The organism is Vibrio sp. D401a (assembly GCF_030248515.1).
GTDB classification, from domain to species: domain Bacteria; phylum Pseudomonadota; class Gammaproteobacteria; order Enterobacterales; family Vibrionaceae; genus Vibrio; species Vibrio rotiferianus.
On the sequence record NZ_JAHGAI010000038.1, the window covers coordinates 115344 to 172509 of the forward strand.

At 45.5% G+C, this 57166-nt stretch carries 45 protein-coding genes (1 of these 45 running past the window's edge); 32 read left to right on the forward strand and 13 right to left on the reverse strand.

Annotation, left to right across the window (positions count from 1 at the left end; all coding sequences use genetic code 11):
- The 8 genes in view from KIV41_RS16785 to KIV41_RS16820 are tightly spaced (at most 33 nt apart) and all read left to right on the forward strand, a layout consistent with a single transcriptional unit that may run on beyond the window.
- On the forward strand, positions 1 to 506 hold the 3' portion of the coding sequence (locus KIV41_RS16785; RefSeq protein ID WP_010446937.1) for an ABC transporter substrate-binding protein. 190 nt of this gene lie to the left of the window's left edge; 506 of the gene's 696 nt are visible here — the last part of the coding sequence; its start codon lies beyond the left edge, outside the window; its stop codon occupies positions 504 to 506.
- Between the two features lie 33 nt (positions 507 to 539).
- Complete coding sequence (locus tag KIV41_RS16790; RefSeq protein ID WP_285337050.1) at positions 540 to 1487, forward strand: type VI secretion system-associated FHA domain protein; 948 nt, start codon at positions 540 to 542, stop codon at positions 1485 to 1487.
- Complete coding sequence (gene tssJ / locus KIV41_RS16795) at positions 1487 to 1954, forward strand: type VI secretion system lipoprotein TssJ (RefSeq protein ID WP_010446941.1); 468 nt, start codon at positions 1487 to 1489, stop codon at positions 1952 to 1954. The genes KIV41_RS16790 and tssJ overlap by 1 nt, the downstream gene beginning before the upstream one ends.
- 2 nt (positions 1955 to 1956) lie before the next feature.
- Positions 1957 to 3273 carry a type VI secretion system baseplate subunit TssK gene (gene tssK, locus KIV41_RS16800; protein ID WP_029843212.1) on the forward strand — a complete coding sequence of 439 codons (1317 nt, stop codon included), beginning with the start codon at positions 1957 to 1959 and terminating at the stop codon, positions 3271 to 3273.
- A 7-nt stretch (positions 3274 to 3280) separates the two neighbouring features.
- Positions 3281 to 4423 carry a type IVB secretion system protein IcmH/DotU gene (gene icmH / locus KIV41_RS16805; protein ID WP_010446946.1) on the forward strand — a complete coding sequence of 381 codons (1143 nt, stop codon included), beginning with the start codon at positions 3281 to 3283 and terminating at the stop codon, positions 4421 to 4423.
- A 1-nt stretch (position 4424) separates the two neighbouring features.
- On the forward strand, positions 4425 to 7877 hold the full coding sequence (tssM, locus tag KIV41_RS16810; protein ID WP_285337051.1) for a type VI secretion system membrane subunit TssM: 3453 nt from the start codon (positions 4425 to 4427) through the stop codon (positions 7875 to 7877).
- 8 nt (positions 7878 to 7885) lie between these two features.
- A complete protein-coding gene (locus tag KIV41_RS16815; RefSeq protein WP_197697129.1) occupies positions 7886 to 8518 on the forward strand; it encodes a protein kinase in 633 nt (210 codons plus the stop codon).
- A gap of 15 nt (positions 8519 to 8533) precedes the next feature.
- Positions 8534 to 10435, forward strand: a complete 1902-nt coding sequence (locus KIV41_RS16820) for a hypothetical protein (protein WP_045392854.1) — start codon at positions 8534 to 8536, stop codon at positions 10433 to 10435.
- A gap of 66 nt (positions 10436 to 10501) precedes the next feature.
- Here the strand turns inward: KIV41_RS16820 and KIV41_RS16825 are convergent, their stop codons facing one another.
- Together KIV41_RS16825 and KIV41_RS16830 are read right to left on the reverse strand one after the other, a co-directional pair.
- Complete coding sequence (locus KIV41_RS16825) at positions 10502 to 11467, reverse strand: GlxA family transcriptional regulator (protein ID WP_171357967.1); 966 nt, start codon at positions 11465 to 11467, stop codon at positions 10502 to 10504.
- Between the two features lie 412 nt (positions 11468 to 11879).
- Entirely contained in the window at positions 11880 to 13187 is a 1308-nt protein-coding gene (locus KIV41_RS16830; protein WP_252042103.1) for a hemolysin family protein, read from the reverse strand.
- A 183-nt stretch (positions 13188 to 13370) separates the two neighbouring features.
- On the opposite strand from KIV41_RS16830, the gene KIV41_RS16835 reads away from it, so the two are divergent.
- A complete protein-coding gene (locus KIV41_RS16835) occupies positions 13371 to 14606 on the forward strand; it encodes a DEAD/DEAH box helicase (RefSeq protein WP_285337052.1) in 1236 nt (411 codons plus the stop codon).
- Between the two features lie 96 nt (positions 14607 to 14702).
- Here KIV41_RS16835 and KIV41_RS16840 read toward each other — a convergent pair whose 3' ends face one another.
- A complete protein-coding gene (locus tag KIV41_RS16840) occupies positions 14703 to 16310 on the reverse strand; it encodes a BCCT family transporter (RefSeq protein ID WP_285337065.1) in 1608 nt (535 codons plus the stop codon).
- A gap of 412 nt (positions 16311 to 16722) precedes the next feature.
- Here KIV41_RS16840 and KIV41_RS16845 point away from each other — a divergent pair, with 412 nt between their 5' ends.
- The 7 genes from KIV41_RS16845 (at position 16723) to KIV41_RS16875 (ending at position 26919) form a co-directional block, all read left to right on the forward strand.
- Complete coding sequence (locus KIV41_RS16845) at positions 16723 to 17385, forward strand: TrkA family potassium uptake protein (RefSeq protein ID WP_285337053.1); 663 nt, start codon at positions 16723 to 16725, stop codon at positions 17383 to 17385.
- The gene (locus KIV41_RS16850; protein WP_285337054.1) at positions 17382 to 18749 is read left to right on the forward strand and encodes a TrkH family potassium uptake protein; all 1368 of its coding nucleotides are present in this window, start codon (positions 17382 to 17384) and stop codon (positions 18747 to 18749) included. Before KIV41_RS16845 ends, KIV41_RS16850 begins: the two co-directional genes overlap by 4 nt.
- 235 nt (positions 18750 to 18984) lie before the next feature.
- Entirely contained in the window at positions 18985 to 21960 is a 2976-nt protein-coding gene (locus tag KIV41_RS16855) for a M6 family metalloprotease domain-containing protein (protein WP_285337055.1), read from the forward strand.
- Between the two features lie 160 nt (positions 21961 to 22120).
- Entirely contained in the window at positions 22121 to 23590 is a 1470-nt protein-coding gene (locus KIV41_RS16860; protein ID WP_285337056.1) for a protein adenylyltransferase SelO, read from the forward strand.
- 215 nt (positions 23591 to 23805) lie between these two features.
- A complete protein-coding gene (locus KIV41_RS16865; RefSeq protein ID WP_010446971.1) occupies positions 23806 to 24804 on the forward strand; it encodes a DctP family TRAP transporter solute-binding subunit in 999 nt (332 codons plus the stop codon).
- A 75-nt stretch (positions 24805 to 24879) separates the two neighbouring features.
- A complete protein-coding gene (locus tag KIV41_RS16870; RefSeq protein WP_010446973.1) occupies positions 24880 to 25554 on the forward strand; it encodes a TRAP transporter small permease in 675 nt (224 codons plus the stop codon).
- Between the two features lie 3 nt (positions 25555 to 25557).
- Positions 25558 to 26919 carry a TRAP transporter large permease gene (locus KIV41_RS16875; RefSeq protein WP_285337057.1) on the forward strand — a complete coding sequence of 454 codons (1362 nt, stop codon included), beginning with the start codon at positions 25558 to 25560 and terminating at the stop codon, positions 26917 to 26919.
- Between the two features lie 27 nt (positions 26920 to 26946).
- On the opposite strand, the gene KIV41_RS16880 is transcribed toward KIV41_RS16875, so the two are convergent.
- The 3 genes from KIV41_RS16880 to KIV41_RS16890 all read right to left on the reverse strand — a co-directional run bounded on the left by KIV41_RS16880 (position 26947) and on the right by KIV41_RS16890 (position 30356).
- Entirely contained in the window at positions 26947 to 27129 is a 183-nt protein-coding gene (locus KIV41_RS16880) for a hypothetical protein (RefSeq protein ID WP_081641268.1), read from the reverse strand.
- 67 nt (positions 27130 to 27196) lie between these two features.
- Positions 27197 to 28546, reverse strand: coding sequence for a sigma-54 dependent transcriptional regulator (locus KIV41_RS16885; protein ID WP_252041757.1), 1350 nt, complete (start codon positions 28544 to 28546; stop codon positions 27197 to 27199).
- Positions 28547 to 28550: 4 nt separating this feature from the next.
- Positions 28551 to 30356: an ATP-binding protein gene (locus KIV41_RS16890; RefSeq protein WP_252041758.1), complete on the reverse strand. Its 1806-nt coding sequence runs from the start codon at positions 30354 to 30356 to the stop codon at positions 28551 to 28553.
- Positions 30357 to 30881: 525 nt separating this feature from the next.
- Between KIV41_RS16890 and tig the strand changes: the two genes are divergently transcribed.
- From tig to KIV41_RS16925, 7 genes are all read left to right on the forward strand, one after another.
- Entirely contained in the window at positions 30882 to 32186 is a 1305-nt protein-coding gene (tig, locus tag KIV41_RS16895; protein WP_010446997.1) for a trigger factor, read from the forward strand.
- 105 nt (positions 32187 to 32291) lie between these two features.
- Positions 32292 to 32918 carry an ATP-dependent Clp endopeptidase proteolytic subunit ClpP gene (clpP, locus tag KIV41_RS16900; RefSeq protein ID WP_005430931.1) on the forward strand — a complete coding sequence of 209 codons (627 nt, stop codon included), beginning with the start codon at positions 32292 to 32294 and terminating at the stop codon, positions 32916 to 32918.
- A gap of 71 nt (positions 32919 to 32989) precedes the next feature.
- Positions 32990 to 34270 (forward strand): ATP-dependent protease ATP-binding subunit ClpX, encoded by a 1281-nt coding sequence (gene clpX, locus KIV41_RS16905; protein ID WP_045392833.1) that lies wholly within the window; start codon positions 32990 to 32992, stop codon positions 34268 to 34270.
- 130 nt (positions 34271 to 34400) lie between these two features.
- Positions 34401 to 36752 (forward strand): endopeptidase La, encoded by a 2352-nt coding sequence (gene lon / locus KIV41_RS16910; RefSeq protein WP_010447004.1) that lies wholly within the window; start codon positions 34401 to 34403, stop codon positions 36750 to 36752.
- Between the two features lie 192 nt (positions 36753 to 36944).
- A complete protein-coding gene (locus KIV41_RS16915) occupies positions 36945 to 37217 on the forward strand; it encodes an HU family DNA-binding protein (protein ID WP_010447007.1) in 273 nt (90 codons plus the stop codon).
- A 211-nt stretch (positions 37218 to 37428) separates the two neighbouring features.
- Positions 37429 to 39288, forward strand: a complete 1860-nt coding sequence (gene ppiD / locus KIV41_RS16920) for a peptidylprolyl isomerase (RefSeq protein ID WP_285337058.1) — start codon at positions 37429 to 37431, stop codon at positions 39286 to 39288.
- A 143-nt stretch (positions 39289 to 39431) separates the two neighbouring features.
- Entirely contained in the window at positions 39432 to 39719 is a 288-nt protein-coding gene (locus tag KIV41_RS16925; RefSeq protein ID WP_029560945.1) for a helix-hairpin-helix domain-containing protein, read from the forward strand.
- A gap of 84 nt (positions 39720 to 39803) precedes the next feature.
- Here KIV41_RS16925 and rrtA read toward each other — a convergent pair whose 3' ends face one another.
- Positions 39804 to 40355, reverse strand: a complete 552-nt coding sequence (gene rrtA / locus KIV41_RS16930; RefSeq protein ID WP_038887521.1) for a rhombosortase — start codon at positions 40353 to 40355, stop codon at positions 39804 to 39806.
- Positions 40356 to 40358: 3 nt separating this feature from the next.
- On the opposite strand from rrtA, the gene KIV41_RS16935 reads away from it, so the two are divergent.
- On the forward strand, positions 40359 to 40976 hold the full coding sequence (locus tag KIV41_RS16935) for a tRNA-uridine aminocarboxypropyltransferase (RefSeq protein WP_010447014.1): 618 nt from the start codon (positions 40359 to 40361) through the stop codon (positions 40974 to 40976).
- A gap of 12 nt (positions 40977 to 40988) precedes the next feature.
- Here KIV41_RS16935 and KIV41_RS16940 read toward each other — a convergent pair whose 3' ends face one another.
- The 3 genes from KIV41_RS16940 to KIV41_RS16950 form a co-directional block, all read right to left on the reverse strand.
- The gene (locus KIV41_RS16940) at positions 40989 to 42323 is read right to left on the reverse strand and encodes an anti-phage deoxyguanosine triphosphatase (protein WP_285337066.1); all 1335 of its coding nucleotides are present in this window, start codon (positions 42321 to 42323) and stop codon (positions 40989 to 40991) included.
- A gap of 3 nt (positions 42324 to 42326) precedes the next feature.
- Positions 42327 to 42911 carry a 5'-deoxynucleotidase gene (gene yfbR, locus KIV41_RS16945; RefSeq protein ID WP_010447019.1) on the reverse strand — a complete coding sequence of 195 codons (585 nt, stop codon included), beginning with the start codon at positions 42909 to 42911 and terminating at the stop codon, positions 42327 to 42329.
- Between the two features lie 114 nt (positions 42912 to 43025).
- Positions 43026 to 44240, reverse strand: coding sequence for a pyridoxal phosphate-dependent aminotransferase (locus KIV41_RS16950; RefSeq protein WP_010447021.1), 1215 nt, complete (start codon positions 44238 to 44240; stop codon positions 43026 to 43028).
- A 216-nt stretch (positions 44241 to 44456) separates the two neighbouring features.
- Between KIV41_RS16950 and KIV41_RS16955 the strand changes: the two genes are divergently transcribed.
- From KIV41_RS16955 to KIV41_RS16985, 7 genes are all read left to right on the forward strand, one after another.
- Positions 44457 to 45764 carry an isochorismate synthase MenF gene (locus KIV41_RS16955; protein WP_010447023.1) on the forward strand — a complete coding sequence of 436 codons (1308 nt, stop codon included), beginning with the start codon at positions 44457 to 44459 and terminating at the stop codon, positions 45762 to 45764.
- The gene (menD, locus tag KIV41_RS16960) at positions 45761 to 47467 is read left to right on the forward strand and encodes a 2-succinyl-5-enolpyruvyl-6-hydroxy-3-cyclohexene-1-carboxylic-acid synthase (RefSeq protein ID WP_285337060.1); all 1707 of its coding nucleotides are present in this window, start codon (positions 45761 to 45763) and stop codon (positions 47465 to 47467) included. The genes KIV41_RS16955 and menD overlap by 4 nt, the downstream gene beginning before the upstream one ends.
- A complete protein-coding gene (gene menH, locus KIV41_RS16965) occupies positions 47454 to 48248 on the forward strand; it encodes a 2-succinyl-6-hydroxy-2,4-cyclohexadiene-1-carboxylate synthase (protein WP_285337061.1) in 795 nt (264 codons plus the stop codon). The genes menD and menH overlap by 14 nt, the downstream gene beginning before the upstream one ends.
- Before the next feature lie 26 nt (positions 48249 to 48274).
- On the forward strand, positions 48275 to 49141 hold the full coding sequence (gene menB, locus KIV41_RS16970) for a 1,4-dihydroxy-2-naphthoyl-CoA synthase (protein ID WP_005382318.1): 867 nt from the start codon (positions 48275 to 48277) through the stop codon (positions 49139 to 49141).
- 130 nt (positions 49142 to 49271) lie between these two features.
- Positions 49272 to 50261 (forward strand): o-succinylbenzoate synthase, encoded by a 990-nt coding sequence (menC, locus tag KIV41_RS16975; protein ID WP_285337062.1) that lies wholly within the window; start codon positions 49272 to 49274, stop codon positions 50259 to 50261.
- Positions 50246 to 51679 carry an o-succinylbenzoate--CoA ligase gene (gene menE / locus KIV41_RS16980; RefSeq protein WP_045392808.1) on the forward strand — a complete coding sequence of 478 codons (1434 nt, stop codon included), beginning with the start codon at positions 50246 to 50248 and terminating at the stop codon, positions 51677 to 51679. The genes menC and menE overlap by 16 nt, the downstream gene beginning before the upstream one ends.
- 197 nt (positions 51680 to 51876) lie before the next feature.
- Positions 51877 to 52077 carry a hypothetical protein gene (locus tag KIV41_RS16985; protein WP_180825662.1) on the forward strand — a complete coding sequence of 67 codons (201 nt, stop codon included), beginning with the start codon at positions 51877 to 51879 and terminating at the stop codon, positions 52075 to 52077.
- Here KIV41_RS16985 and KIV41_RS16990 read toward each other — a convergent pair.
- From KIV41_RS16990 to KIV41_RS17000, 3 genes are all read right to left on the reverse strand, one after another.
- Positions 52063 to 52968, reverse strand: a complete 906-nt coding sequence (locus tag KIV41_RS16990) for a YeiH family protein (RefSeq protein ID WP_045455024.1) — start codon at positions 52966 to 52968, stop codon at positions 52063 to 52065. The genes KIV41_RS16985 and KIV41_RS16990 overlap by 15 nt on opposite strands.
- Before the next feature lie 160 nt (positions 52969 to 53128).
- Positions 53129 to 55003 (reverse strand): MFS transporter, encoded by a 1875-nt coding sequence (locus tag KIV41_RS16995; RefSeq protein ID WP_285337063.1) that lies wholly within the window; start codon positions 55001 to 55003, stop codon positions 53129 to 53131.
- Between the two features lie 13 nt (positions 55004 to 55016).
- Positions 55017 to 55607 (reverse strand): TetR/AcrR family transcriptional regulator, encoded by a 591-nt coding sequence (locus KIV41_RS17000; protein ID WP_010447044.1) that lies wholly within the window; start codon positions 55605 to 55607, stop codon positions 55017 to 55019.
- A 259-nt stretch (positions 55608 to 55866) separates the two neighbouring features.
- Between KIV41_RS17000 and KIV41_RS17005 the strand changes: the two genes are divergently transcribed.
- Positions 55867 to 56739: a Tim44 domain-containing protein gene (locus KIV41_RS17005; RefSeq protein ID WP_285337064.1), complete on the forward strand. Its 873-nt coding sequence runs from the start codon at positions 55867 to 55869 to the stop codon at positions 56737 to 56739.
- Positions 56740 to 57166 lie beyond the last annotated feature (427 nt).

Here is a 57166-nt window from a genome sequence, read left to right on the forward strand (position 1 = left end):
ATCAGCTCACGATGACTAAGTGGGATAGAGCCCAGCTCATGACAGAGGTTGGCTCACAACATGGTTTCTTCCTTGCGTCTCGTAACAGTAAGCGTGATGAGTATGCCGATTATTCTGCGCCACTTGATCAACAGAATTGGAGTTGGTTCTCGCTCTCTGATTCAACAGAGTTAGACAACGCTATGTTCAAATCTCAGGTCGAAGTTGCGGCACTATTTGGCTCAAATAAATGGTTTTGGCTACAGAAAAACGGTTACCGCGTGAGTAAAAAACCAAGGACGCCAAAAGCCCTAATTGAGTTAATGCTGAACGGGGAAGTCGGAGCGGTATTGGGCAATGACGCTGTCATTGACGAGACGATAAAAAAAATGGGTATCAGTTATCGAGCGATTTCTCGGACACGGGTTAAATCGAATCCATTGGGGGTGTATTTCTCCAAAGCATTTACTAAGAAATACCCCAACTTTCTTAATGAATTTAACGAGGCGGTTTCTCAGTGTCGTTAACTCCAAATATTGAATTTATTGAAGGTCAGTCAAATGCCTCTATCGATTAGAATTATTAGCTCTCCAGATGGTGAAAGCATCGCCCAATGGAATCAAGCATTTCCAGAAGATGGTGGAGATATCGGGCGTGCGTTTGGCGCGACGCTACAACTTAATGACGCAAGTCGTGAGATTTCAAGTACCCATGCGACGATTCGTAAGACCTCGCGTGGATACCAAATCATGGACAACAGCACCAATGGCCTTTACATCAATGGCTCTGATGCGCCTTTGGGCAATGGTAACCAATCGACATTAAGTGATGGTGATGTTCTTGATATTGGCCGTTACCGATTGCTGGTTTCTTGTTTCTTCCCTGAATCAGCGAAAGCGCAAACCCAGCAGCATCACTCTGATAGCTCTCGACTAGGTGATGATCCGTTTAGTACTGAATCAACACCTTTTATTCAAAGTATTCCTGAAGTAGATGAAGCGCCAGAGTTCACCATCTCGGCAACAGATGTGGTGGGGGATGACCCATTTGCGAATGATGCCTCAGTTAAGCAAGAGCAAGCACCTCACTTTAATCTTGATTTTCAGACGGATGAGGATGACCCGCTGAAAGACAGTGATTTTCGTGCGTCATTTCCAAACCATGAAGTGATGGTAACCCCCTCTTTCGCTCAAGAAGAGTCACCCGTTAACCAATCTCAGTTTGAGATTACTGAGTTTAAGAAGCATGAGCAGCGCTTACAGGAATGCACGGACAAAGCATTAGAAATGGCATTGGCAAGGTTGTTGTCTGATATTTCTCCGAATGCGATAGAGTCGATGTTTGATGATTTGTCGGGCAACGGCTTTTGGTCTCGTAAGCCGAAGTACTGGGATATGTACAAACGCTATTTCAACCGACAAGTAGAGAATCGCGATTGGCAAATTAAGTTTCAAGCGTACTTCAGAGATGCAATGCGTATGCAAAAAAACTTCGAAGGGGATCAGTAATGGTACGTCGTTTATGCCTAATGTGTATCGCCCTTATGATGTCAGGGTGCAGTTTATGGAGCGATGAGCTGGTTGAGCCAAAACTGGTCGTTGATATTAAAGCTGCGACCAATATTAACCCTAATGTTGAAGGTAAGCCTTCTCCGGTAGAGCTCCGAATCTATCAATTGACGAATAATAATGCGTTTGAACTCTCTGATTTTATTCAAATTTATAATGATGACCAAGGCGTGTTGAAGGCCGAGTTGGCCGTTTCTCGCCAGTTACCAAGCATTTTGCCAGGTGAAACTCGTCAGGAAATTATCCCACTTGGTAGTGGCGTTAAGTACATCGGTGTGATTGCGGGTTTTGCTGATTACAGAGAGGCGAAGAACAAGGTGATTTATAAGCCGCTAATTGTGAATTCAGCGGTTATCAGTATTGAAATTGATGGCATTAATCTGTCTGTGTCAGGGGAAGAAGAATAATAATGGATAATAATAAAGTCGTGTGGAGTGAGGGGATGTTCCTTTCCCCTCAGCACTTTCAACAGCAAGAGCGCTATGTTGAACATTTTACTCGCGAGTTCGCCGGACAAATTAGCCCTAATGCTTATGGATTGACCTCGCTAGAGCTTGATCGCTCGATGTTGAACATTGGTAAGGTTTCGGTGCGTCGTGCTAAAGGCATTTTCCCTGATGGAACACCATTTGAAATTGAGCAAGCACTCGTGCTTGATGTGCCGAAAAATACCAGTCATAAGAAAGTGTATCTGGCCCTTCCGGTTTCAAGACCGGGCACTATTGATGTTGGAGAAGATGCGCGTCTGAGACACTCTTCACAAGAGCACCCTGTTTACGATACCAGCCGAGAGCACAGTGACCCGGTTCAGTTAGAGTTAGCAACATTGAACATTCAGTTGCGTTTAGAAGGTGATGAGCTAAAAGATTTTGTGTTGATATCCGTTGCTGAAATCAGTGAACACAAGTCTGAAGGTGTTGTTGTGTTGAACCAAGCATTCGTTCCTCAATGCTTGCAGTTTGCCGTATCTAGCTACCTAACCGATAACGTTGCTGATCTATTTGCACAAGTACAATACCGTTCCCGAGCGATACATACTCGTTTACAAGCGGAGTCTAGCAGTAAAAGCTATCAGTCGTTGATGCGTGACTACTTGTGGCTGCAAGTACTGGGTGCTTGGATGCCAAAACTTGAACAATGGAACCTAGATGGCTCGTTGCTGACACGTCACCTCTATTTAGAGTGCGTTTCGATGGCGGGGCAGATGCAGGGTTTAGAAGGGAAGATGCCAAAGTCTTTCCCTGCATGGAACCAAGATGCGCTATACAGCATTTTCTCGACCGTGTTTTCTGAGTTACTGGTGTTACTCCGTGAGGTTCAGATAGATAACGTATCAACATTGAACTGGGACAAACAGCTGTTCGTGAGCCGTCGCTTGCTACGCACACTGGTCGATGATCGCAGCCTATACAATCAAGGGCGCTTTGTGTTGGCCGTTTCCTCGTCTATCGGTGCTACTCGACTTAGTGAAGAGTTTCCTCGTGCTGCGAAGCTAGCAGGGAACAGTGATATTGCCGGTTTAGTACGTAATGCACTTTCAGGTGTTCCTTTGCGCCATCTTCCTTATGCACCTTCTGAGCTGAAGTCTTTGAATGACGCCGCTTACTTCGAAATCGATACTAAGTCTGAATTGTGGCAAGCGCTGATCAAACGTGATGAGGCGATCGCTCTTCATATTGATGAAAGAATTGATGATATCCACGTCGATTTTCATGTGATCAGGTAGGTAACGGATGGGCGGATTATTTAACGAAGAACCGACGGTTCAAATTCGACGAGTGACATCGACCGAATCACCTCAAAAGCAGCATCAGTTGCCACCCAAAGCGGACACTTCGGGTACTGAGCGATTGATTGAGAATCTTGCCATTTATGGTAGCCCTTTAATGAATGCGGCAACGGAACTCTTGGGTATTTTAGTGACGATTAAGCGTCAAGGTGCACCGAGAGACATCAACCGTTTTCGTCAAAAACTTTTGTACGCCATTGATGCGTTTCGTTTGCGTGGTCTGCACTTGGATTACCACCCAAGTGTGATTGAAAAAAGCTGCTTTGTGTTGTGCGCAGCATTTGATGAAGCTGTGCTGTACACCGCTTGGGGAGAGCGTGCCCGTTGGGAAAATCATTCGTTGTTGAGCAAGGTGTTTTCACAGCGCGATGGCGGAGAGGCCTTTTTTGTGTTGCTAGATAAGGCCAGCCAGCAGCCGAATAAACTTGTTGATTTTATTGAGCTTCAGTACGTGCTTTTGGCTTTGGGTTTCAAAGGGCGCTTTCGCCATGAAGACGAGAGCCAATTGCATGATATTACCGCTCGTGCGTACGGCCTCATTCGCCACTATCGCAGTGAAAGTCCTTTTCCGGTACCGCAAACACCAACGTTAATCGAAGGTAAACGCCCGTGGCTAATGATCAGTATGGGCAAAACGTTAGGCTTGGCTTGTTTGGTTCTGGCATCGGGGTATGGCTTTACTGAATATTGGTACAACAGCCGCGTGCAGCCGTTGTTGGCACAGTTTAGCGCGATCGATATGTCAGACGTCAACCTGAAGAAAAACAGCAGTGACTTAGTGTACTTAAGTTCCGATGCGGATTTGGGACGACAGAGTGAAAGCCTAGAGGAAGAAACGGGAATGAAAGGAAAAGTGGTCACTCAGCAATGGGAGATCATTCTCGCGGTATTTTCTCGGGCGAGCGACGCACTTCGTTTATCGACAGAACTCAAACAAGCAGGCTATGAGTCTTTTACTCGTGAGACGGAACATGGTGTTGAGCTTTATCTTCACGCAGGTGACGACTTAAACACCATTCGTAAGTTGAAAAATGAACTCAATGTTCGCTTTGGTTTGAACGCCACGATTAAAAGAGCGCTGAAATAAGATGTTTAAAAAGATATTTTCTATTTTCTTGGTGATTACTGCCATTTTAGGGACGCTCGCATTTTGGATAACGGCATCAGAAGAGCAACCAGTCTGGATAAAGTGGGGAATGCTCGCTGTCACCGTCGTTATTGTCTTCTTTACATGTGTTTGGTGGTGGAAACAACGCAAGCTTAATCAAACAGAGAAAGAAGAGCATGATCAACACGTACTGCTTAAGCAAGACACGCGCGTGATCCAGCAGCTGTTTCGTATCGCAACGAAAAAGATACAAGGACAAGCTCGTAACAAGTTAGAAAGTCTTTACAGTCTGCCTTGGTACCTAGTTCTAGGTGGTGAAAAAGACGCGAAAAGTGCCATATTGCTACAGAATGGTTTTGAGCCAGTTAACGAGCGTTACTTGGATGAAAGTGATACGGAACAGTACCTACGCTTTTGGAGCAACGATAACGCAGTCGTTGTGGAAGTTGGTCATCGTATATTTGATAACGACGGTATTGACGAATCGCTTTGGCAAGTACTGGCGAAGCAACTACTCAAATACCGTCCGAGGCAAGGACTGAACGGCATTGTGACGGTTATTGGGTGTGATCGCTTAATGACAGGGGACAAGAAAGAACGCACTAGGCTCTCTGGCATCTATCAGGAGGCTGTGTTGTCGATGGGCGCAGAGCTTAGCTTAAACTTGCCTGTTTACGCCGCTTTCTCTAAAGCTGACTCGATTGCAGACTTCACTGGTTTCTTTGAGAGCTTCACTGCATGTGACTCAGAAAATCCTTTTGGTATTACCTTTGAGTGCGATGTTTCGCGCCGTTATGACAAACAGCAGTTTGAGGCAGAAAGCCACGCGTTGATTCAATCCATTGCGGGGCAGCAGTTTGAGTTACTGAGAAACGTCAGCAGTGACAAGTCGGGATCCATTATCGCTTGGCCTTATCAGCTAAGAATTTTCCTAGAGCGCGTCAACGAGTTTTTGAGCGACATTGGTCGCGAGAACCGTGTCCGAGAAGCCGTATGGATCCGCGGCGCTTATTTAATGTCATCCGGGCAAAAAGGCATTGAGCATGATCTACTAACGCAGGTTGTGGCCGAACGTGCTGAGTTCAACACCAATAACCAAGTTGAACAGCAGCCAAATCGTCGTGGTTTCTTTACGCAACGTTTGTTCAATAAGGTCATCTTGCCGGAGAAGAATATCGTCGGTGTCAATGAATGGCGTCATGCGGGTTATCTTGTATTTCGAACCGCTGTTTTAGTATCCGTAGTTGGGCTGATTTCTGTTGCAGGTCTGAAGTTACAGGAAAACTGGAATGTTGATGAAGATTGGCGCACAACGGCTCTATCTCAAATTCGTTTTTATCAAAACGATGTTCAAAAGCTGAGCAATGACAATTCTATGTCGGAGGTTGTGGCGGTATTAAGAGAACTTGGCGATGTGGTTGTTGAGGGCGTTCAACCTAAAGCGTGGCATGAGAAAGTCAGTATTAAGCAAACAGATACGGCCGAGAGTGTTTACTCTGCTTATGAAAAACAGTTGCACCAGATAATGCTACCAAAGCTCGAAGAGCTGATCAGCAGCGAGCTGTATGTTTATGTGAACCTTGGTAATCCAAGCCGAATCTTTGAGATTTTGCGTTACTACCAGATGTTGTTTGACCGAGAGCAACTGAACTTTGCGGAACTACAAACTTACTTGCTTGATAACTTGAAAGACCAAGGCGAGCTTTCTCCGGACGAGCTTTACTCTTTTTCTCTTTTAATCGAAGACTTGTTTAAAAGTCATTACGACAAGCAGCTACAACCGAACCTAGACCTTATAGCTGTTGCAACGAACAACCTTGAAGGCTTGTCACCAGAGCGACTGATTTATGCGCGTATTAAAGAGATGCCAGAGTACCGTACTCAAGTGGATCTCCGAAGCCAGCTCGGTGAGAAGTTCGATAGCTTGTTTGAGTTTACTAATGATTTCCATGGCTATCTGATCCCTGAAATCTTTACTAAGCAGGGCTATAGCCAAATTGATTTGACGGCAAAGTCGCCTCTGCTTAGAAGCTTGATGAGCGAGTTTAAAGCGATTCAAGGTGATATGTCTGGCGCATCAGTCATTGAGCTTAGAGAACTGAGCAAACAGGTTCAACGTCTGTATTTTTCTGATTACATCTACTACTGGAAAGACCTAGTCAACAACATTCAAATCAAACAGTTTGGCGATGCATCGGTACTTAGCTATGCGCTAAGAAACACACGTTCTCCGGCTACGAGTCCACTACTTGATGTATTGGATGCGGTTGTTGTGAACACAACATTGGCTGTCGCCGATCAACCGGATACGAAAGGACAGAAGCGTGCAGCCGGTCAACTAGGATTGAAGAAAGCGAAAAAGGTGTTGAACAAAGCCGACAAAGTGAATCGAGCAGTTGGCGATAACCTGTTGAGACTGCAACCTTCATTCGTCGTAAATGAAGCATTTTTGCCTTTTTCTAGGTTTGTGAATGGGAATGGTAAAGACAAGGATACACCACTGGAGCAGTTGATCGTTCAAGTTGATGAGGTTAACTCGTTTTTCGATGCCGCATTGTCTAGTTCAAACCCCGGTAAATCATTCCATGCTTATGCCATCGCCCATGCGCAAGGTAGTAGCGACCCTATCGTGAACTTCCGTCAAGCAGGCAGCAAGGCTCCGAACATCGTCGCGTCTTGGACGAAGAGTCTCAGTGAACAAGTGTGGAAACAAGTGGTGAATGGCAGCGTGGTGTATCTAAATACACAGTGGGATGAGCAAGTTTACCAGTTTTATGTGTCTGCCATTGAAGGGCGATTCCCATTTGATCAACATGGTCGTGGAGAAGTGAGCTTAGATGACTTTTCTCAATTCTTTAAACCAAGTGGCCGTGTGGCTCGCTACATAGAAGAAACCTTGAAGCCGTTTGTTTACTGGGATAACGGCAGGCTCAAGCTAAACGAAGTTGACGGCCTAACGCTACCAATAAACTCAAACACTCGTAAGCAACTTGAATTAGTTCAAAAGCTGAGTGGCATTTTCTTTGGTTCTTCAGGGGATGATCTTGGGTTAAGGCTTGAAGTAAAAGCGAGCTCAATGAGTACCGACGTGACGGAATTCCGCCTACGAGAGGCTGAAACGATTTACGACTACAAACATGGTCCAAGAGTGTGGCGCGAGATAACTTGGCCAACCGCAGGAGTGGATGGCTATTTGAGTGCAGAATTCTACAGCGGTCAGAATCGAGTCGCACAACAATCATTTACCGGTCAGTGGGCGTTGTTGCGCGCTATTTTTGCGAACAAGAGCAGTGCTACATCGAGCCGCTTGATTCGTAAGCTCAACTACAAAATTAACCAAAACAACATCGTATTGGATTACACGCTGCGTGATTCCAATCAACCATTGGATAAATCTTTATTTGTTCAATTCTCGTTGCCTAAGCAGCTTTAAGGTTGTCGATGTTGAAAGCAGTGATTGAACCGCAGGAACGAGTGTGTTGCCAAGTTTTGGCGACTCACTCCCGTGTGCACGAAATCAGTAACGACTTGACCCACTACACTAAGCATTTTGATTCGGCAGAGAGCCTGCAAAGAGAATGGGTTGCTTTGCAAGAGTGTCAGGGTGCTCAAATACAAAAAGTAGTGGATGTCGACTGGAGCAAATTGCAGCTAACGCTGGACTTTGATCAAAGTGCGATACCGCTGATTGAGTTTGAGCCTAAGGATCTAGCGTTATTTGCTTCGCTTTTGCCTAGTGTGGTTCAGGCGATCAAACACTGTCATAGCAAGGGGTGGGTACATGGCGATATCAAGCCATCTAACCTGCTTTATGTGCCTCAATTACAACATATTCGATTGATCGATTTCGGTGCCAGTTGTCGGACTGGAACTTCTCGGGAAGCACTCTCCGAGTGGCAAGCAACGCCTATGTTTGCTTCGCCAAATCAAAAGGGTGGGGAAGGTCTGGTCGAAACGGGGGACGACTGGTTTTCACTGATTAAAATCATCGATCAGGTCATGCCATGTGCGCATGACTACTCAATAAACTCAACGCTTATCCAGTGGCGAAAAGCCCTGAGCCTTGAGATTTAGATAGAAGGAAAGCTAATGAATAAAAAACAGCTTGCTGCGGCCAATCTCGACTTCGATGTGTCATCAATCAAAGGGACGGATGGAAAATTAATCCCTAACTTAGGATGCGCGATAGAAATTGAGCAATGGTTGAAAAAACTGTCTCTCGCATGCGGGAGAAGGCACTCGAACAGAGCCTTACCTTATTTAGAAAAAGCGATAGATGTTATCTATTCTGAGGTTGAGGCGGAATTGTATCGCCAGTCGGGAAACAACAGTAGCGCCTACGAAGCTAGCGCAGTGACTAAGCATCCAGTATGGCAGTTTTTTGTAGAACGAGTGACGAAAAAGTTTGGTAGTGTCGTTAAGGTGATTCAACCACACCGTTCACCAACGGAATCTGTCCGTTCGAAACTGATTAACCGTACTTTCTTCCAAATGCTGCATAACAAGCATGAAGTTTTGAAGCGTTCTCATAGCAGTATCTTAGCATCCGGTGAGCTTGGCCAAGCCAAGGTGGAAATTCTTGATGCGCAAGTTAATGCTTTGCGAGATGCTTACTTTAATCATGCAAAATGCAATGCTGAACTTTGGCCTGCTATCAATGATCTGTTCCAAAAAGGAAATACCCGCTCTGTTGAGGGCAAAGTAAACCTTGAAGACGGTTCACTGACATTTGAAGCCTCACAAGCACTATTTGCCGAAGCAAAAGTCGAGTTTGAAAAAACTTGGGACTTCGGAAAAATGAAAAACCAAATCAAAGCATCCGCTGAAATTGGTGCCCGTGAGAGCAGCAAATTTAGTGCTCATGCTAAATTTGGACAAGGTGGTGCTGCTGGTTTCCGCGAGAAGAAGCTTGGAGAGGAAGCAGGTAAGAAGACCAGTACGAAGTTCACTCTAGATAAGTCACCAGGTAAAGCTTGGGAGACTAATAAAAAAGAGGAAGCGGACGACGGATCGTTTGCTGCAATGCAACTGATACCGGGTATTGATTTAGAAATAGATGCGGTACTTGCTGCTCAAATGGGTATGAAGCTAACGGTCTCTCACGAGCTTTCTGTGGCCGAGTTTATGGCCCTAAAGAGTGAAGGTGAGCTATTTGTTGGTGCGACCGCTAAAGTGCAATTTACCAGCACACTAAACAGTGCCAATATCTTTGCCGGTGATGAAGTCATTAAAACTAAAATTGGTGCAAGTGCCTTTGTTGGTGCTAAGGCTAGTGGAACAAGCACTTTTACCCTGAAAGCTCGCGGCATGAATATGTTGTCTGGTAGTGTGACTGGTTCTGCGTCAGTTGGCTTGGGCGCATCCGCTGCTTTGGAAGCCATTGTTAAAGGCTCTGGAGACTTCACATTTAAAGCGGGTGCAGGTGCAACGATGGGGGTAGGAACCAACGTAGAGTTTGGAACTATGGTTAACCCGATGCTACTCAAAGTGCTGCTGTGGGATTCGTTTGGTAAGCACCTACGTTCGAAGCAGACTAAACGTAGAACGGGCATTAAATACAACAGAAACGTTAACCAGGTTGCATTGAGTCGTTGTGAAGAGAGCATCATGTCGTCGTTGAACATGATAGAAGCGGACTACCGAGTCTTAGCGGAAGAGATCTGGCGTATTCCAACTTTTACCAACATGTCTACGAAGGATGAAGTCACCACGATGCATGATCGTATCGCTAGTCCTGATAGAAATGTGATGGATAAGTACCTAGAAACGCTTGGCGTCAATGATGCTATCAATATGAGCCCTGAGGACATTACTCAAGCCGCTGTTGATATTGATAATCAAGCGCGCTTTAATCAATCGCAAGAGAGGCTTCTAAAGCAAGCGAAGAAAGCGGCTTCGAAGAGAGGAACTAAATCACTCTCTGGTGGGCTAGCTTTAGCAGGAATGAATGTTATGAATCCAACGATGGGATTACTAGCGGTCAAACCTTAATAACTAAGCTAAACAACCAAGAATGGCGGGATGTCCCGCCATTCTTGATATTGCTATAAGTCAAACTTAATGTTGATACCTTTTGCGATATTCTAGCGGAGTCATATCCACAAACTTCTTAAACAACTCTCTAAAGTAACGCACATCTTCATATCCAACGACTCTAGAAATTTCCTCGACAGTCTGTTTGGTCGTTTCTAATTTATCTTTCGCTGCTGAAAGACGAATCTGTTGAATATACTGTATCGGTGTCTGTCCCGTTGCCAGTTTAAATCTGCGTTTCATTTGTCTTTCGCTCAAATGAATACGTTCACTTAACTCAAATACAGAAAACTGTAAGCTATGATGATTATGCATCCAGTCCTGCAACTGATGAATAAGAGCATCACTGTGCTGACGATATGGGAGAAATTTTGCCAATGATTGTTGCTGCACTTTATCGGTATTGCCAAAAATATGCTGCTGGCATCTATCACGTACAGATAAACCAAATAATTGCTCCACGACGAGCATCATGACGTCATTGTAGCCGTTGGTGCATGAGGTACAATAATAATTTCCGTCACAGGTCACTTTTCTCTCAACACGCAATTTTGTATCGGGATACATATCTCGAAATAGGTTAGCGTAACGCCAGTGTGTTGTTGCATTTCGCTTAGAAAGTAAATTAGCTTTAGCTAACGCAAATGATCCTGTACTAATAGAAATAATGGGGATATCTGTATCTGCAAAATCCTCTAACCACTTAAGCGCTTTCTCTGAACAGGCAGTCAGCTCGCTATCAGGTTCTCCCAAAGATCCTATCAGTAAGATATCCGTACTTTTAATGCTCTCTATTTTTGCTGTAGGAGTGAGAGTTATTCCTCCATGTGCAACAACAGGATTATTGTCCTGGGTTACGATATTAATTTCAGGGGGAGTGACCCCTGCAAGGTAGGCTGCTGTAGTCAACACTTCAATTGGCCCAGTAATTGAAGTGGCCGGCCCCCCGGGAAATGCAAGCGCAGTTAAAGTTATGGTCGTTTGTTCCATAAAACGCCTTTGTATAGTGATAGCTATCGTTAAGGCTCTGCGACCATTAATTCAATTCCTTTTGGATCGATATCTATTCTTATGGTTATTTTTTTAAATTAAATAAGGTCCGTCTTTATTTTAGTTAATTCTTATTTAGCCAGAAGTGGCCATAATTATAGAACGTTATTATATTTGTAAAATTTCGTATTGCTACAAATAAATTTTTGAGTGTTTGAAATGGGAGTGGTGATTATTAGTAGATAAGTAGGAGGAGTAGATAACTACTAACAGATAAAAAGCAAAGTAAGGGAGGGAAATATTTTTGATGCCCAGCTGGATAATAAGTACATTTATAATTATGAGATCGCATTCTTTATCTAATCTCTACGACCTCATAATATTTACTGTAAGTCACAATGAGTTTTTAAGCCTATTCTTTCACTTTTGTCACTTTAACTTGCATAATACGATTGCTTTTTACGTGCAGAATTTCAAACCGCCAGTATTGATATGTCATGATTTCTCCTTGAGTGGGTACACGACCAATTAACCACGTCAAAAAGCCGTTTAAGGTTTGAAAACCTTCGCTCTCTTCTCCTTCAATGGTATTGAGCTCAAGCTTGTATTTCAGCTCGTTAAGCGGGATAAGCGCATCCATCAACCAACTGTCATCTTTTTGCTTTTTCGCCCAGACATGCTGAGGAGCCATACCTAATTCACCGGCGATGGATTTGAGTAAATCGTGGTGAGTCACTAAGCCTTGCACATCTCCATACTCATCGACAATGAAGACCATTTCTGTACTGGTTTGCTGCATGTAATTGAGCAGCGGTAAGCCTTTCATAGACTCTGGTACAAAGCGTGAACGTTTGAGCAACTTGGCCAAGCGAGAAATCGACAGCTCGTCATATTCATCCAACAAGACCTTGGAAGAAATCGTACCTATGATGTTATCCAGCCCGCCTTTACACACTGGCCAAACGGAATGCTGCGTTTGGCGCAAGTTTCTAAGCGTTTCTTCAAGGGGTAAATCGAGGTCGAGGTAATGCATATCGCAGCGAGGCGTCATCAGCGAAAGCGCAAGGCGATCATTAAGGTGCAGTAAATTGCGAATCATCAGTTGTTCTTGCGGTTCGATAGCGCCGCATTCAGACCCTTCGCTCATCACGGCAAAAATGTCTTCCTCTGTGACGACTTCCCCTGTGTTGTTCTGACGCAATAGCTTGAGTAAAGCATCGGTCGATAAGGTCAGCAATAGAACAAACGGCGTGGTCAGTTTGGCTAACCAATGAATAGGGTAGGCAACGATAACGGCAATGCGCTCGGCATTGTTCTGAGCAAAGCGTTTTGGGACCAATTCGCCTATCACAATGGCGAAGTAGGTGATGACGACAACGACAATCGCGGTTGCGAGTACAGTGGCAACTTCGCGCTCAATACCTTGAGTCACGAGCCAGTGTTTAAACGGAACCGAAAGCGTAGCTTCACCAAAGATACCGCTAAGGATACCGATCACTGTGATGCCGATTTGGATAGTAGAGAGGAATTGCGTGGGATTATTTTTCAGTTGTAGAGCGAGGCGGGCAGAAGCGCTGTGTTCGGCAAACTTTTTCAGTCGGCCGCTTTTGGCGGTGACTAACGCAATCTCAGACATGGCAAACACGCCATTGAGAGCGATTAATCCAACCAGTAATAAAATGTCCATGAAGTTTTCCAGTGATGCACACGCTAGCAGCATAACGAGCTTTGCAGGAGAGAAACGTGAAGTGGCGAATAATTCATCACGCTGTAACAATGAAATACGTAATGAAAAGGATAGAATTTGATTATCGAACCTGCTTTTGCCTACGCGATGATTGATTCTGTTACTTAGGGCGGATTCTGATACACTACGCGCCCATTTCTTCGTTGAGACGTTTCTATGCCATTTTCTAAGCTTGGTTTAAGCGCTCCTATCACAGATGCTGTGAAGGCGCTGGGTTATGAAAAACCGACTTCTATCCAACAAAAAGCCATTCCAATTGTTCTGCGTGGTAGCAACCTGATTGCCGCAGCACAAACCGGTACGGGTAAAACTGCCAGCTTTGTATTGCCAATCTTAGAAAAACTGAGCCAAGGTGAAACGCAACGTAAAAAGCGTGCACGTGCGATCATCCTAACGCCAACCCGTGAGCTTGCTCTTCAAGTTCACCAAAGCATTGAGGCCTACAGCAAGAACCTGTCACTTCGTTCTATGGCGATGTTTGGTGGTGTGGATTACGCACCGCAGAAACAAGCGTTGATCGAAGGTGTCGACATTGTGGTGAGCACGCCGGGACGTTTGATTGACCTATACGGCCAACGCGCGATCCATTTTGATGAAGTAGAAATGCTGGTTCTGGACGAAGCCGACAAAATGTTGGATATGGGCTTCATCGATTCAATCGATAAGATCGTCGATTGCATGCCAGAAGACATTCAAAGCTTGTTGTTCTCTGCGACGCTATCTAACCCAGTGCGTGATTTGGCGAAGAACGCGATTGTCGATCCTGAAGAAATTTCGATCGCGAAACACAGTGCATCGAAATCAAACATCAAGCAGTGGATCACTACAGTCGATAAAGACATGAAGTCTTCACTATTAAGCCACATGCTGAACGAGAACGACTGGTCACAAGTATTAGTATTCATCGAAACCAAGCACGGCGCAGCGAAGCTGGTTACTCAGTTAGAGAAGCGCGGCATTGTGGCAGAAGCGTTTCATAGTGGGCGTAATCAACGCGTTCGCCAAGAGCTGATTGAACAGTTTAAAGCGGGTGAAATTCAATACTTGGTTGCAACGGGTGTTGCGGCACGCGGTATCGATATCGACAACTTGCCAGTGGTGATCAACTACGATTTGCCGTTCCCAGCAGATGAATACGTACACCGCATTGGTCGTACTGGTCGTGCTGGTGCGCAGGGTGAAGCGATCTCTTTGGTATCGAAAGATGACTTCAAAAACCTGTGCATGATTGAAAGCCGTCTTGGCCATTTGCTAGAGCGTGTAGAAATTGAAGGTTTTGCACCAAGAAAACCAGTGCCGATTTCTATCTTGAACTACGTGCCGAAGAACAAGCGTAAACCGCAAGATCAGCGACCTCGTCGTGACAACGGTGATAAGCGCAACGCGAAGTAATTACGCTTGAACCCAAGCGTATAAACTTGAATAAAAGGAAGCCGCATTTGAATGCGGCTTCTTTGTTTTTCGCTTTAGTATTTAGTGCAGTTCAGATTAGCTCGCCTTAGCTTTGGCTAAACGTTGCTGAACATATTGAGGCTCAGTGCGCATGCCCATCACCAAGCTCACACACATCACTAACAGGATGATGGTAAAAGGTAAGCCAGTTGAAATCGTACCTGCTTGCAGGGCTTGAATTGCTTCTGTCCCGCCAATCCAAAGTAGAACCGCTGCAATTGCACCTTCTACGCTCGCCCAGAAAATACGTTGTGGAACGGGCGCATCTACTTTACCGCCAGCGGTAATGCTATCAACAACCAGTGATGCAGAATCTGAAGACGTGATAAAGAACACCATGATCAAAACGATAGAGATAACCGATAGCACAGTGCTCATTGGCATCGCTTCGTATGCGTAGAACAGAGACAGCGTAATGTCCGTTAGGCCGTTTGTGCCCAGCTCACCGATTTTATTCATGACTTGCTCAATCGCGATTCCGCCAAATGCTGACATCCAAATCAAAGTAATAGTGGTTGGAATCAAGATAACTGCGGTAATGAACTCGCGTACGGTACGACCTTTAGAGACGCGCGCAATAAACATACCGACACATGGTGACCATGAAATCCACCACGCCCAGTAAAATACCGTCCAGCCGTGCATCCAAGCTTCGTCTTCACGACCATAAGGGTTGCTCAGTGGGAGAATGTTTTCTACGTATCCCATCAGTGTGGTTGGGATTGTGCTCAACGCAGCGGCAAGGCCAGCCAGAATTACGAACACTAGTAGAGCAAATGCGACGGTTAGGTTGATGTTACTCAACACTTTCACGCCGCCATCAATACCGCGCACAACAGAGAAAATTGCCAGAGTGGTTACGAAGGCAATGACCGCCAACTGCATACCCAAGCCACTTTCGATACCAAATACATGACCTAAGCCACTTGCTGCTTGCTGTGCACCCAGACCAAGAGAAGTCGCGAGACCAAACAAGGTTGCCAGTACGGCCAACACATCGATCACGTGACCAAACCAACCCCAAGTGCGATCGCCTAAAATAGGGTAGAACACAGAGCGAATAGACAGCGGCAAACCTTTGTTAAAGGCGAAGAAGGCCATAGAAAGTGCAACTACTGCGTAAATTGCCCAAGGGTGTAGACCCCAGTGGAACATGGTTGCGCCTAACGCGACTTGTTTGGCTTCTTCGGTAAATGGCGTTACATCAAGTGGCGTTTCATACCAACCAGTGAAGTAGGCTACGGGTTCTGCGACGCCCCAAAACATCAAACCGATACCCATGCCCGCGGCAAACAACATCGCAATCCACGAGATGTTCGAGTGCTCAGGTTTGGCATCTTCACCGCCAATACGGATCTTACCAAAAGGAGAAAAAACAAGGCCGATACAGAAGAGCAGAAAGATATTGCCAGCCCACATGAAGAGATCATCAAAAGAACCGATGATCTGCCATTTGACGCCATCAAGAGCGGCTTTTGCTGTGGCAGGATCGACTAAAAGAAGTGCGATTAAAAAAACGATGATCAGACCCGCGCTAGTACCAAAAACAGGGTTGTGAACATCAAATCCCCATTTTTGTACGTTGTCTTGGCCGACCGTATAGTCAGTATTCTCGATACTGTACTTATCCTTAGTTGTAGACATCATCCCTCTCAAACTACTTAGAGTACAAACTAATTTTTCGGCGCGCACTATAACAAAACTCAGATTAAATGGCTAATTTGCTGATTAATAGATCAGTAATGTCAGTTTTTATGCATATAAAAAGCAAAGAACACGAAATAATTTTTGGTGTGGATAAGCAAGTGATGCAAATCATTTGTCAAAAAAATGCATCGATAAATTAGTCGATAAGTGAAGTGTGAAGTCCGTGGCTATTCTTTTGATTTAATTGCCAATAATCAGGAAAACTTGAGAGATGTGTCTTACGCTTTACACAGATCGTACGCGAAGGTTTGAGTTAGGGTTCTGTCAATTTTTTGTCGTCTTGTTTGCAGATGATGAGGAATAGGCGCAGACTTTTGCGCCTGCTATTCAACGCATAAATGAGGCACGAATGAAAACTGGTGATAAGCAATTTGCTGTAATTGGCTTGGGTCGTTTTGGCTTAGCCGTTTGTAAAGAACTGCAGGATTCCGGTTCACAAGTTTTGGCGGTAGACGTTAATGAAGACCGTGTGAAAGAAGCGGCAGGATTTGTTAGCCAAGCCATCGTGGCGAACTGTACTCAAGAAGATACAGTAGCTGAATTAAAACTCGACGATTATGACATGGTCATGATCGCCATTGGTGCCGATGTGAATGCCAGCATCCTCGCAACGCTGATCGCAAAAGAGGCGGGTGTGAAATCGGTTTGGGTAAAAGCGAACGATCGCTTCCAAGCCCGAGTGCTGCAAAAAATCGGTGCAGACCACATCATCATGCCTGAGCGCGATATGGGTATTCGTGTTGCACGTAAGATGCTCGATAAACGCGTTCTAGAATTCCACCCATTAGGTAGCGGTCTGGCGATGACAGAGTTTGTGATTGGTTCGTGCTGGATGGGTAAAACGCTGGGTGAACTCGCTTTGTGTAAAGTGGAAGGCGTGCAAGTGCTGGGCTTCAAACGCGGGCCTGAGATTACCAAAGCACCAGAACTGAATACCACACTAGAAATCGGCGACCTTATCATTGTGGTGGGGCCTCAAGACAAACTTGCGAGCAAGTTGAAATCACTATGACGCAGTTTCATCAGAGAGGCGTTTTCTACGTCCCAGATGGCAAACGAGATAAAGCGAAAGGTGGTGAACCGCGCATCATATTGCTGAGCTTTCTCGGTGTGCTATTACCTTCTGCTATTTTGCTTACGTTGCCGATCTTTTCGGTGACGGGACTTTCGATTACCGATGCATTGTTCACCGCGACTTCTGCTATCAGTGTGACTGGCCTTGGTGTGGTTGATACAGGGCAACACTTCACATTGGCAGGCAAAACTCTGTTGATGTTCTTAATGCAAATTGGTGGTTTAGGTCAGATGACACTTTCTGCCGTCTTGCTCTATATGTTTGGCGTACGTTTGAGCTTGCGCCAACAAGCGTTAGCGAAAGATGCATTGGGCCAAGACCGCCAAGTGAATTTGCGTAAATTGGTGAAGAAAATCGTTATCTTCGCGCTGATTGCAGAGACGATTGGTTTTATTTTCCTTTCGTTCCGTTGGGTACCTGAAATGGGCTGGCAAACGGGCATGTTCTATGCGTTGTTCCATTCCATCTCAGCCTTCAATAATGCCGGTTTCGCGCTTTTCTCCGATAGCATGATGAGCTTTGTGAATGATCCTGTGGTGGTCTTCACGCTGGCGGGCTTGTTCATCTTCGGGGGATTAGGTTTCACCGTGATCGGTGACCTCTGGCTGCATTGGCGTCGAGGTTTTCACTTTTTGCATTTACACACCAAAATCATGCTGATAGCAACTCCTGTATTGCTCGCAGTAGGTACCATCCTGTTTTGGCTGTTGGAAAGACATAATCCAAATACGATGGAATTTTTACCTATGGCAGGGCAGTGGCTCGCCGCCTTCTTCCAATCAGCCAGTGCGCGTACTGCGGGTTTCAACAGTGTCGATTTGGCGCAGTTCACTCAACCAGCGTTACTGGTAATGATTGTATTGATGCTTATCGGTGCGGGTTCTACTTCAACGGGTGGTGGTATTAAGGTATCGACCTTTGCTGTGGCATTCATGGCAACATGGGCATTCTTGCGTCAGAAGAAACATGTGGTGATCTTCAAACGCACTGTGAACTGGCAGACGGTAACTAAATCGTTGGCGATCATTGTTGTCAGCGGCGCAATCTTAACGACCGCGATGTTCTTACTGATGATCACTGAGAAAGCGGCCTTTGATAAGGTGATGTTTGAAACCATCTCAGCTTTTGCAACTGTAGGCTTGACTGCGGGTCTGACGGCAGAACTGTCTGAGCCGGGTAAATACATCATGATTGTGGTGATGATCATCGGACGTATTGGACCTTTGACGTTGGCGTATATGCTAGCGCGTCCTGAACCAACGTTGATCAAGTACCCAGAAGACAATGTCTTAACTGGTTAGGTTGAGAGAGCCAGTAACGCACTGTGAACAAGCGAGAGAATGTCACCATGATGTCTCTCGCTTTCTTATAGCGAACGTGTAGTGACACTCAAAAAATAGTCAATGTATTTGAAAGGTATTTAACTTTATAAATAATTGGTTACTATTCATTTGATTAATTGATGCATGAACTTGTTCTTATATTTATGCATGAGGATCGCGTGCCCAAGCGCGAAACGTCAGATGGAGCAGAATTTTGAAAATAAAAACAATAGCCTTATCCGTAATCGGAATGTTAACCGCCTCGACGGTACTTGCGACAACGCCTCCTGCGCCAATTTGGCATACCGTGCAGTTAGATGATGGAAGCGAGAGTGAGGTCATCTTAAGAGGTTCAGCCGATTTTCACTGGTATGAGGACAAGCAGGGTAATGCACTTGTTAAGCAAGACAAAGATTGGTTTTTTGCCAAGATTACCCAAGATGGAAACATTCCTAAACTAGAATCGACGGGCGTCAAGAAGCTTTCCAACCAAGCCGCACCAAGTGTTTCACTAGAACGACCAGATCTGCTCTACAAAGCACCGCTTGAATCGATGCAAGCGATATCTCCGAAAGCTCGGCATAATATTCTAAAGCGAAGTTATGGAATTCAAGCCATGAGCGCTTCGTCTAATTTTGAGCAGCCGCTTTTGGTCGTACAAGTTTCATTTACTGACCAAAAAATGGAGCACGATTTTTCTTCCCTTGTGTTTGGTCAGTCTGGTCAAAGCGTTGTGGACTTCTATGACAAAAACTCTGGTGGTAAATACCAAGTGGTGCCTGCTAGAGAGAGTGTTGGGACAACAAACGATGGCATTATTAACGTTTTTGTTAATCAAAAGCAGCCAAACTGTCATACAAGCACGGATTTGAGCTGTTCGACTAAAATTGACTCTGTTATTGCTGAAGCATACGGGCGTATTGAGGACTCTGTTGATTTTGCAGCGTATGACCGTAATGGAGATGGTCAGCTTGATCCCGATGAACTCTCTGTAATATTTGTGTTTGCTGGAGGTGACCGCTCAACGGGTTATTTAGACCGTCCCGCGATATGGCCGCACAAAGGTAGCCACAGCACGGTGAAAGTTGATGGTAAAAATATCACGGAATATTGTGTCTTTGGTGATTACCAAACCACGCATCAATCGACCATGGGGGTGATTGTTCATGAACTCGGCCACTTAATGCTTGGTCTGCCGGATCTTTACTCATATCACCATGATGGTTCTATTGGTATGTGGGGAGTGATGGCTGGTGGCTCTTGGGGGAAAAAGCCAGGCGATAACTATGCTGGTGAGACCCCGGTCAACATGAGTGCTTGGAGTAAGCATGCTGCTGGTTTTACTAATCCATCGGTTTCTTTAGACGCGAATACCAATATTGTAGTGCCAAATGGTGAATCAAGTGTGGTTTATCTGGATTCATACCTAAAAGAAATGGGGCCTCGTTTATACGTAGAGAACCGCACGCTGACAGATTATGACAGAGCGCTTCAAGGAGAAGGTGTTCTCGTTAGCTCTGTGAATATTCGCAATGCCTTTAATGATGTTGGTGAAATGCAAGTTCAGATCATGCAGGCTGATGGCTTAAAAGAGCTTGAGCAAGGCTCCTACGCTGATGAAAACGATTTGTACCCGCAAGGTAACACTTCAATTGGTGATAACACTAATCCTAGCTTGAGCGCAATTGCTGGCTTTGATACCAATGTTTCTGTTACTGGAATCACAAGCACATCGTCTTCTGCTAGCTTCGTGATGAGTCGTCCTGACGAGCCAAACAAATTTGCTTGGTTGAACAACCTTAACCGTGGCTACGTTTTCCCGACTCAAGACAATGCGCTCGCACTTAAAATGAACTTGGCTAACCCAACTGAGTTAGATGGCCTTCAATTATTTGCTGTGCCTACGAGTAAAGGTGGCGCCGTTAGTTACAAAGTTTGGCGCTACAGTTCAGTTAACGAAGTGTTTTCCACCATGACGTTTGATGATGCAAACGCGGAGTTACTCCAACAAGGCAGTGTGCAGCCTCCTAATCGAGTGCTGTTCTCTCAGCCTACTAAGTTACCTGCGGGTGAACATGTTCTATTGGTTGAGATAGAAGGAGGCACTTATGAAGGCAGTGTGAATTTCGGTGCACTTCACTCGGATATTCTGCAAAGCGAGCGACCATTGTGGGTTGGTAAAAGTGCAGATAAGTCGACTGAAGGCTTAATCAATACCGCCTTTTCGACAATTCCATTTGTGGCTCTGCTGGATTTAGATGTTGCTAGTGTAGTGACGGCAAAGCCTGATGCATTTGAGACGGCAAAAAACACTGACTATTCGCTGTCTTTGATGGCCAACGACGACATTGCTCAAGGGTACTTATTTAATGTCGTTATTGCTGAGCATCCAACTTATGGCAGTGTTCAAGGTGATGTCTACTCGCCGAAGAAGAACTTTGTAGGTGAAGAGCGTTTCAAATATCGTCTTGTCTCTTCAGATGGCAGCATCACCTCAAACACGGTAGAGGTAGTGGTGACAGTAACGGGAGACAATGATGAACCATTAGCGGATGCGAGCGCAGATACAGGGGATCTAGAAAACAGCGGAAAGGTAACGCTATCTGCTGCGGGGAGCTCTGATCCAGATGGTGACGATCTGGAATATTTGTGGGAGCAAATTAATGGCCTAGCGACAACCATTGAAAATGCCAATACCGCAGAAGCCAGCTTTGCGATCCCACAGGGCAGTAAACAAGGTGATGTATTGATATTCCAGCTGACTGTTACCGATCCGAGCGGCTTAACATCGACATCCCAAGTGAGTGTCGAGGTGCAAAATGCGTCACCAGAAGCGAACACAGATAGCGTAACAGTGACTGCTGGTGAGGAGGTTGTCATTGATGTTCTTGCAAATGACACTGACGCTGAAGGTCATGATTTGACAATTAAATCAGTGACCATCACGAGTGGTGGAGGCAGCGCAGTAATTGAAAATGGGAAAATCCGTTACTCAGCGCCATCAGGTACAGGGCAATCTGTAATGTTAACTTACAGCATTATGGATGAAAAAGGCTCTACAGCGGCAGCGGTTGTGAATATTAATGTGCTTTCTCAATCGTCAGGGGTTTCGTTTGGTGACTCAGGTGGTAGCACTTCATTCTGGGCGCTGGCACTTCTAGGGCTGCTAGGTTGGCGTCGCCGTAGTTAAAATTATGACTCATAAAGTTAAGCCACTCGATTGAGTGGCTTTTTTGTCGGGTTGTTCCGCCGTCTTGGTAAGCACAAATACCCATGCACAATTCATGGCTGAAGGAGACCACGTTCACGGCGTATACTCTTTAACAGGAAGTCTTCGTTAAGGAACTGCAATGTCCATTTGGGAAGGGGTGAATTTCACTCATCGATTCAGTGCGCTACCGTCAGCATTTTTCACCCATGTTGCCCCACAACCGCTAGACAACACTCGTTGGGTTGTTTGGAATGGCGAGTTCGCGCAGCAGTTTGGTTTACCAGTTGCTGCAAATGATGAGGTGTTAAATGTGTTTGCTGGGCAAGCGGACTTTGCTCCATTTGCTCCTTTGGCAATGAAATACGCGGGTCATCAGTTTGGGGTGTATAACCCAGATCTGGGTGATGGTCGCGGTTTGCTACTGGCAGAAATGCAGCACCAAGATGGCACTTGGTTTGATATTCACCTCAAAGGGGCAGGGTTGACGCCGTATTCACGAATGGGTGATGGCCGTGCGGTGTTGCGCTCTACGGTGCGCGAATATCTGTGTAGCGAAGCGATGGCAGGGCTAGGGATTCCTACCACCAGAGCGCTAGGTATGATGGACAGTTACACACCAGTTTATCGCGAGAAGATGGAATATGGTGCACTGCTGATCCGTGTCGCAGAAACGCACATCCGCTTTGGCCACTTTGAGCACTTTTTCTATACCAATCAACTCGCTGAGCAAAAGCTGCTTGCAGACAAAGTCATTGACTGGCATTTCCCTGAATGCTTAAAAGCGGTGAAGCCATATGCAGCAATGTTCGAACTTATTGTAGACAAAACTGCCGTGATGATTGCTTACTGGCAGGCTTACGGTTTTGCACATGGCGTGATGAACACAGATAACATGTCGATACTTGGGCAAACCTTTGATTACGGGCCGTTTGGCTTCCTCGACGACTACGATCCAAATTACATCTGTAATCATTCGGACTACCAAGGTCGTTATGCCTTTGAGCAGCAACCTCGCATCGCGCTTTGGAACCTTTCTGCCTTGGCGCACTCCTTGTCGCCTCTTGTAGATCGAGAAGATCTCGAAACGGCGCTTGGTAAATTTGAAGTGCGCCTTAGTCGAAAGTTCAGCGAGTTGATGCGTGCCAAGCTCGGCCTTCATACCAAAGTTGACGAAGACGGCCGCTTGTTTGAAGCCATGTTTGAGCTGTTGAATCAAAACAAAACAGACTATTCCCGCTTCTTCCGCGAACTCTCTAATCTTGATGCTAGACCTTCCCAAGCTGTGATAGATCTGTTTATTGACCGAGAGGCGGCAAGTGCATGGGTAGACTTATATCTTGCGCGTTGTGAGTTAGAAGTCGACGAGAACGGTGAGCATGTCACTGTGCAGCAACGTTGTGAGCGCATGCGCCAAGTGAACCCGAAGTACATCTTACGCAATTACCTTGCTCAACTTGCCATTGATAAGGCTGAGGAGGGGGATTTCAGTGAAGTCAATCGACTGGCTGAACTGCTCAAGCGTCCGTATGATGAACAGCCTGAGTTCGATGATTATGCCAAGCTGCCTCCAGAGTGGGGCAAGAAGATGGAAATCAGCTGTTCCTCTTAAATGTGTCATTTTCCACCCATCTCGTTCATTCGTATGGGTGGATTTGACCCTTTGTCTTTTTAAATTATCCTTCTTTTAATCTTAAGTTGTTGACTAATAATCAATAATTAACTTGGTCTGCAACTTGCTCCTTGTAGAACATCCGTACCCATCACCCTCTACCCATTTAGGTACTCATGGAAAGGATGGGATGTGATTCAACAAGGAGAATAATAATGTTTAAGCCTCTAACCCTACTGTCTGTCTCTGCTCTGGCAATCACTAGCTTTAATGCTGCTGCAAACTGTGACCCTGGTGAAACTGTGATTAAGTTTAGCCACGTAACCAACACGGACAAACACCCGAAAGGCATTGCTGCTTCGCTACTGGAAAAGCGCGTCAATGAAGAAATGAACGGTAAAGTCTGCATGCAGGTTTTCCCTAACTCGACGCTTTACGATGACAATAAAGTACTGGAAGCGCTGCTTAACGGTGATGTTCAACTCGCTGCTCCTTCTCTTTCAAAGTTTGAGAAATTCACCAAGAAGTACCGCATTTTCGACCTTCCATTCCTATTTGAAGACGTTGCAGCTGTTGACCGTTTTCAAAACTCAGAATCTGGCGAGAAGTTGAAGAACGCAATGAAGCGACGTGGCTTGCAAGGCCTGGCGTTCTGGCACAACGGTATGAAGCAGATGTCCGCCAACAAGCCATTAATGTTGCCAAGCGATGCCGAAGGGCTGAAGTTCCGCGTGCAAGCATCGGACGTTTTGGTCGCCCAGTTCGAACAGCTTGGCGCAAACCCACAAAAAATGTCGTTTAAAGAAGTGTATGGCGGTTTACAAACCAAAGTCATCGATGGTCAGGAAAACACGTGGTCAAACATCTACGGTAAGAAGTTCTTCGAAGTACAAGACGGTATTACTGAGACCAATCACGGCATTCTGGATTACCTCGTAGTGACGTCGAATGACTTCTGGAAAAATCTACCTGATGACCAGCGTGAACAGCTAAATACCATCATTCAAGAGGTCTCCGCTCAGCGTAACGCAGAGTCAACCAAAGTGAACCTTGCTAACAAGAGCAACATTATTGAAGCAGGTGGTGTGGTTCGCTCTCTGAGTGCAGAACAGCGCCAAGAGTGGGTAACGGCGCTTCAGCCTGTGTGGAAGAAGTTTGAGAAAGACATTGGTTCTGACTTAATCGATGCTGCGCTAGCTTCTAACCAGCAATAACAACATTAGACCGGCCCTCGTACGTTCCAACATATGGAGAGGGCCTCTTTTTCCGAATAATAACGTGATGTAATTATGGAACAGACATTTTTTGCCAAGGCCGGGCGAATCACCGATGCCATAGAAGAGACGTTGATAGCGTTCTTTCTTGGTGCTATGACCCTGCTGACGTTTGCCAACGTGATCTTTCGCTACGTCTTTAATGACAATATTCTTTGGGCTCTAGAATTAACGGTATTCATGTTTGCATGGATGGTTTTGGTCGGGGCGTCTTATGGTGTGAAGAAGCACTTTCATATTGGTGTCGATGTGATTATCAATATGGTCTCAGAGCCAAAACGTAAAATCTTTGCACTTCTTGCCTCTGCTTGCTGTTTGGCGTTTTCTATTTTGCTTTTGATCGGCTCTTGGAACTACTGGTATCCATTTGTCACTGAGCGTGCTTGGTATGAAACTGATGATATTCCTATGCCTGAAGTGTTTCAGTTTTTAGCTGAATGGCTCAATGAAGGCGAACGCTACGAGAAGCTACCACGATTTATTCCTTACTTTGCTTTGCCACTTGGGATGGCGTTACTCACTTTCCGTTTTGTACAAATTACTTGGCAAATTGCGACTGGGAAGCTGGATCGTTTAATTGCTGGTCATGAAGCAGAAGAAGAGCTAGAAGCTCTGAAAGAAGAGTTGAGCGAAGCCGCCGATGCGATTCCAAGTGGTTCAACGTCATCATCAGATCGTAAGGAGCAATAAATCATGGATATTCTGTTTTTATTCTTGATGGTTATTGGCTTCATGTTGATCGGTGTGCCAATTGCTGTCTCGCTGGGTCTTTCCAGTATTCTATTTCTATTAATGCATTCAGACGCGTCTTTAGCATCCGTTGCACAAACTTTATTTAATGCGTTTGCTGGCCACTACACTTTGTTAGCGATTCCTTTCTTTATCTTGGCCTCAAGCTTTATGTCTACTGGTGGTGTTGCTAAACGCATCATTCGCTTTGCGATTGCCATTGTGGGTTGGTTCCGTGGTGGCTTAGCCATGGCGTCGGTAGTGGCGTGTATGATGTTTGCCGCGCTATCAGGTTCGTCTCCAGCGACCGTGGTCGCGATTGGTAGTATCGTTATCGCGGGTATGATCAAAAATGGTTACTCGAAAGAGTTTGCTGCGGGCGTCATTTGTAACGCCGGAACGTTGGGTATTTTGATTCCACCTTCGATCGTAATGGTAGTGTATGCTGCGGCAACGGATGTGTCGGTAGGACGAATGTTCCTTGGTGGTGTGATTCCGGGCTTGCTTGCTGGTGTCATGTTAATGATCGCCATCTACATTGCCGCGAGGATTAAGAATCTACCTAAGCAACCATTTGTGGGATGGAAAGAAACGTTTGATGCAGCCAAAGATGCGAGCTGGGGCTTGTTGCTGGTGGTGATCATTCTTGGTGGTATCTATGGCGGTATTTTCACACCAACAGAGGCTGCGGCGGTTGCGGCAGTGTACTCATTCTTTATCGCGAACTTTATCTACAAAGACATGGGACCATTTGCTGATAAACAAGATACCAAACCAGCGATAGTAAAAGTGATTCAAACCTTTGTACATAAAGACACTAAGCATACCCTCTATGAAGCGGGTAAGCTGACAATCATGCTATTGTTTATCATCGCCAATGCCTTAATTCTAAAGCACGTACTTACTGAAGAACGCATTCCGCAGATGATTACCGAATCCATGCTGTCAGCGGGTCTCGGACCAATCACTTTCTTGATCGTAGTAAACGTTCTGCTGCTGATTGGTGGTCAGTTCATGGAACCATCAGGCTTGCTCATCATCGTTGCGCCTTTGGTATTCCCGATTGCAATCGCACTCGGTATCGATCCTATTCACTTGGGCATCATGATGGTGGTCAATATGGAGATAGGTATGATAACCCCACCAGTTGGGCTCAACTTGTTTGTGACTGCTGGGGTCGCGAAAATGTCTATGATGAATGTAGTGAAAGCTGCTTTACCGTGGGTGGCCGTGATGTTCTTGTTCCTCATAATCGTTACTTATGTGCCATGGGTATCGACGTGGTTACCAACAACACTAATGGGGCCAGAGATTATTACTAAGTAAATGGAAAACTACAGATGAGGAGGTGAACTAAACCTCTTCATCTATTGATTTGTGGATCGATGAGCGAGGATCTGGGTTGACTCTTCGTTCATATCCATTCCACTTCTTATTACTTTTACGGCGTTCTTCTCCTGAACGCCTCTCCTCTTGATAGTGGCCATCAATTATGACGGTGTCACTGATGAACGGTACTCTGATTTTTTCACTCATACTCAAAGAAACCATGATTGCTTGTTCGTCTAAAAAGTATGGTTCAATTTAGGTGAGTGAAGAAAGCTCAACTGCCATTTTCTTTATATATGTCTTTATCTATCCGATAACGTTGCATCTTGTCGTACAGAGTTTTTCGAGGCACATTCAATTGTTCCATGGTTTGCTTAATGCTACCGCTATTTTCCAGCAATGCGTTCTCTATTGCGGCCTTCTCGAACTCAGCAACTTGCTCAGATAGGCTTGAAATGGTTGGGGGGGCGGATGGTGCTTCGCTTAATTGAGAGAGTTTGCCTAGCAAAACAAATCGTTCTGCCGCATTACGTAATTCACGCACATTGCCCGGCCAGTCGTGTGCGATCAACTGGGCCAAATCTTGGGGAGATAGACTGGGTGAGGTTTTTCCGTAACGTGATGCGGCGACCAATAAGAAGTGGTGGAACAGAGCAGGGATGTCTTCTTTACGTTCCCGCATTGGCGGCAAATCGAGGGTGACAACATTAAGGCGATAATAGAGGTCTTGTCTAAATGTACCTTCTTCGGCAGCCTGCTTTAAGTCGACCTTCGTCGCAGCAATAACCCGAATGTCCAGTGGCAGAAGCTCGTTAGAACCAACACGTTCAATCACTCTTTCTTGAAGCACTCGGAGTAAACGTATTTGTGCCTGAATTGGCATCGATTCAATTTCATCTAAAAATAGAGTTCCGCCCTGAGCAAACTCAAACTTACCGATACGGCGACTTTCTGCTCCTGTGAAGGCACCTTTTTCATGACCGTACAACTCGCTCTCAATCAGGTTTTCAGGCACCGCACCGCAGTTTACCGCGACGAAGTTATGATTGCGGCGGGAGCTCTGTTCATGCAGAGAGCGGGCGATCAATTCTTTACCTGTTCCTGTTTCACCAAACAACAAGATGTCTGCATTCGTATCAGCGATGTGGCCAATGGTTTCGCGTAGCATTTGAATACTTGGAGTTTCCCCGATGATTCTTGGTCCAAGTGTTTTACTGGCTTTGAGTGATTGGCGTAACTTACGGTTTTCATTGGTTAGTTGACGTTTTTCAATGGCGCGTTTAACGGTTTCAAGCAAATGCTCAGGTGCGAAAGGTTTTTCAATAAAGTCATAAGCTCCTTGATGAAGGGCTTGAACGGCCGTAGAAATATCACCATGGCCAGTGATCATGATGACAGGCAAATCCTCATCGCGTTGACTAAGTGTGGTCAGCAAATCCATACCAGAAATGCCTGGCAAACAGATATCTGTGATTACAACACCTGCCTTTTCACCTTGTTGCATCGCAATTAGGGCCGATTCAGCGTCAGGAAAGAAGCAAGCATCGATTTCGGCTAGTTCAAAAGTTTGCTCGATTGCAAGTCTGAGATCTGCTTCGTCATCAATAAAAAACACCTGGCACATGGTCTCATCCTTCTGAAAGTTTGGCACTGGTTGATGTCATTGGTAGGCAAAGAGAGAATCGAGCACCACCTTGTTCTCGATTCTGTGCACTTAACTTACCGTTCATGCTGGCTAAAATTTGCTGTGAGATAGAAAGCCCCAAACCTAAGCCATTTTGTTTGGTGGTTAAGAATGGCTCACACAGTTCTGAAAGTGTGAACTCACCGAGTCCAGCGCCATTATCGTCAACATGAATCCATACGAGCCGGGACTCTTCGTCTTGCTCAACGGATAGCACAACCTGTTTGTCTTCTTTTTCTTTAAGGGCCTCTAACGCGTTGGTCAGTAAGTTCACCAGCACTTGTTCGAGCTGAATGGGATTAATCTGCACTTCAACATCTTGTTCTATCAAATTTGTTTCTAACGTTACGCGAGCCGATTTGAATGCAGGTTTCATTAACTCTTTGACTGAGGCCACAACAGGTAAAAGGTGAACACGAATCAGTTCATTACCACTGGTTTTCTTCGCGAAGGAGCGTAATTGTTGACTAATGTTGGCCATTCTGTCGGTGAGTGCAGAAATGCGTGTCAGGTTGTCTTCAACGCGATCAAATTTCTCTTTTTGTAGAAAGAGTTTACCGTTCTCAGCAAAGCTACGAATTGCCGCGAGAGGGTTGTTTAGTTCATGGCTAATGCTTGCTGACATTTGCCCTAATACTGCCAGTTTAGCGGCCTGTATTAGCTCATCTTGTGTGAGGCGTAATACTTGCTCTGTTTCTGCTCGTTGGGCAATTTCGGCTTGAAGCTCAGCGGTTCGTGCCATGACTTGAAACTCCAGCTTTTGATTGGCCTCTTGCTGCACTCGTTCTAGTTGGATGTGGCGTTGTTGGCGGTGGTAGATAAGCTGTCCGATGAGGAACAAGATCGTAAAGGACAGCGTGAGCACGAGCAGATAGCTCATTGTTGTCCATAACACAGAATGACGCGGAGAAATCACTCGGATTGTTAGCCCCAACTGAGGCAATGGCATAGAGGAAATAACCAGGGTTCCTTTATTGTACGGATAACCCTGTTTTGCTTCAGTATGTTGCTCTTCTAAGTTACCGACTAAATCAAGGCTGACGATTTCGGTATCTAAATACTGTTTGCTTGCCCAAACCTGTGCTTTCTGTGATTCACTGAGCGGTTTTAGGCTTTTAAATAACCAATCAGCGCGGCTACTCATAAAAATAATCCCGGCAGGATCGCTTGCAACAAATACGCTTGCCGCTTGTTGCCAGATGTCTTCTATTTTACTTAGATCCATTTTTACCACCACTACACCAATAGCACCGCCTGCATAGATAATGGGGTAGGAGTAGTAATAACCCCGCTTACCCGAGGTTGAACCAAGTGCATAATACTGACTATTACTGCCGACGATGGCTTGTTTGAAATAAGGACGAAAGGCAAAATTTCGACCGACGAATGATCGCGGTTTGCGCCAGTTACTCGCGGCAATGGTCGTGCCATACTGGTCAATTAAATAGGTATCAGCGGCTTCGATAACCTCATTTACGGATTCAAGGTAACGATTAGTGATTTCAAGCTGAGCGCTATTGTTTGGGGTGAGCAGTGCGTCAATCAGGGGGGCGTCTTTTGCTAATAAATGAGGGATATGCGCGTATTTATCGAGCTTGTTCTGAATATGACTAGAAAAGCGTTCGAGTTGTGATTGGTGTTCGTCGAGTAGGTCTTGATAACTGTGCTGCCAAACCCACCTACCGCCAAGTAGTGCGCAGAAGAAATATGAGGTGAAAAAAAACAGCAAAATACGGCGACGCTGTGACATCCTTTCATGCTCCTAATTCTTCATAAGTCCATGTAAAGAAATGTTAATGGTTTGTTTGAACGAATGGCGAAATAGTTTCCAACTCTGTGGAGTAAAACAAGAGCAAGATCTCTTTTTAGGCTTTTCGATAAAAAAACCAGTCGATTCTCTTGAAAAAGTCGCTATTGTCCCCATTCTAGATATGGCTAGCGTATATAGGCGTTAGATAAGAGCCCGATTGAGTGAAAATGAGGTCGGCGTTTGAGAATTTAGCACAGACAATGCGCAGATAGTGGCGATTGGCTCGACAGGGTTACAACAGATCGCTAGAATGTCGCGTCTAAAATTCTGTCCTGAGGCTAATAGGAGATACCTTTAGCAGGTTTGTTGAAGATATCACTGATTAGTCCGGCACTGAAATTCAGTGTCGATACTCGATTTTAAATTAAGTGTTCGGATAGAGCACTACACAAGGATGAAGCGTTAACTCCAGAGAGTTCGCTCATACGCTCGGAAACACCGAGCCACTTTAGAGGTTTATATATAATGCAAGTTACTGTTGAAACGCTAGAAGGCCTAGAGCGCCGTCTTAACATTACTGTTCCAGCTGCAAACATCGAAGATGCTGTTACAGCTGAACTACGCAACATCGCTAAAAACCGTCGTTTCGATGGTTTCCGTAAGGGTAAAGTGCCTCTAAAAATGGTTGCTAAGATGTACGGCAAAGCAGTACGTCAAGACGTTCTTGGTGAAGTTATGCAACGTCACTTCATCGAAGCGATCGTAAAAGAGAAAATCAACCCAGCTGGCGCACCAACTTTCGCTCCAGTTGAAAACAACGAAGGCGCAGACCTAGTATTTACTGCAACTTTCGAAGTTTACCCAGAAGTTGAGCTAAAAGGCCTAGAAAGCATCACAGTTGAAAAACCAACAACTGAAGTTAACGATGCAGACGTAGAAGAGATGATCGAAACTCTACGTAAGCAACAAGCTACTTGGGCTGAAGTTGAAGAAGCTGCAGAAGCTGGTAAGCGCGTAAGCATCGACTTCGTTGGCTCTATCGACGGTGAAGAGTTTGAAGGCGGTAAAGCTGAAAACTTCCCACTAGAAATGGGCGCAGGTCGCATGATCCCAGGTTTCGAAGACGGTATCGAAGGTAAAACTAAAGGTATGGAATTCGAAATCGACGTAAACTTCCCAGAAGATTACCACGCTGAAAACCTAAAAGGTAAAGCAGCTAAGTTCGCTATCAAAGTGAACAAAGTTGAAGCTCGTGAACTACCAGAACTAAACGACGAGTTCGTTTCTAAGTTTGGTGTTGCTGAAGGTGGCGTTGAAGCACTTAAAGCTGAAGTTCGTAAGAACATGGAGCGTGAGCTTAAGCAAGCTATTAAGACTCGCATCAAAGAGCAAGCTATCGACGGTCTAGTTGCACAAAACGACATTGACGTACCAGCGGCACTTATCGAACAAGAAATCCAAGTTCTACGTCAACAAGCTGCACAACGCTTCGGTGGTAACCCAGAAGCAGCTGCACAGCTTCCACGTGAACTGTTCGAAGAGCAAGCTAAACGTCGCGTAGTTGTAGGTCTTCTACTAGGTGAAGTAATCAAGTCTGAAGAACTAAAAGCTGACGACGAGAAAGTTAAAGCGCTAATCGAAGAAATGGCTACAGCATACGAAGATCCATCAGAAGTTGTTGCTTACTACGAGCAAAACGAGCAAATGATGAACAACATGCGTAACGTTGCTCTAGAAGAGCAAGCTATCGACGCGATCATCGCTAAAGCACAGGTTACTGAGAAAGAAGTAAGCTTCAACGAGCTACTTAACCAACAACCTGCTGCTTAATAAGCAATATCTTGCGTAGAAGGTTGACTTAACGTCGACTATTCTGCTAACAATGGTCCGTGTGATACTTATCATCCGGGCCATTTATTTTAGGGACATAAGAATATGAGCTACCAAGAAAAAAATGCAATGTCGCCAATTATTGACGCGCTAGTGCCAATGGTGGTTGAACAAACTTCCCGCGGCGAACGTTCTTACGACATCTACTCACGCCTATTGAAAGAGCGTGTGATTTTTCTAACAGGTCAAGTGGAAGACCACATGGCAAACCTTGTCGTGGCTCAACTACTTTTCCTAGAATCTGAAAATCCAGATAAAGACATTTTCCTATACATCAACTCACCAGGCGGCAGCGTAACTGCAGGTATGTCTATCTACGACACTATGCAGTTTATCAAACCAAATGTAAGTACTGTATGTATGGGTCAAGCTTGCTCTATGGGGGCGTTCCTGCTTGCAGGTGGTGCGCCAGGTAAGCGTTACGTTCTGCCTAATTCACGAGTGATGATCCACCAACCATTAGGTGGCTTCCAAGGTCAGGCTTCTGATATTCAAATTCATGCTCAGGAAATCCTGACCATCAAGCAGAAGCTAAACAACCTATTAGCAGAACATACTGGCCAGCCTCTTGAAGTGATTGAACGCGATACCGATCGTGACAACTTCATGTCGGCAGATCAGGCAGTAGAATACGGTATTGTGGATGCAGTGTTGAGCCACCGCGGCGAGTAATTTAGCCAGCGCATTTTGGCTAAATTTGATATACACTCATTCATAAAGAGTAAAGGCTAAGAGGTTAGCGAATGACAGATAAAAGCAAAGAAAGTGGTAGCGGCAAATTGCTGTACTGCTCTTTCTGTGGCAAAAGTCAGCACGAAGTTCGCAAGCTAATCGCAGGTCCGTCAGTTTACATTTGCGACGAGTGTGTCGACTTATGTAACGATATCATTCGCGAAGAAATTAAAGATGTTCTCCCTAAGAAAGAATCTGAAGCGTTACCAACGCCAAAACAGATCCGTGAACATCTTGATGACTATGTGATCGGACAAGATTACGCGAAAAAAGTGCTCGCAGTTGCGGTATATAACCACTACAAGCGTTTACGCAATGGTGATACAACGAGCGAAGGTGTGGAACTTGGTAAGAGTAACATCCTTCTAATTGGCCCAACGGGTAGTGGTAAAACACTGCTTGCTGAGACGCTAGCTCGATTCTTGGATGTGCCATTTACAATGGCTGACGCAACCACATTAACCGAAGCGGGTTATGTAGGTGAAGACGTTGAAAACATCATCCAGAAGCTTCTGCAAAAATGTGATTACGATGTAGCTAAGGCTGAACGCGGCATTGTATACATTGACGAAATTGACAAGATTTCTCGTAAAGCTGAAAACCCATCAATTACGCGTGACGTATCTGGTGAAGGTGTTCAGCAGGCGCTACTAAAACTTATCGAAGGTACGGTTGCGTCGGTTCCACCACAAGGTGGCCGTAAGCATCCGCAGCAAGAGTTCCTACAAGTGGACACGTCTAAGATCCTGTTCATCTGTGGTGGTGCATTTGCTGGCTTAGATAAAGTGATTGAACAGCGTGTAGCGACAGGCACAGGTATTGGTTTTGGCGCAGAAGTGCGTTCTAAAAACGAAACCAAAACGGTCGGTGAACTATTTATGCAGGTAGAGCCTGAAGATCTAGTGAAATACGGCCTGATTCCTGAGTTCATTGGTCGTCTGCCGGTAACAACAACACTGACAGAGCTTGATGAAGAAGCGTTAATTCAGATCCTTTGTGAACCGAAGAACGCTTTAACTAAGCAATACGCAGCATTGTTTGAGCTAGAAGACGCTGAACTTGAGTTCCGTGAAGATGCGCTACGTGCTATCGCTAAGAAAGCAATGGAGCGTAAGACTGGTGCTCGCGGTCTGCGTTCAATTCTAGAAGGCGTTCTGCTAGAAACCATGTACGAACTGCCATCAGCGACGGACGTAAGTAAAGTCGTGATTGATGAATCAGTCATTAACGGTGAATCAGAACCACTGCTTATTTACAGCACTGCCGACAATCAGGCTGCTGGAGCAGAATAAATTCAGCCATGAATAAAAAGGAGGTAAGTAATTACCTCCTTTTTTTATTTCTCTTATTGAATCCAAACAATTAGCCCCCATATACTGCCTTAAGTAATACGTTAAACGTGAAAGCGGAAGAGAGAATTATATGAACTTGGAACGTTCCGAGCGTATCGAGATCCCGGTATTACCTCTACGTGACGTAGTGGTCTACCCACACATGGTTATCCCTTTGTTTGTTGGTCGTGAGAAATCAATTAGCTGTCTAGAAACAGCGATGGAAACGAACAAACAAGTGCTGCTTGTGGCGCAAAAGCAAGCAGACACTGATGAGCCATCCGTTGATGACCTTTTTGAGGTCGGTACAGTTGCGACGATTCTTCAACTTCTAAAATTGCCTGATGGCACAGTAAAAGTGCTAGTTGAAGGCCAACAGCGTGCCAAAATCAACCATTTTAAAGAAAGCGACTTCTTCTTGGCTGAAGCTGAGTTTATCGTGACTCCTGAATTGGATGAGCGTGAACAAGAAGTCATTGTTCGTAGTGCGATCAACCAGTTTGAAGGTTTCATCAAACTGAACAAGAAGATTCCACCAGAAGTTCTTACTTCACTGAGTGGCATTGATGAAGCGGCGCGTTTAGCCGACACTATCGCTGCGCATATGCCACTTAAGCTGGTAGATAAACAACAAGTTCTTGAAATTGTTGATATCACGGAACGTCTAGAGTTTTTGATGGGTCAAATGGAATCTGAAATCGATCTGCTTCAGGTCGAAAAGCGAATCCGTGGTCGCGTTAAGAAACAGATGGAGAAATCTCAGCGTGAGTACTACCTGAATGAGCAAATGAAAGCGATTCAGAAAGAACTTGGTGAGATGGAAGATGCGCCTGATGAGTTTGAAACACTGAAGCAAAAGATTGAAGAATCGAAAATGCCTCAGGACGCACGTGAGAAGACAGAACAAGAGCTGCAAAAGCTTAAGATGATGTCTCCAATGTCTGCAGAAGCGACAGTGGTACGTAGCTACATCGACTGGATGGTAAGCGTGCCTTGGAACAAGCGTTCTAAAGTGAAGAAGAACCTAGCGAAAGCAGAAGAGATTCTAAACGAAGACCACTATGGTCTAGAGCGTGTGAAAGAACGTATTCTGGAGTACTTAGCGGTACAAAACAGAATCAACAAGCTGAAAGGTCCAATCCTTTGTCTTGTTGGTCCTCCTGGTGTTGGTAAAACATCGTTGGGTCGCTCAATCGCTGCAGCTACAGGCCGTAAGTACACACGTATGGCACTGGGTGGCGTGCGTGACGAAGCAGAGATCCGCGGTCACCGTCGTACTTACATTGGTTCATTGCCAGGTAAGCTTATTCAGAAGATGTCGAAAGTCGGTGTGAAAAACCCACTATTCCTTCTGGATGAAATCGACAAGATGTCTTCAGATATGCGTGGTGATCCATCATCAGCATTGCTAGAAGTACTAGATCCGGAACAAAACAATGCATTTAACGATCACTACCTAGAAGTAGATTACGATTTGTCTGATGTAATGTTCGTCGCGACGTCTAACTCGATGGATATTCCGGGTCCACTACTTGATCGTATGGAAGTGATTCGTCTTTCTGGTTACACAGAAGATGAGAAGCTAAACATTGCCAAACGTCACCTTGTTGATAAACAAGTGAAGCGTAACGGTCTGAAGCCAAACGAAATTACTATCGAAGATTCAGCGATCATCGGCATTATTCGTTACTACACGCGTGAAGCGGGTGTACGTAGCTTAGAGCGTGAGATTTCTAAGATCTGCCGTAAAGCAGTGAAGAACATCCTGCTTGATACAAGCTTGAAGTCTGTGACGGTGACAATGGACAACCTAAAAGAATACCTAGGTGTTCAACGTCATGATTTTGGTAAGGCGGATGACAGCAACCGTATTGGTCAAGTAACTGGTCTAGCTTGGACACAAGTTGGCGGCGATCTACTAACGATCGAAACGGAAGCGATGCCTGGTAAAGGTAAGCTGACTCAAACCGGCTCTCTTGGCGACGTAATGAAAGAGTCGATCCAAGCGGCAATGACGGTTGTACGTTCACGTGCTGAAAAGCTGGGTATTAACTCAGACTTCTACGAAAAACGTGACATCCACGTGCACGTACCAGAAGGTGCGACACCAAAAGATGGCCCAAGTGCGGGTATCGCAATGTGTACTGCACTAGTTTCTAGCTTGACGGGTAACCCAGTAAAAGCAGAAGTGGGTATGACAGGTGAAATCACACTACGTGGTGAAGTTCTACCTATCGGCGGCCTAAAAGAGAAGTTACTTGCGGCACACCGTGGTGGCATCAAAACGGTACTGATTCCGAAAGACAATGAGCGTGATTTGGAAGAGATTCCAGAAAACGTTATCGCAGATCTGCAGGTTATCCCAGTACAGTGGATCGACGAAGTTCTGAAAGTTGCACTAGAGCGAGACCCTACCGGGGTTGAGTTTGAAGCTAAAAAATAGTGATGTGCAGCAAAAATAAGTAAAACTTTACGCTGATAGGCCCAAAAAGGCTTGTCAGCGTTTTTTTTTGGCACTAAGTTAAGTTCGACAGCTGTCAGCCCTTTAGGAATAAGGCCTGAAGCTACTTTATTTTTATATGGAACGAAAAGTCATCACAAAAATAATCACAGATGACACAAAGGGGAAATCACAGTGAATAAAACTCAATTAGTAGAAAAAATCGCAGAAAATGCAGACATCTCTAAAGCGTCAGCTGGCCGTGCTCTAGATGCATTCATCGAAGCTGTTGGTGGCACACTGCAATCAGGTGACCAAGTTGCTTTAGTTGGCTTCGGTACTTTTAGCGTTCGCACTCGTGCAGCTCGCACTGGCCGTAACCCTAAGACTGGTGAAGAGATCCAAATCGCAGAAGCGAAAGTTCCTTCATTCAAAGCTGGTAAAGCTCTAAAAGACGCTTGTAACTAATACTAGCGATCTTATCTCGGTTTCTGAGCCTTCGCGTTTTGCGTGTTTTTTGTTCAAAATGCTTATTTTGAACAAAAATTTACAAAGTCTCTGCCGAACTTTTTGAAATTATGCGCATCCTACTGATGCGCATTTCTTTTTCTGATATTATCGCGTCATTACATTTTTCTATTGGAAGCGTTTAGCTTCAATTGTGGAGAGCAGTTAAATTATGATGGATCGATTACGCGAAGGCGTGAACAGCATCGCGATCAAAATTATCCTTGGATTGATCATCCTGTCTTTCGTATTCGCAGGGGTAGGGAGCTATCTAACAAGTGGTGGCAACAACGCGGCAGCTAAAGTAGGCAACACTGAAATCAGCCGTGGCGAGTTTGAAATGGCTTACCAAAACGAGCGTAACCGTATGCAAGCTCAATTTGGTGATTCTTTCGCTCAAATGCTAGCTGACCCTGCTTATGTTGAGTCTTTCCGCAAATCTGTTTTAGATCGTATGATCAATGACGTTTTACTGGATCAGCAAGCAGAATCACTAGGTCTTCGTATTAGCGATGCCCAAATCCGTACCATGATTCTTGAACTACCTCAGTTCCAATCAAATGGTAAGTTTGACCAAGATGTTTACCAAGCATCATTACGCCGCGCAGGTTACTCTCCAGATTCATTTGCTGAGTACATGCGTAGCCAACTTGTACGTGAACAGCTTCTAAACGCACTTCAACTGAGTGAGTTTACTCTACCGGGTGAAGTACAAGCTGAAGGCAAGCTATTTACACAAACACGTGATATTCGCACAATCACAATTAATCTTGATGACTTCGCTAAGCATGTAGAACTAACAGATGAAGAAATCCAAGATTACTACAAAGCAAACCCAGATAACTTTACTCGCCCAGAGCAAGTGAAAGTTGCTTACATCGAGCTATCTGCAGAAGAACTGAAAAAGCAAATCCAAGTTTCTGACGCAGACGTTAAGCAATACTACGACGAGCACCTAGATAAGTACTCTTCAGAAGAGCAACGTCGCGTAGCACACATCCTTGTTGAAGGTGATGATGAAGCGAAAGCGCAAGCAATTCTTGATGAGCTAAACGGTGGTGCAGACTTCGCTAAGCTGGCAGAAGAAAAGTCTGACGACTTTGGTAGTGCTGAAAACGGCGGCGACCTAGGTTGGATTGAACGTGATGTTATGGACCCAGCATTTGAAGAAGCAGCATTTGCACTTAAGAATGTTGGCGACACAACTGGTTTAGTGAAATCTGATTTTGGCTACCACATCATCAAGCTTGAAGAGCTAAAAGATTCGGTTGCTAAACCATTTACTGAAGTCGCAGCTGAGATCAAGAAAGAAATGGTTGATCAAAAAGCAGTGGATCAGTTCTACGAGTTGCAAAGCGAACTTGAAAAAGTGGCATTTGAATACCCAGACTCGCTAGACGATGCTTCACAAGCTGTTGGTCAAACAGTGAAGACAACAGACTTCATCTCTCAAGTTGATGCGCCAGAAGTTCTTAATAACCCAGCAGTAATGCAAGCGATTCTTAGCCCTGAAGTGAAAGAAGATGGCCTGAACTCTGAAGCAATCGAAGTAGCGCCTGAGCACATCATTGTTGTTCGAGTTGAAGATGCTCGTGATGAAACGGTTCTTCCTCTAGAGCAAGTAAAAGAGCAAGTTATTACTGAACTTTCACGTGTTAAAGGTGAGCAACAAGCACTGACTCTAGGTGATAAAGTTGTTGAATCTCTACAAGCTGGCGATGACGCAATCCTAGCAGAAAACAAACTAGCGTTTGGTGAGCAGGAATCAATTGATCGCCGTTCTCCGTTAGCAAGCACAGTATTTGCGATGGCAAAACCTACTGAAGGTAAACCTGTGTTTGGTCAATCGAAAGACTTTGCTGGTAACATCGTTATCATTGAGCTAGATGCGGTAACTGCAGAGCTTGACGGTGAATTAGAACAGCAAGTTGCAATGCAAATGCTGCGTAGTTCAGCGCAACAAGATCTTGCTTCTGTCGTTTCTGTTCTTCGTGCTAACACGGATATCGAATACTTCGTTGTGAGCAACTAAACAAAACGAGTGTAATTCGCATGTTAAAAAAAACGGGTCGCAATAGCGGCCCGTTTTATTTTTGTCGCTCTTCACTTTTTTGATCTTTCTATATCCCATAGATTGCTTTTAAGCCAAAGATGAAGGAGGAGAAGGCAATGAAAATGAAGTGGATTCTATCAGTACTGTTATGCGTGCTTGCACCAGTTAGCCATGGAGTCGCAGCTGAGAGCAACAGTAAACATGAAGGTATTGAAATTACGGTTAATGTAAATACAGCTTCGGCAGAGGAGTTAGCGACGCTGCTGAAAGGTATCGGGTTAAAGAAAGCGAATGATATCGTTGAGTATCGCCAAGAGAACGGCCCATTTAAAACTGCGGCTGATTTGTCGAATGTTAAAGGTATAGGGTCAGCTACGGTTGAAAAGAATCTTCAGCGTATCTTGTTATAAACGTAGAAAATAATGTTCCTGCTATCCCGAGTCGCCTACTTTTATTGACTCGGGATTTTTTGTTTTTGTCTGACAGTTGATTACTTAACCAAACACTCGTCGGTGCAGGCCTCTTTCAATCAATGCCATACTCAAACCGCCGATGGCGCCGAACAAGTGGGCATCAACCGCTACGCGAGCACCAATCATGGCTGCTGTACTCGCTGAAGGACCGTAGAACTGCTCCCAAGCGACTTTAGCAATCAAACCACCTACGAGCACTAAACTGCTTCTCCTGCCGTCGAAAACCTCAGCCAGAGCCCAGAAACCGAATAAGCCGTGCAGCACACCAGACAGCCCGACATAAACCGACATATTGGTGAACAAGTTCATTGCACCAACGAAGGTACACAAAACCAGAAATACGATGGTGAAATTACGCACGGTAGGGCGGAAGATAAATCCGATCACCCATAAACCAGCCAGATTCATACCTAAGTGAGCAAAGTTGGTATGCGTGAGATTTCCTGTTACGATTCGCCACCATTCGCCGTGGCGTATATTGTAAGCGTGCCACTCGGTTAGGCTTGCCATTGGTTCGAATTGTAGTATTAAACAGATAACGCTGATGATGCTCAGCAATGTATAAAGGTTCACTCTATGTCTCGTTATTGTTCTCAGTGTGGAAAATCGCGCAAAGCTTGTATTTGCCAATGGATTGTACCGCTAGCAAACGAGGTTGAACTTATCATCCTTCAGCATATGAGTGAAGAACATCGTCCCCTTGGTACGGCAAGAATTCTCAATTTGAGCTTAAATCATTGTACTTGTCTGATCGGAGAAGACTTTTCTGATAATGATGCCTTAAATGCTTTACTAGAAGATGATGCTTACCAACACTTTATTCTTTACCCGTCTGAGCAGTCGTTGTGTCTTTCTACGCTATCTGCAGATGAAAGTGCTTCCGTTAAGAAAATACGTTTGATTTTGCTTGATGGTACCTGGAAGAAAGCCTACAAGATGTGGCAGCTATCGACTAACTTGCATGCTATACCAACGGTGAAGTTGCCAGAGAATCTGCAAGGTCATTATACGATTCGCAAAGCGCCATCTGAAAACAGCTTATCGACGGTCGAAGCGGGATACCATGCGCTGAGCTTGGTAGAGCCAGACAAAGATTTTGAGCCATTGCTGACGGCGTTTGAGAAGATGATTGAATTTCAAATCGCCCAGATGCCTCCGGGCGTATTTGAAAAGAACTATTTGAAAGGCGAGTAGCTCTTCCTTGCGTTACAAAACGATAGAAGAGAACAATTGACGATGCAGCTTTTGCGCATGGCCATCCGTCATGGCCGAGATGTAGTCGGCAATCACGCGCATCTTGGCACTCTCATTACTTGCTGTTCGCCAAAGCTCTTGAGTGTGTTTTGGCAATAAACGCTCCGGATCAGCGCTCAGAGCTTCAAATACATCCATGATGATTTGCTGGCCTTTATACTCAACAATTTGTACCTGATGTACTTGGATTACGTACTGGCTAACAAAGCTTTTAAGTACATCGAGTGCTTTAGCCATATGTGGCTCTAAACAAGCATTCCATGCGAGTAGCGAGTTATTAAATGGTACATCAACGACCTTGATGGAAATGCTGGTTAATAGCGCATTTACCATACCGCCAATCGCGTCTTTACGTTCATGGTGTTTACCACTAAACAGCATTTGTCCGATAGAACCTATGTGTGCTTCAAACCATGGGTCGCCACAATCTGCCAATTGACTTGCTGCACCTTCTTGCCATTGTTGACGAGTTACCATGCCAAGCACGATGGCATCTTCCAAGTCATGCACGCCATAAGCGATGTCGTCTGCGAGCTCCATAATCGAACAGTCGAGCGATTTGAATCGTGTTTTACAGTGCTCAAAATCCGATTCTGGACGACAACGCATTTGGCTTAACAGCGCTTTGTCGTTGTCGGTTAATGGTGCAATGACCCAATCAAACAAGTCTTTATCACAGTCGTAAATGCCTTTTGCTGGGCTCCAGTCTTTGGCTTTGAGTTTACGCTGATGCTCAACAGGTTCAGGTAAGCAAACTGCACGCGTGTGGCTGAGTAGAGCGGGGTATTTAATTAGCCCAAGCAATGCTCTTCGCGAAAGGTTCATGCCGAAGTGCTCAGTGTAGGGTTCTAGCTTGGTAACAATGCGAAAGGTTTGGGCGTTGCCTTCAAATCCACCGTGCTCACGCATCATATAGTTCAGAGCCACTTCACCGCCATGACCATAGGGTGGGTGACCAATATCGTGCGCTAAACAGAGAGAGTCGATCAAGCTGTCAGACGGCAGAAGGTCTCGAAACTCAGGTTGTTTCTTCTTAAGTTGAGCGACAATGCCCGTACCCAATTGTGCTGCTTCAAGAGAGTGAGTCAGGCGAGTACGGTGAAAGTCTTCTAAGCTGTTGCCATGCACTTGAGTTTTCGCCTGCAAGCGGCGGAATGCGGCGGAGTGTAAGATCCGCGCTCGGTCACGCTGGTAGGGGCTACGATGATCGTCACGGCGGATTTTGTGCTCATCATCATGGCGTTCTTGCCATAGGGCATCTAATTCAAACGACACTTTTCTCTCCATCAATTAGCTGATTTCATCCAGCGATAATTCAAAGCTTGGGGCAAAGGTATGTAAGAAGTATTCCATTTCAGGTGTCTTGCGCTCTTGTAGAGTAATGTCGAGGCGCTTCTTCGCTAAGGCAAATTCGTGATTGCCTGCACTCAACTCTTCAAGACACTTTAAGTAGGCACAAATGGAATCGGCTTGTTTTACAATTTTTGCGTCTTCTGCATGGGCTGAGTGAGAAAGTAGATAGGGTGCGAAATCATCTTGGAATTCTTCAGGTAACATCGACAGTAGTTTCTGCTCGGCAGCCGCTTCTATCTTTTTATATTCTTTGGCAATTTCCGGATTGTAGTATTTGACGGGTGTCGGCAAATCGCCAGTTAAAACCTCACTAGAGTCATGATACATGGCGAGAATAGCAATACGCTCAGGGTTAAGAGTACCGCCGAATTTTTTGTTTTTGATTAGGGCGAGTGCGTGGGCGACAAAAGCAACCTGCAAGCTGTGCTCCGAGACGTTCTCTGGTGATACGGAGCGCATCAAGGGCCAACGTTGGATCAGTTTCATTCGTGCGAGGTGGGCGAAAAAATGGCTTTCTATCATTGCTCTCTCCTGAACGCCAACGCACTAACTATTCGGTCAGCGGTTTTGGCATTTAATACGAAAAAGGAGCTCACTGGGAGCTCCTCTAAGCATATGAGAGTTCAGCAGTAATTACTACTGGCTGTATGTCGTTAAGAATCGCTCAAAGCGTCCGATCGCGGTTTCGAGCTCTTCCACGTGTGGTAAGGTCACGATGCGGAAGTGGTCTGGTTTCGGCCAATTAAAGCCAGAACCTTGCACCAACAGTACTTTCTCTTGCTTCAAGAAATCCAACACCATCTGTTGGTCATTCTTAATGTTGTACATCTTAGTATCGATTTTCGGGAACAGATACATTGCACCTTTTGGCTTCACACAGGAAACACCAGGGATCTGGTTGATCAGCTCGTAAGCGCGGTTTCGTTGTTCAAGTAGGCGACCACCCGGTAGGATTAACTCGTTAATGCTTTGGTAGCCACCCAACGCGGTCTGAATCGCATGCTGCATTGGAACGTTGGCACATAGACGCATCGAAGACAGCAGTTCAAGACCGTTAATGTAGCCTTGTGCTAAGTGCTTAGGGCCAGTTAAGAACATCCAGCCACCACGGAAACCACAAACACGGTACGCTTTTGATAGACCATTAAAGGTCATTACCAATACATCTTCGGTTAGCGTGGCAACGGAAGTGTGTGTGGCGCCGTCATAAAGCACTTTGTCGTAAATTTCATCTGCAAAAATGATCAACTTGTGCTGACGTGCAATCTCAATCACTTCCAACAAGAAGTCACGACTGTAAACCGCACCTGTTGGGTTGTTCGGGTTGATCAGAACAATGCCACGTGTTTTTGGTGTGATTTTCTTTTTGATGTCTTCTAGATCTGGGTACCAGTCTGCGCCCTCGTCACATAGGTAGTGAACCGGTTTACCGCCAGACAATGCAACCGACGCTGTCCATAACGGGTAATCCGGCGCTGGGATGAGCATTTCATCGCCATTGTTCAATAGCGCTTGCATCGCCATTACGATCAGTTCTGACACACCGTTACCAACGTAAACATCTTCAACATCAAGGGAGCGGATGCCTTTACGTTGATAGTGCTGCACCACGGCTTTACGCGCAGAGTAGATACCTTTGGAATCACAGTAGCCTTGAGAGGTCGGTAGATTGCGAATCACGTCTACCAGAATCTCATCCGGGGCGTCAAAACCAAAAGGGGCGGGGTTACCAATGTTTAGCTTTAGGATTTTATGCCCTTCTTCCTCCATGCGCTTAGCATGTTTGAGTACAGGACCCCTAATGTCGTAGCAGACATTGTCGAGTTTTGACGACATCCCGATATTTTGCATTGCTTAATTCCTAAAAAATCGTTAATTTCTTTATTAAAATACAATAATTTGATTTTTAATAGAATAAAAATCTGTAAATTATCCGTTTGCTGGCTATCTTTTGTCCGGTTGGTATCACAGGATTTTGCAAAAGATCGCATACGACCTTGATTTGCGTAAGGTCTAAACTTAGAGTAGCCGTCAGTTACCACTATCCTCACATGTTTCGAGGTTGATTTGTCACAGTTCCATCAAGCCGTAAAGAGAATTATCGAGCGAGTTCAGCAAACGGAAGGCAATCAAACACGTTTAGTCGAGCCACTCAGCGAGAAACCGAGTTTCGCGTTTATTGACTGGCTTGAAGCACAACCACTTTTTCCCAAGTTTTACTGGCAGTCCCGTGATACTCGTGAAGAAGTTGTTGCCCTAGGTCAACTCCATTCTTTTGTTGAGCCCGGCCCTGCCTATACGATCCTTGGCGAAGGCCAACGAGTATGGGGTGGTCGCTCATTTGATGGTCAGCACGAGAAGAATCGTCGCTGCATGCCGTCCTTCTTTTTCCTTCCGCAAATCGAGTTGATTCGTTTTGACGATCAATGGTCGCTTGCGGTAAACATCTCAGAAGATAAAACCCGTACATTAGCAGGCTTACAAAAGTTGGTTTGTGATGTGCCTACGCTTGCGCCGATTTCTGCTCATATCCGTTCTATTGATCATGCGCCAACTGAGCCTCAATGGAATGCATTGGTAGAAAAAGTGCTGACTGGCATCGATAACGATGACTTTAAGAAGGTGGTTTTGGCGCGTCGTTCGAAAGTGCATCTAGACTCCATGCTTTCTGCGGCACAGCTTCTGAAAGCGAGCTATTTAAATAATCACCACAGTTTTCACTTTCTACTGAGCTTGGACAGCAAACACAGTTTTATGGGGTCGACTCCCGAACGTTTGTATTCGCGTGTAGGTCATGAACTTCATACCGAAGCGTTGGCTGGCACCATTGGTCGTGGTGGCAACGCGACTCAGGATATGGAGCTCGCAAACTGGTTGTCGCAAGACACTAAGAACCTCAATGAAAACCAATATGTGGTTGATGACATCATTGACCGTTTAACTCCGCATTCGGAAGTGGTTGAAGTGGAGCAAGAGCCTCGCTTGGTTCGCCTGAGAAAAGTGCAGCACTTGAAGCGTAATATTTATGCAGAGCTCAAGGCTGGTATCAACGGCGTGCAATTGCTTTCTGCACTGCAACCGACAGCGGCTGTTGCTGGTTTGCCTCGTAAAGAATCAATGCAATTTATTCTAGACAATGAACCATTTGCACGCGGTTGGTATGCTGGCTCGATGGGCTACATCAGTCACGAACGCGCGGAGTTTTGTGTCGCAATCCGAAGTGCGTTAGTTCTTGGGGACCAAGTTCAATTGTTTGCTGGCGCTGGTATTGTTCCGGGGTCTATTGCAGAACACGAATGGGCTGAGTTAGATAAAAAAATGTCGACGCTACTTTCTCTTATTTCAGATCACCCACCGCTTGGGGTTGCATCATGAGTGCAGATCAAGCTGTTTTAAATCGCATCTGGTCTGAAACCATCCTGACAGAATTGAACCGCTTTGGTGTGAACCACGTTTGTATCGCACCGGGCTCTCGTTCAACACCATTAACGCTAGAAGTTGCAGATAACCCAAACTTTACCATTCACACCCATTTTGATGAGCGTGGATTGGGATTTATGGCGTTGGGGCTTGCAAAGGCAAGTAAAGATCCTGTGGCCGTTATCGTGACGTCTGGTACAGCGGTGGCGAACTTACTGCCAGCTATTGCAGAAGCGAAGCTAACGGGTGAAAAACTGGTGGTGCTTACCGCCGATCGCCCGGTGGAGCTAGTGGGCTGTGGCGCTAACCAAGCCATCAACCAGCTTGGCATTTTTTCGCAGCACGTTTGTGACAGTTTGAACTTGCCGAGTCCTTCGCTAACAACACCACTCAATTGGTTACTAACGTCGGTTGATGAAGTGATGTTTACTCAGCGCTTAAAAGGCAGTGCGGTACACATTAACTGTGCATTTCCAGAGCCTTTGTACTCCAATGGAGAAAAGGGCACGTATCAAAGCTATCTTGATGCCGTAGCATCTTGGCAGGAGAGCTCGGATACTTATTGTCGCCGTTTTATCTCACTGGCTAACGACGAGCATCCGGCATGCTTTGACAAGAAAGGTTTGGTGATTATCGGCAGCTTACCTTTAGAGCAAGCACAAGCCGCCAAGCAGTTTGCTGAAAAGATGGGGTGGCCGGTTTTATCTGACCCACAAAGCGGCATTAGTTCTGATTGGGCATACTACGACTTATGGCTACAGCACTCGAAGTTTGCGAAACAAATAGAATGTTGTGATCTCATTGTTCAGTTTGGTAGCCGCATTATCTCTAAGCGCTTAAATCAGTGGGTAGAAAAACAGGCTTCGGCTTTTAAAGTTGCTTATTGGTTGATTTCGCCACGCTTGGAGCGTGACAACCAAAGCCATCTGCCACAATCTCATTGGGTCATAGAGCCTTCCGATTGGGTTGCCCAATCGCCTTGTGGTGAGTCTCATCATGCGGGCTGGGCAGCGAAGTTGTCAGAAGATATTCAGCAAGTAAGCCAAAATTCGAAAGCGTTATTTGCTTCTGATCCTCAGAGTGAACTTAATGAGATCGCTTTAGCCATTGATGTGGCTGAACGTGCTCGAGGTGTCGACCTGTTTATGGGGAACAGTTTGTTTGTTCGCTTGGTTGATATGTTTGGCAAGGTGGATAACACAGAGGTCTTCACTAACCGCGGTGCATCTGGCATCGATGGTCTGTTTGCAACGGCTAGCGGTGTTCAGCGTAATCGCAATAATCCAATGCTGATGTACATTGGCGACACATCTGCGCTTTATGATACGAATTCGCTCGCTTTGTTCACGCATACGCAGCAGCCAACGGTAATTGTGATTACCAATAATGATGGTGGTGCTATCTTCGATATGCTGCCAGTACCTGCCTCACATCGAGAAAAGTTCTATCAAATGCCGCACGGTTATCAGTTTGAACATGCTGCGAAGCAATTCGGTTTGCAATACTGTAAGCCTGAAACACTGGCTGAATACCAATCTTTGGTTTCTGAACATTTTGCTTCAGGGCAAGGCACGTTAGTGTTGGAAGTACAAACGCCACCAAATCAAGCGACTGATCATTTAAGAGCCTTCAATAAGAATTTGCATGCTCTATTCTGAACATTTTCCCGCAACTGAAATACACCAAGGGAGCACTTTGCCGACTCTGGTGTTTTTGCATGGTTTGCTCGGCAGTGGCGAGGATTGGCAACAGTGCTTAAGTGCTTTACCTCAGTATGACCGAGTAACGATTGACTTACCCGGGCACGGGCGCAGCCAATCTATTTTTTGCAGCGATCTGAATGATTGCTGCAAATTACTCAATTCCGCACTATCTTTACTATTTCCTTCGCAACAACCGCTTATCCTGATTGGTTACTCAATGGGTGGACGCATTGCTATGCATGGCCTTGCTCACCAATGTTTTCCAGATCTCAATATTTGTGGAAGCATTGTTGAAGGAGGAAACTTCGGGCTTCAAAGTGAGTCAGATAAACAGGCACGGTTCGATAACGATTCGCGCTGGGCAAAGCGTTTCAAAACGGAGCCTCTTGCCTGTGTTTTGAACGATTGGTACCAACAGTTGGTCTTTTCTTCACTAAACCATGAGCAAAGACAAACATTGATTGCGAAACGAAGTGCTAATCTTGGTTCGGCCGTTGCAGACATGCTGCTTGCCACATCGTTAGCGAAGCAATCGTACTTGCTCCCGGCACTGCAACAGCAAGCGGTTCCACTGCATTATATCTGCGGCGAAAAAGACAATAAATTTTGCCAACTGGCTGAGACAAGCGGGTTGGCGTATCGACAAATCGAAGGTGCTGGACATAACGTCCACCAAGAGCAACCACAGCGATTTGCGAGGCAAGTTAATCAAATAATTCATTCTCACTTTGAGTGAGAGCAACGAGAACAATGGGAATCACCATGGCTAAAACAGTAGGCATTTCTGAAGAAGAACTTTACGCTCCGGTTCAATGGAAAGATTGCGGCGAGAAATACGAGGACATTCATTACCACAAGTCTGAAGATGGTATCGCGAAAATCACTATTGCACGCCCTCAAGTGCGTAACGCGTTTCGTCCTCAAACGGTAAAAGAGATGATTGATGCGTTGGCAGATGCACGCTACGACTCTGGTGTTGGCGTGATCATTCTGACAGGTCTAGGTGAAGACGCATTCTGTTCTGGCGGTGACCAGAAGATCCGCGGCGACTACGGCGGCTACAAAGACGACCAAGGTACGCACCACCTAAACGTATTGGACTTCCAACGTGATATTCGTACTTGTCCAAAACCAGTGATTGCATCGGTAGCAGGTTGGGCTGTGGGCGGTGGTCACGTACTGCACATGATGTGTGACCTAACGATTGCGGCTGACAACGCTCAATTTGGCCAAACAGGTCCTAAAGTGGGTTCATTTGACGGCGGTTGGGGCGCATCTTACATGGCTCGTATTGTAGGCCAAAAGAAAGCTCGCGAAATCTGGTTCCTATGTCGTTTCTACAATGCTCAAGAAGCAGTAGACATGGGCCTAGTAAACACAGTTGTACCACTAGCGGATCTAGAGAAAGAAACCGTCCGTTGGTGTCGTGAAGTTCTGCAACACAGCCCAATGGCACTGCGTTGTTTGAAAGCTGCATTGAACGCGGACTGTGATGGTCAAGCGGGTCTGCAAGAACTGGCGGGTAACGCGACTATGATGTTCTACATGACAGATGAAGGCCAAGAAGGTCGTAACGCATTCAACGAGAAACGTCGCCCAGACTTCGACAAGTTCCCTCGTAACCCATAATCCGTATAAGAAGAGGAGCCTTTGTGCTCCTCTGTTTCGTTTTTCGTCCTGAGCGTCTCGCCCTCTGGGAGACTAGCGAGTTCTCTCGTTAAAAAGCTCAGAATATACGGCATTGAATAGGATTCGAATTATGCGTAAAGCGAAGATTTACCGTTACTGTCTACCAATGGACAGTGGCGTAATACTACGTGATAACAAGCTGACGGAACGTAAAGGTTATATCCTTGAATTAACGGACGGTGACAAGGTTGGTCGCGGTGAAGTTGCCCCTTTGGTTGGCTTCAGCCTAGAAGGCACTGAAGAAGCGGGCATTCAGCTGCAAGCGCAAGCAGAGCGCTGGGTGGCAAACTTGCCTTTAGATTACAACCACATGTATCCATCGGTTGCATTTGGCCTGTCTATGGCTCAGCTGGAACTTGAAGGCGGTTTACCTGCACAAGGTAAGTACCAAGTCGCCCCTCTGTGTAACGGTGACCCAGACGATCTGATCCCGAAACTGAACGAAATGGAAGGCGAAAAAGTCGCGAAAGTAAAAGTGGGTTTGTACGAACCGATTCGTGACGGCATGCTAGTGAACTTGTTCCTTGAATCGATTCCACAGCTGACGCTTCGTCTTGATGCAAACCGTGCTTGGACGCCAGAAAAAGCGCAGCAGTTTGCTAAGTACATTGCACCATCACTACGCCAGCGTATTACCTTCTTGGAAGAGCCATGCCGCTCTCCGGGTGATAGCCTGTCTTTTGCAATCAATACGGGCATTGCAATCGCGTGGGATGAAACACTGCAAGATGCAGTTCGCCGTGAAGATTTCAGCTTAGAAGATCTTACAGGTGTGAAAACCATCATTATCAAGCCAACGCTTATCGGCTCAGTTGATTTCTGTATTAAACTGATTGAAAAGGCGAAGACGTTAGGTATTAAAGCCGTAATCAGTTCAAGCATTGAATCAAGCCTTGGCCTAAGCCAGCTTGCTCGCTTAGCACAATGGCAACTACCTAATGAGATCCCAGGTTTGGATACTGTTGGTTTGTTCAAAGCGCAGCTAGAGCAAGGTTGGCCGAAGTGTGAACTTCCAGTTCTTCCGCTATCTGAGCAGGAGTTAGTGTGGCGTTCAGCATAGATACTATTGCGATTGCACCATGGAAATATTGGGCTCAAGTGAGCCCTTTTTCTATTGCGCTTGAGACAACCAAAGAGCAAGTTAACTGGCAGCAATTGACTGCTTGTGTTGACTTGTATTCTCGCTACCTTCAACAACTGGGTGTCGCGAGTGGAGATGTGGTGACGTTAGTCGGTAAGAACCAAGTTGAAACCCTGTGGTTTTATCTTGCTGCTCAGCAGATAGGAGCAATTGCTGCGTTGACCATGCCGCAGCCTTTTGAAGCGCTTTCAGGTAAGCTAACGACGCTATACAAGCCAACCCAACAACGTTTTGTGTGGTTTGCTGATGGTGTTGCCAGTACCTACTCTGAACAGCAGTTATCGCAACTATGTATCATCCAACTTTCGACTCTGGATAGCGAATCGCAAAGTGACGTTGGCACTTCAAACGAAGGCTACGCACATGATGCTTTAGCGTCTATTGTGTTTACCTCTGGCTCGACAGGCACCCCTAAAGCCGTGGTGCATACTCATCGTCAACACTTGGCTTCTGCTCAAGGTCTGTTAAGCGAATTCCAATTCAACCATCAAGATACTTGGCTGCTTTCCTTGCCGCTTTACCACGTGTCTGGCTTGGCGATTGTCTATCGCTGGCTATTTGCTGGTGCAACACTCAAAGTGGGGGGCGGAAATCTTGCTGAAGACATTGTTGGTGTCTCTCACGCTTCTTTAGTCGCGACCCAGCTTAAGCGTTTACTGGATGATGAAGTCAAACTGTCTCTCACGCATGTCTTACTGGGCGGTAGTCATGTTGCTCATGAGTTGGCACTGCGAGCAACGCAGCAAGGCATTGAAACTTGGCTGGGTTATGGCATGACAGAAGCGGCCTCTACCGTAACTGCAAAGCAAATCGATAGCATAAGTAACGCGGGTCACCTATTGCAAAATCGCGATATTAAGCTGATGGAACAACGTATTTATATCGGTGGGCAAACGCTAGCAGCAGGCTATTTCAAGCAAGGCTCAGTTACCTCACTTCTGAATGAAAATGGTTGGTTCGACAGTAAAGATCTCGGAGAGTGGCAAGGCGACGAACTCAAGATCATTGGTCGAGCAGACAATCAATTTATCTCTGGCGGTGAGAATGTTCACTGTGAAGAAATTGAAGCGGTACTGAACCAAATTGAGAGTATTTCACAAAGCATTGTTGTGCCAGTAGAGGATGTTGAGTTTGGACACCGACCAGTGGCTGTGATTCAAACAGAGTCGTTACTGGACAAAGCTCAATACGAACAACATCTGCAAACTAAGCTAGAAAAATTCAAATGGCCAGTGGCGTATTACGCAATGCCTCAAACCCTGTTGGGTGGGGGAATCAAAATCTCGCGCAAAGCGGTGAAAGACTGGTTGAAAAATGAAGTGCGAGACGGTGACTAAGCGTTATTGCACTTCAGGGGGAACGATGTTGAGTTATTGTGATATGGATCTCTCTGCTCGTTATAAAACATGCTGGATAGGAAGCCAACCAACTTAGTTGATTTCGCAATGAATTAGTCGAAAAGGGAATTTCGCATCCTTATAACTCTGAATCATAATCATGCTCAAAGATTAAGGAATAAAGCATAAGGTACAGGATGATCAAGTTAGTGTTGGCGGCAGCAGTGTTGCTACAAATTGGCGTGGCGATGAGTACGGAGGGTTTAACGCGCTCATTGGCTGAGTTAACTGCTTTTCTGGTCGCGATCGCCTTAGTATTGGTACACAAAAGCCAAAGCACACGAAAAGTCGAGCCAACCCAGCCTCAGAAAATCAATCAAGGTTTAGCTGAAAAGTAGCCAGCCAAGCGAGGTTGTTGAAATCAGTACCCATAGCGTTACACCAAACATCAGCGGTTTTGCGCCTGCTGACTTCAGTTTCGATACTGAAATACTGCAACCAATCAAGAACAGACACACCACAAGCGCTTGCTTAGCAATGGCAAAAATGCCTTGGTACACCACTTCAAATTGTGGGAAGAAGTCGCTGAATGCAATCGCAGCGCAGTACCAGAAAATGAAGTAAGGAATCACTAACTTACTCTTGCCTTCCTCACCGTTTCCACGGGAAAAAATCACAGCACTAACTAGCGCGACAGGAATGATCCACAATGCGCGAGCAAGCTTCAATGTTGTTGCGGTAGTCAATGCTTCTTCACCGTAGGCAGATGCCGCACCCACAACGGAAGAGGTATCGTGAATTGCAATCGCAGCCCACGTTCCGAACGTGTGCTGATCCAAGCCAATAGCGTGACCAATCACAGGGAAGATAAACAGCGCCAGAGAGTTGAGCACAAAAACCGTCGCTAGAGCTAAGCCAATTTGTTCATCTTTTGCTTTGATCGCAGGCGCGACAGCGGCAATCGCGCTACCACCACAAATCGCAGTACCAGAAGCGATTAGGTAGGCTGTGGTGCGCTCTAGCTTAATGGCCTTCGCGATCATCATGCCGATCACCAGTGTTCCGAGAATGGTTGCAATGATCAGACCAATGCCATCAGAGGTGACGGCGAGAGCCTGCTCAAAGTGAATGCCGAAGCCTAAGCCAATGATCGAATAGGAAAGCAGCTTCTTAGTAAAAGAGGCAATAGGAAGTTCGGTCGGTACTAGGCTGAAGCTCGCCAATAGAAAACCGATCACAAGCGCAATAGGAGAGGACACAAAAGGGGTCAAACAAAACAGCAGTGCCAATCCAAAGGGGATATTCTTTGTATTCAAGGGTGTCGTTCGTGGTTGTGAGTTAAAGCGTGGAGTATACAGTAACGCTTTGGGTCAGAAAGTTTTAATGAATTGAACATGCGTTCACTAAAACTAAACGCATGTTCAAGAATATGAAAATACTTGTTTGAATTTAACGCCAGTCTCCGCGGAGTGCTTTTACTTTCTCAAACATGGCTTGTGCACTGGCTTGTTTTGGATCGACTGGCGTTCCCGCTTCTATTTCCAGCTTGGACCAGAAACGTGTTGGAAGCCCCTTACAGGCACGACCTTTCGCTCGGCTAAAGTAACTGCCCCACAAGCCTTTCAATGCCATCGGAATGACAGGAACAGGGCTACGGCGAAGAATGATATCAATACCGCGCATAAACTCGTTCATTTCACCATCTGCTGTCAAACGCCCTTCAGGGAAGATGCAGACAATATGACCTTCGCTCAATGCTTTTTCAACATCACTGAAAGCTCTACGAATAGAGGTTCGATTGCTGGCTGAGATAGGAATCACTCCCGCTCGACGAAGAAAGCGTCTTAGTGGAGGGAGGTTTGCATAGTCTTCTTCCATTACAAAGCGAATTAGGCGTGGGCAAACTGCACTTAGAAGCAGAGAGTCCATGTAGCTGACATGGTTACAGACAATCAATGCCCCACCGTGTTCTGGAAGGTGGTGTAAGTTCTTGTGTTTTACTCGGTAAATAGTATGGGTTACCACCCACATCACGAAGCGCACTACAAAGATAGGAATCTGTAGAAAGATGTATGTTGCAACGAGGAAGTTAAGAATCGCCAGAAGCTCGAACAGTTGAGGTATGCTCATCTCAAGCACGCTTAAACAAACAATGCCTAATACAGCGCTGCCTACCATGAATAGAGAGTTAAAGATGTTTAAGCCTGCAATGACCTGCGCTCGTTCCGTTTCTTTTGCTCTGTGTTGCATCAAGGCATAAAGGGGGACGATAAAGAGACCGCCGGATACACCTATCATCAATAAGTAGAAGAACAAGGGCCAGAATGCATCGTAGCTAACAAACTCAGCGAAAGTATGGAAGCGAGGCAGATCGGTCGGAATCGATGTTGCCATCAAGAAACCGAAGATTGTGATACCCAGAGCACCAATAGGCACGATGCCGACTTCAATACGATGATTGGAGAGCCAATTACACGCCATGGAGCCAACCGCAATGCCCACAGAGAATAGCGCTAGAAGGAAAGAAACCGCACTTTCGGTGCCATTCAAATACACCTTAGTGAAGTTAGGGAACTGAGTCAGATAAGCCGCGCCTAAGAACCAGAACCAACTAATAGCCATGATACATTGGAAGACAATTCGATCAGACTTCGCAATAGAAAGTGTGAGTTTGGTTTGCTTGTAGGGTTGCCACTTAAATTGAATATCTGGTGCGCCAGCTGAGGCGAAGGGAATAAAGCGGCTAGAGAGATAGCCTAGTACAGCGAAGATAACGACGCAGAATGCGGCAAGATATTTGGCATTGTCTGCAGATGCGATAAGACCTGCGCCAAGCGTACCGACCAAAATCGCGATAAACGTACCAGCTTCGACTAAGGCGTTACCAGGAACCAGTTCTTTTTCGTTGAGTTGCTGAGGAAGCAGTGCGTATTTGACTGGACCAAAGAACGCAGATTGCGTCCCCATCAAGAACAGAAGTAAAAGGAGCACGCCGTAGCTCTCGGTAATAAAGCCAATCGATCCCAACAACATGATGCCTATTTCGAACAGCTTTACTTTGCGGATAAACCACGACTTCTCATACTTATCTGCTAGTACCCCCGCGGATGCGGAGAATAAGAAGAAAGGCAGAATAAATAGCCCCGCAGCAAGGTTGATGAACAAGTTACTAGAGATCGGGAGCGCGCTAGAACCAGCAAAAGCAACAAACAGCAGCAGTACATTTTTGAATATGTTGTCGTTGAAAGCGCCAAAAAACTGGGTAACAAAATAGGGAAGAAACTTTTGCTGTCTAAGTAGAGACGACTGGCTGTCAGGTGACATGAATAATCCCTTATTACCAGTTCATTAAATAATTAGAGAGCAAGTTGTCGATCAGCTCTTTTCCGTCGATAGGCTCAGAAGAGAAGAACTTATCATCCACGCTAAGTAGGGTGATACCATGTACACCAGACCATAATACACGGCTTGCTTGTAGCACTTCTTGCTCTGTCCTTTGAGGAGCAATCGCAGCTAGCAAGGCTTCTAGCATGCCTGTCATACCGTCGATGCGTTTAGCATGCCACTCAGGGAGTTCGGCGCCATTCATATTGTGTTCGAACACTAACTGCCAGCGGTATGGGTTCTGTTGAGCAAAATCGTGATAACAATAAGCGAGCTGAAAAAGCGCCTGATGTGAATCTTTGCTGTTTTTAGTTGCCTTTGTTGCTTGTTGCTGCAGCTCATCAAGTGTTTGTGCCACTACATGCAAAAGTAGCAGGTTGTAGTTACCAAAAACATTAACTAAGGTACTCGGTACATAGCCAATCATGTTCGCGATCTTACGAAGGCTGAGATCGTGGTATGAGTTTTCCGCCAAAAATTCTTGGACAGTGGAAAGAGTTAAATTTACCAATTCTTCTCGGGTGTGATCGTTTCTGCGCGCCATAATTTAATACTACATATTGAACATTGTTCAATATGATAGACAGCTAGGTAATAGGCGTCAATAAGGCAATCACGTCAGAAACCTATGAGTTTGGCAATATTCTGATACATGTCGGATCATGTAGATAGTTTCATTGTTTTATTATAGCGAGTATGATGATTCTATATTCATCTTTGGCGTGCTACTGCTTGAGATTACAAAGTGCTCAGACGGTCGGATGCATATACTTAGATACTTATCGTCAATTTTAAGGATAACGATGAAACGTTTATTTTCGATTGTTGCTTTACTGATGTTTACCGTTGCCGTAACGCCTATCGCGGAAGCGAAGAAGTTCGGTGGTGGTAAATCTTTTGGTAAGAGTTACAAAACCGCGCCTGCTCCTAAACAGCAGCAACAAAATACAAATACCATTGGTAAAGAACAAGGTGCTAAGACATCGAGCAAAAAAGGCCTGATGGGTGGTTTACTGGGCGGCCTTCTAGCTGGTGGTTTATTGGCCGCATTCTTTGGTGGTGCGTTCGAAGGTATCCAGTTCATGGATATCCTAATCATCGGTTTGATTGCATTTGTGATCTTCAAACTGATGCGCGGCATGCTTGGCGCAAAGCAGGGCAGTATGAATCAGCATCGTCAACAGCCTGCATTTGGCGGTAACGCTTCTAAGTTCGAGCAACCAAACATGCAGAATTTTGAGCAGCAACCAAACACAAACGCTGGTGGTTTTGGCGGCTTCGGTGCTCAAACTGATGTACCACACAACTTCCCACCGGGTTTTGACCAAGCGGCATTCATTAACGGCTCTCGTGAGCATTACCGAATTCTGCAGGGTGCATGGAACCACAACCAACTGCACACCATTGAAGAGTACGTTTCTCCAAGCTTATTTGAAGACTTGAAGGCAGAGCGTGCGAAGCTGCAAGGCGAGCAACACACTGATGTGATGTATGTAGACGCTGAAATCGTTCGTGCTGATTATGACGCGAATAAAGCACAGCTTAGCCTACAGTTCAGTGGTCGTTACCGTGATGCTGAGGAAGGTATCGAAGAAGACATCGAAGATATCTGGCACCTAGAGCGTGACCTTACCGTGCCAAACGCACCTTGGTTGATTGTTGGTATTCAAGGTTAATCACCAACAGCGTTCAGTTTAGTCTTAATAAAATCCCGCTTTCGAGCGGGATTTTTTATGCCCGTAGATCAGAGAATCTAAACGAATCAAACGAATGGTGAGTGGTTGAAGTTGAACTAAATAGGGTTGTTATAAGAGAAACGATGAGCCAGACAGTAGGGAATAGTGAAGATAGAACTAATGAAGGTGAGCAATGGCTTGATTCCATTGTCAGAAGTAAATCGACTCAGACTTGGATGCTCTCTTAAATTGAGGCAGATTAGAGTGCTTAGGTAACGTATTATTTAACGGGAAATCACGAACCATAGCGTTTTTACTGAGACTAGAGTTTAGCTGAGATAGTCGGGCTAAAGTTGAAAACGATAGCGATAGAACGAAAAAAGCCAGCTCAATGAGCTGGCTTTTTCAATATGGTGGAGGGGGACGG

Excerpts from the sequence above, each read along its gene's own strand:
- KIV41_RS16790 (WP_285337050.1), top strand. The coding sequence starts at position 540 with ATGCCTCTATCGATTAGAATTATTAGCTCTCCAGATGGTGAAAGCATC.
- tssJ (WP_010446941.1), top strand. The coding sequence starts at position 1,487 with ATGGTACGTCGTTTATGCCTAATGTGTATCGCCCTTATGATGTCAGGG.
- tssK (WP_029843212.1), top strand. The coding sequence starts at position 1,957 with ATGGATAATAATAAAGTCGTGTGGAGTGAGGGGATGTTCCTTTCCCCT.
- icmH (WP_010446946.1), top strand. The coding sequence starts at position 3,281 with ATGGGCGGATTATTTAACGAAGAACCGACGGTTCAAATTCGACGAGTG.
- tssM (WP_285337051.1), top strand. The coding sequence starts at position 4,425 with ATGTTTAAAAAGATATTTTCTATTTTCTTGGTGATTACTGCCATTTTA.
- KIV41_RS16815 (WP_197697129.1), top strand. The coding sequence starts at position 7,886 with ATGTTGAAAGCAGTGATTGAACCGCAGGAACGAGTGTGTTGCCAAGTT.
- KIV41_RS16820 (WP_045392854.1), top strand. The coding sequence starts at position 8,534 with ATGAATAAAAAACAGCTTGCTGCGGCCAATCTCGACTTCGATGTGTCA.
- KIV41_RS16825 (WP_171357967.1), bottom strand. The coding sequence starts at position 11,467 with ATGGAACAAACGACCATAACTTTAACTGCGCTTGCATTTCCCGGGGGG.
- KIV41_RS16830 (WP_252042103.1), bottom strand. The coding sequence starts at position 13,187 with ATGCTGCTAGCGTGTGCATCACTGGAAAACTTCATGGACATTTTATTA.
- KIV41_RS16835 (WP_285337052.1), top strand. The coding sequence starts at position 13,371 with ATGCCATTTTCTAAGCTTGGTTTAAGCGCTCCTATCACAGATGCTGTG.
- KIV41_RS16840 (WP_285337065.1), bottom strand. The coding sequence starts at position 16,310 with ATGTCTACAACTAAGGATAAGTACAGTATCGAGAATACTGACTATACG.
- KIV41_RS16845 (WP_285337053.1), top strand. The coding sequence starts at position 16,723 with ATGAAAACTGGTGATAAGCAATTTGCTGTAATTGGCTTGGGTCGTTTT.
- KIV41_RS16850 (WP_285337054.1), top strand. The coding sequence starts at position 17,382 with ATGACGCAGTTTCATCAGAGAGGCGTTTTCTACGTCCCAGATGGCAAA.
- KIV41_RS16860 (WP_285337056.1), top strand. The coding sequence starts at position 22,121 with ATGTCCATTTGGGAAGGGGTGAATTTCACTCATCGATTCAGTGCGCTA.
- KIV41_RS16865 (WP_010446971.1), top strand. The coding sequence starts at position 23,806 with ATGTTTAAGCCTCTAACCCTACTGTCTGTCTCTGCTCTGGCAATCACT.
- KIV41_RS16870 (WP_010446973.1), top strand. The coding sequence starts at position 24,880 with ATGGAACAGACATTTTTTGCCAAGGCCGGGCGAATCACCGATGCCATA.
- KIV41_RS16875 (WP_285337057.1), top strand. The coding sequence starts at position 25,558 with ATGGATATTCTGTTTTTATTCTTGATGGTTATTGGCTTCATGTTGATC.
- KIV41_RS16880 (WP_081641268.1), bottom strand. The coding sequence starts at position 27,129 with ATGAGTGAAAAAATCAGAGTACCGTTCATCAGTGACACCGTCATAATT.
- KIV41_RS16885 (WP_252041757.1), bottom strand. The coding sequence starts at position 28,546 with ATGTGCCAGGTGTTTTTTATTGATGACGAAGCAGATCTCAGACTTGCA.
- KIV41_RS16890 (WP_252041758.1), bottom strand. The coding sequence starts at position 30,356 with ATGTCACAGCGTCGCCGTATTTTGCTGTTTTTTTTCACCTCATATTTC.
- tig (WP_010446997.1), top strand. The coding sequence starts at position 30,882 with ATGCAAGTTACTGTTGAAACGCTAGAAGGCCTAGAGCGCCGTCTTAAC.
- clpP (WP_005430931.1), top strand. The coding sequence starts at position 32,292 with ATGAGCTACCAAGAAAAAAATGCAATGTCGCCAATTATTGACGCGCTA.
- clpX (WP_045392833.1), top strand. The coding sequence starts at position 32,990 with ATGACAGATAAAAGCAAAGAAAGTGGTAGCGGCAAATTGCTGTACTGC.
- lon (WP_010447004.1), top strand. The coding sequence starts at position 34,401 with ATGAACTTGGAACGTTCCGAGCGTATCGAGATCCCGGTATTACCTCTA.
- ppiD (WP_285337058.1), top strand. The coding sequence starts at position 37,429 with ATGATGGATCGATTACGCGAAGGCGTGAACAGCATCGCGATCAAAATT.
- KIV41_RS16925 (WP_029560945.1), top strand. The coding sequence starts at position 39,432 with ATGAAGTGGATTCTATCAGTACTGTTATGCGTGCTTGCACCAGTTAGC.
- KIV41_RS16935 (WP_010447014.1), top strand. The coding sequence starts at position 40,359 with ATGTCTCGTTATTGTTCTCAGTGTGGAAAATCGCGCAAAGCTTGTATT.
- KIV41_RS16940 (WP_285337066.1), bottom strand. The coding sequence starts at position 42,323 with ATGGAGAGAAAAGTGTCGTTTGAATTAGATGCCCTATGGCAAGAACGC.
- yfbR (WP_010447019.1), bottom strand. The coding sequence starts at position 42,911 with ATGATAGAAAGCCATTTTTTCGCCCACCTCGCACGAATGAAACTGATC.
- KIV41_RS16950 (WP_010447021.1), bottom strand. The coding sequence starts at position 44,240 with ATGCAAAATATCGGGATGTCGTCAAAACTCGACAATGTCTGCTACGAC.
- menD (WP_285337060.1), top strand. The coding sequence starts at position 45,761 with ATGAGTGCAGATCAAGCTGTTTTAAATCGCATCTGGTCTGAAACCATC.
- menH (WP_285337061.1), top strand. The coding sequence starts at position 47,454 with ATGCTCTATTCTGAACATTTTCCCGCAACTGAAATACACCAAGGGAGC.
- menB (WP_005382318.1), top strand. The coding sequence starts at position 48,275 with ATGGCTAAAACAGTAGGCATTTCTGAAGAAGAACTTTACGCTCCGGTT.
- menC (WP_285337062.1), top strand. The coding sequence starts at position 49,272 with ATGCGTAAAGCGAAGATTTACCGTTACTGTCTACCAATGGACAGTGGC.
- KIV41_RS16985 (WP_180825662.1), top strand. The coding sequence starts at position 51,877 with ATGATCAAGTTAGTGTTGGCGGCAGCAGTGTTGCTACAAATTGGCGTG.
- KIV41_RS16995 (WP_285337063.1), bottom strand. The coding sequence starts at position 55,003 with ATGTCACCTGACAGCCAGTCGTCTCTACTTAGACAGCAAAAGTTTCTT.
- KIV41_RS17000 (WP_010447044.1), bottom strand. The coding sequence starts at position 55,607 with ATGGCGCGCAGAAACGATCACACCCGAGAAGAATTGGTAAATTTAACT.
- KIV41_RS17005 (WP_285337064.1), top strand. The coding sequence starts at position 55,867 with ATGAAACGTTTATTTTCGATTGTTGCTTTACTGATGTTTACCGTTGCC.